The 56,474-nt window shown below is 41.5% G+C and carries 45 protein-coding genes and 1 pseudogene; 12 read left to right on the top strand and 34 right to left on the bottom strand.

The genetic code is table 11. The annotated features are described in order from the left end of the window. Positions 1-133: 133 nt before the first annotated feature. The gene (locus tag C1E58_RS06290; protein WP_105209758.1) at positions 134-925 is read right to left on the bottom strand and encodes a glycosyltransferase family 2 protein; all 792 of its coding nucleotides are present in this window, start codon (positions 923-925) and stop codon (positions 134-136) included. Between the two features lie 6 nt (positions 926-931). Further along, on the bottom strand, positions 932-1,705 hold the full coding sequence (locus C1E58_RS06285; protein WP_202862934.1) for a glycosyltransferase family 2 protein: 774 nt from the start codon (positions 1,703-1,705) through the stop codon (positions 932-934). A 166-nt stretch (positions 1,706-1,871) separates the two neighbouring features. Here C1E58_RS06285 and C1E58_RS06280 point away from each other — a divergent pair, with 166 nt between their 5' ends. Further along, positions 1,872-2,774 carry a glycosyltransferase family 2 protein gene (locus C1E58_RS06280; protein ID WP_105209757.1) on the top strand — a complete coding sequence of 301 codons (903 nt, stop codon included), beginning with the start codon at positions 1,872-1,874 and terminating at the stop codon, positions 2,772-2,774. Between the two features lie 104 nt (positions 2,775-2,878). Beyond that, entirely contained in the window at positions 2,879-4,354 is a 1,476-nt protein-coding gene (locus C1E58_RS06275; RefSeq protein ID WP_153055826.1) for a lipopolysaccharide biosynthesis protein, read from the top strand. 57 nt (positions 4,355-4,411) lie between these two features. On the opposite strand, the gene C1E58_RS06270 is transcribed toward C1E58_RS06275, so the two are convergent. Further along, positions 4,412-5,605, bottom strand: a complete 1,194-nt coding sequence (locus tag C1E58_RS06270; RefSeq protein ID WP_153055825.1) for a DUF5963 family protein — start codon at positions 5,603-5,605, stop codon at positions 4,412-4,414. A gap of 232 nt (positions 5,606-5,837) precedes the next feature. Here C1E58_RS06270 and C1E58_RS06265 point away from each other — a divergent pair, with 232 nt between their 5' ends. Continuing rightward, the gene (locus tag C1E58_RS06265) at positions 5,838-6,776 is read left to right on the top strand and encodes a glycosyltransferase family 2 protein (RefSeq protein ID WP_161951285.1); all 939 of its coding nucleotides are present in this window, start codon (positions 5,838-5,840) and stop codon (positions 6,774-6,776) included. Between the two features lie 53 nt (positions 6,777-6,829). Here C1E58_RS06265 and C1E58_RS06260 read toward each other — a convergent pair whose 3' ends face one another. From C1E58_RS06260 to parE, 8 genes are all read right to left on the bottom strand, one after another. Next, positions 6,830-7,585 carry a CpsD/CapB family tyrosine-protein kinase gene (locus C1E58_RS06260; protein WP_105209753.1) on the bottom strand — a complete coding sequence of 252 codons (756 nt, stop codon included), beginning with the start codon at positions 7,583-7,585 and terminating at the stop codon, positions 6,830-6,832. Positions 7,586-7,606: 21 nt separating this feature from the next. Next, the gene (locus C1E58_RS06255; RefSeq protein ID WP_105209752.1) at positions 7,607-8,344 is read right to left on the bottom strand and encodes a YveK family protein; all 738 of its coding nucleotides are present in this window, start codon (positions 8,342-8,344) and stop codon (positions 7,607-7,609) included. A gap of 179 nt (positions 8,345-8,523) precedes the next feature. Beyond that, positions 8,524-9,546, bottom strand: a complete 1,023-nt coding sequence (locus C1E58_RS06250) for a branched-chain amino acid aminotransferase (protein WP_105209751.1) — start codon at positions 9,544-9,546, stop codon at positions 8,524-8,526. A gap of 340 nt (positions 9,547-9,886) precedes the next feature. Further along, the gene (locus C1E58_RS06245) at positions 9,887-10,807 is read right to left on the bottom strand and encodes a hypothetical protein (protein ID WP_105209750.1); all 921 of its coding nucleotides are present in this window, start codon (positions 10,805-10,807) and stop codon (positions 9,887-9,889) included. Between the two features lie 72 nt (positions 10,808-10,879). Continuing rightward, positions 10,880-13,333: a DNA topoisomerase IV subunit A gene (gene parC, locus C1E58_RS06240; RefSeq protein WP_105209749.1), complete on the bottom strand. Its 2,454-nt coding sequence runs from the start codon at positions 13,331-13,333 to the stop codon at positions 10,880-10,882. 40 nt (positions 13,334-13,373) lie between these two features. Further along, entirely contained in the window at positions 13,374-13,877 is a 504-nt protein-coding gene (locus tag C1E58_RS06235; protein WP_105209748.1) for a YkvA family protein, read from the bottom strand. A gap of 32 nt (positions 13,878-13,909) precedes the next feature. Continuing rightward, the gene (gene fic, locus C1E58_RS06230; protein WP_105209747.1) at positions 13,910-14,512 is read right to left on the bottom strand and encodes a protein adenylyltransferase Fic; all 603 of its coding nucleotides are present in this window, start codon (positions 14,510-14,512) and stop codon (positions 13,910-13,912) included. A 23-nt stretch (positions 14,513-14,535) separates the two neighbouring features. Then, positions 14,536-16,485, bottom strand: coding sequence for a DNA topoisomerase IV subunit B (parE, locus tag C1E58_RS06225; protein ID WP_024377843.1), 1,950 nt, complete (start codon positions 16,483-16,485; stop codon positions 14,536-14,538). Positions 16,486-16,626: 141 nt separating this feature from the next. Here parE and plsY point away from each other — a divergent pair, with 141 nt between their 5' ends. Next, complete coding sequence (gene plsY / locus C1E58_RS06220; RefSeq protein ID WP_105209746.1) at positions 16,627-17,271, top strand: glycerol-3-phosphate 1-O-acyltransferase PlsY; 645 nt, start codon at positions 16,627-16,629, stop codon at positions 17,269-17,271. A 10-nt stretch (positions 17,272-17,281) separates the two neighbouring features. Here plsY and addA read toward each other — a convergent pair whose 3' ends face one another. The 8 genes from addA to uvrC form a co-directional block, all read right to left on the bottom strand. Further along, on the bottom strand, positions 17,282-20,935 hold the full coding sequence (gene addA, locus C1E58_RS06215) for a helicase-exonuclease AddAB subunit AddA (protein WP_161951284.1): 3,654 nt from the start codon (positions 20,933-20,935) through the stop codon (positions 17,282-17,284). Next, positions 20,935-24,201 (bottom strand): ATP-dependent nuclease subunit B, encoded by a 3,267-nt coding sequence (gene rexB, locus C1E58_RS06210; protein ID WP_105209744.1) that lies wholly within the window; start codon positions 24,199-24,201, stop codon positions 20,935-20,937. Before rexB ends, addA begins: the two co-directional genes overlap by 1 nt. Positions 24,202-24,315: 114 nt before the next feature. Then, positions 24,316-24,480 (bottom strand): hypothetical protein, encoded by a 165-nt coding sequence (locus C1E58_RS12210; protein WP_105117801.1) that lies wholly within the window; start codon positions 24,478-24,480, stop codon positions 24,316-24,318. A 433-nt stretch (positions 24,481-24,913) separates the two neighbouring features. After that, positions 24,914-26,227: a GTPase ObgE gene (obgE, locus tag C1E58_RS06200; protein WP_105209743.1), complete on the bottom strand. Its 1,314-nt coding sequence runs from the start codon at positions 26,225-26,227 to the stop codon at positions 24,914-24,916. Between the two features lie 41 nt (positions 26,228-26,268). After that, entirely contained in the window at positions 26,269-26,397 is a 129-nt protein-coding gene (locus C1E58_RS06195) for a DUF4044 domain-containing protein (RefSeq protein WP_105124885.1), read from the bottom strand. Between the two features lie 134 nt (positions 26,398-26,531). Further along, a complete protein-coding gene (locus tag C1E58_RS06190; protein ID WP_419579957.1) occupies positions 26,532-27,704 on the bottom strand; it encodes an AAA family ATPase in 1,173 nt (390 codons plus the stop codon). Positions 27,705-27,751: 47 nt separating this feature from the next. Next, on the bottom strand, positions 27,752-28,519 hold the full coding sequence (locus C1E58_RS06185; protein ID WP_105209741.1) for a hypothetical protein: 768 nt from the start codon (positions 28,517-28,519) through the stop codon (positions 27,752-27,754). Between the two features lie 29 nt (positions 28,520-28,548). Further along, entirely contained in the window at positions 28,549-30,330 is a 1,782-nt protein-coding gene (gene uvrC, locus C1E58_RS06180; RefSeq protein ID WP_105209740.1) for an excinuclease ABC subunit UvrC, read from the bottom strand. A gap of 184 nt (positions 30,331-30,514) precedes the next feature. Here uvrC and C1E58_RS06175 point away from each other — a divergent pair, with 184 nt between their 5' ends. Beyond that, a complete protein-coding gene (locus C1E58_RS06175; protein WP_105209739.1) occupies positions 30,515-32,713 on the top strand; it encodes an ABC transporter substrate-binding protein/permease in 2,199 nt (732 codons plus the stop codon). Further along, positions 32,713-33,453: an amino acid ABC transporter ATP-binding protein gene (locus C1E58_RS06170; protein WP_105124888.1), complete on the top strand. Its 741-nt coding sequence runs from the start codon at positions 32,713-32,715 to the stop codon at positions 33,451-33,453. Before C1E58_RS06175 ends, C1E58_RS06170 begins: the two co-directional genes overlap by 1 nt. 54 nt (positions 33,454-33,507) lie before the next feature. Here the strand turns inward: C1E58_RS06170 and C1E58_RS06165 are convergent, their stop codons facing one another. Continuing rightward, positions 33,508-33,999: a GNAT family N-acetyltransferase gene (locus C1E58_RS06165; RefSeq protein ID WP_105209738.1), complete on the bottom strand. Its 492-nt coding sequence runs from the start codon at positions 33,997-33,999 to the stop codon at positions 33,508-33,510. A 300-nt stretch (positions 34,000-34,299) separates the two neighbouring features. On the opposite strand from C1E58_RS06165, the gene C1E58_RS06160 reads away from it, so the two are divergent. Next, complete coding sequence (locus C1E58_RS06160; protein ID WP_105209737.1) at positions 34,300-35,823, top strand: ATP-binding cassette domain-containing protein; 1,524 nt, start codon at positions 34,300-34,302, stop codon at positions 35,821-35,823. 74 nt (positions 35,824-35,897) lie between these two features. Here C1E58_RS06160 and C1E58_RS06155 read toward each other — a convergent pair whose 3' ends face one another. From C1E58_RS06155 to C1E58_RS06100, 12 genes are all read right to left on the bottom strand, one after another. Next, complete coding sequence (locus tag C1E58_RS06155; protein WP_105209736.1) at positions 35,898-37,178, bottom strand: O-acetylhomoserine aminocarboxypropyltransferase/cysteine synthase family protein; 1,281 nt, start codon at positions 37,176-37,178, stop codon at positions 35,898-35,900. A gap of 194 nt (positions 37,179-37,372) precedes the next feature. Then, positions 37,373-37,861 (bottom strand): YkgJ family cysteine cluster protein, encoded by a 489-nt coding sequence (locus C1E58_RS06150; protein ID WP_105209735.1) that lies wholly within the window; start codon positions 37,859-37,861, stop codon positions 37,373-37,375. Between the two features lie 51 nt (positions 37,862-37,912). After that, positions 37,913-38,560 carry a Maf family protein gene (locus C1E58_RS06145; protein ID WP_105209734.1) on the bottom strand — a complete coding sequence of 216 codons (648 nt, stop codon included), beginning with the start codon at positions 38,558-38,560 and terminating at the stop codon, positions 37,913-37,915. A gap of 50 nt (positions 38,561-38,610) precedes the next feature. Continuing rightward, positions 38,611-40,959 carry a cell surface ecto-5'-nucleotidase Nt5e gene (gene nt5e, locus C1E58_RS06140; RefSeq protein WP_105209733.1) on the bottom strand — a complete coding sequence of 783 codons (2,349 nt, stop codon included), beginning with the start codon at positions 40,957-40,959 and terminating at the stop codon, positions 38,611-38,613. A gap of 273 nt (positions 40,960-41,232) precedes the next feature. Further along, on the bottom strand, positions 41,233-42,501 hold the full coding sequence (locus tag C1E58_RS06135; protein WP_105113797.1) for a dihydroorotase: 1,269 nt from the start codon (positions 42,499-42,501) through the stop codon (positions 41,233-41,235). Positions 42,502-42,529: 28 nt separating this feature from the next. After that, complete coding sequence (locus C1E58_RS06130) at positions 42,530-43,183, bottom strand: uracil-DNA glycosylase (RefSeq protein ID WP_105113798.1); 654 nt, start codon at positions 43,181-43,183, stop codon at positions 42,530-42,532. Positions 43,184-43,192: 9 nt separating this feature from the next. Next, entirely contained in the window at positions 43,193-44,119 is a 927-nt protein-coding gene (locus C1E58_RS06125) for a glycosyltransferase family 2 protein (protein ID WP_105113799.1), read from the bottom strand. A 106-nt stretch (positions 44,120-44,225) separates the two neighbouring features. After that, entirely contained in the window at positions 44,226-44,858 is a 633-nt protein-coding gene (gene pyrE, locus C1E58_RS06120) for an orotate phosphoribosyltransferase (protein ID WP_105113800.1), read from the bottom strand. 93 nt (positions 44,859-44,951) lie between these two features. Further along, positions 44,952-45,278: an inorganic diphosphatase gene (locus C1E58_RS06115; protein WP_105113801.1), complete on the bottom strand. Its 327-nt coding sequence runs from the start codon at positions 45,276-45,278 to the stop codon at positions 44,952-44,954. Continuing rightward, complete coding sequence (gene pyrF / locus C1E58_RS06110; RefSeq protein WP_105113802.1) at positions 45,271-45,966, bottom strand: orotidine-5'-phosphate decarboxylase; 696 nt, start codon at positions 45,964-45,966, stop codon at positions 45,271-45,273. The genes C1E58_RS06115 and pyrF overlap by 8 nt, the downstream gene beginning before the upstream one ends. Before the next feature lie 167 nt (positions 45,967-46,133). Further along, entirely contained in the window at positions 46,134-47,075 is a 942-nt protein-coding gene (locus C1E58_RS06105; RefSeq protein WP_105113803.1) for a dihydroorotate dehydrogenase, read from the bottom strand. A 9-nt stretch (positions 47,076-47,084) separates the two neighbouring features. Next, on the bottom strand, positions 47,085-47,882 hold the full coding sequence (locus C1E58_RS06100; RefSeq protein ID WP_269088238.1) for a dihydroorotate dehydrogenase electron transfer subunit: 798 nt from the start codon (positions 47,880-47,882) through the stop codon (positions 47,085-47,087). A 183-nt stretch (positions 47,883-48,065) separates the two neighbouring features. On the opposite strand from C1E58_RS06100, the gene C1E58_RS06095 reads away from it, so the two are divergent. The 5 genes from C1E58_RS06095 to glgB all read left to right on the top strand — a co-directional run bounded on the left by C1E58_RS06095 (position 48,066) and on the right by glgB (position 54,756). Then, entirely contained in the window at positions 48,066-48,977 is a 912-nt protein-coding gene (locus C1E58_RS06095; protein WP_105113805.1) for a LysR family transcriptional regulator, read from the top strand. A gap of 162 nt (positions 48,978-49,139) precedes the next feature. Further along, on the top strand, positions 49,140-50,267 hold the full coding sequence (locus C1E58_RS06090) for a glucose-1-phosphate adenylyltransferase (protein WP_105113806.1): 1,128 nt from the start codon (positions 49,140-49,142) through the stop codon (positions 50,265-50,267). Between the two features lie 12 nt (positions 50,268-50,279). Beyond that, on the top strand, positions 50,280-51,395 hold the full coding sequence (gene glgD, locus C1E58_RS06085; protein ID WP_105113807.1) for a glucose-1-phosphate adenylyltransferase subunit GlgD: 1,116 nt from the start codon (positions 50,280-50,282) through the stop codon (positions 51,393-51,395). Between the two features lie 8 nt (positions 51,396-51,403). Continuing rightward, entirely contained in the window at positions 51,404-52,849 is a 1,446-nt protein-coding gene (gene glgA / locus C1E58_RS06080) for a glycogen synthase GlgA (protein ID WP_105209732.1), read from the top strand. A gap of 68 nt (positions 52,850-52,917) precedes the next feature. After that, positions 52,918-54,756, top strand: a complete 1,839-nt coding sequence (glgB, locus tag C1E58_RS06075; RefSeq protein WP_105209731.1) for a 1,4-alpha-glucan branching protein GlgB — start codon at positions 52,918-52,920, stop codon at positions 54,754-54,756. A 390-nt stretch (positions 54,757-55,146) separates the two neighbouring features. Here the strand turns inward: glgB and C1E58_RS06065 are convergent, their stop codons facing one another. Continuing rightward, positions 55,147-55,956: a transporter substrate-binding domain-containing protein gene (locus tag C1E58_RS06065; RefSeq protein WP_105209730.1), complete on the bottom strand. Its 810-nt coding sequence runs from the start codon at positions 55,954-55,956 to the stop codon at positions 55,147-55,149. Between the two features lie 297 nt (positions 55,957-56,253). Next, a pseudogene (locus C1E58_RS06060) lies at positions 56,254-56,474 on the bottom strand (transposase); the annotation flags it as partial.

Genomic DNA, 56,474 nt, shown 5'->3' with positions numbered 1-56,474 from the left:
ATCATTACCCCCCCCCCATTTTTATTTTTGCACATTGCTAAAACGTGCGAAAAAATCAATAAACTTTATTTTACACAGTTTTCTTAAAATTAACAAAAAAATGATTTATGAAAACGATTTTCTTAAAAAATAGTTATTTCAACCTAGAAAATTCTCTAGCTCCTTGAAACATATAGCGGATATTATCAAATAAGGAAATTTCAGGTAACATTTGCTTTCGCTTACGAATAGCAAATTGGATAAACAATATCCAATACCAATAGTTTGTCATCCGCTTATATATAGCGCCGCGTTTGCGACAGTTTTCAGGAGTGTGTGACCTGTCCCAGTGAGATTCTCTTTCTCGTAAGGAAGCTATCTTTATGGGATAGCTATAAAGCTTTAATCCCTTTCTCAGTGCGTCAAACAAGAGAATATTCTCTTCACCCGAACCATATTTTGCTCCTATGCCAAATCGTTCATCAAATTTAAGTCCTACTCTCTCTAAGCTGGACTTTTTAAAACTGATTTGAACGGATGAGGTGCGCATGGCATTAAGATAGTGCATTCTACCTTTTGGAATACTACTTCTTGCGATAGCATGATTTTCAAGATCAACATAAAAAACAATTACGTCTGCTTCTGAAAATTCCTTGTAGGCATTCTCAACAATTTCCTTATAATTGTCAACAAAAATCATATCATCATCAGCAATCTGACAAATATCCTCACTCTGAGCATAAGATATAGCTTCATTACGACTAGCACTCAAACCAAGTCGCTCACTATGGACAATGGTTGCTTGACCGTTCTGCTCGATGATTGTCCCTGCTCTACCTGTACTTGATTGGTTGATCACGATGGCATCTACTGCTTTCAAATTCATTTCTTCAATCAGTTTAGGGACATTTTTTGTATTTAATGTTGCGACGAGTACAACCATCATTTCTCCTTATAATCTTCTTTTTATGGCATTTATGGCATAGCTACAAAATGGAGGGATGGTTTGCCACAAAGACAGACCTTCTACATTTCTAAATAAATTCCAGGTACGTTTTACGGCGGCAAACTTATTAGCTGACAAAGATGCCGATGTTCTTCTATATATCGAGAGCGGCTCATCGATACTATAGGCGTAGTCTGTCACCTTCAGGATTTTCCACCAGGTAGCAGTATCTTGTCCTCTACGAACATCGGGCATTTCAATATCTTTCTTAGTAAGTTGATTGAGATCTAGCATGACCGTAGATGTAAAAATCGTATGATTGCCAAGCGCTTGTTGATAAGAAATTTTGCTTGGTACATGGAGAGGTGCCTTTAGGGCTATCCCGCTCTCATCAGCAAATTGGTAAGAAGTAAAAGTGAAGGCATAGCCATTGTTCAAGGCAAAGGCCACCTGCTTTTCCAGTTTCGTCGGAGTCCAAAGATCATCGGCATCTAAGAAACAAATAAATCGACCTGTCGAAGCCGCAACACCCCTATTTCGTGCAATAGCAACGCCGGTATTGACATCGTTCTCAAGCAAGGAAATGCGCTTATCTGTCACCATCATTTTTCTAATGATAGATACCGATGCGTCCGTTGAAACATCATCTACAAGGATGATTTCAAAATGCTGATAAGTCTGTTTAAGGACAGACTGAATGGTTTCTTCAATAAACTGCGAGGCATTATAAACTGGAATAATGACACTAACCATTGGAGTGTCATGTACTTGGTTCATCATATATTATGTATCCTTTATCAATAATTAACTTTCAAATTCATATTTCAATCTAGTCTTTTAAAACATTCACGCACGTCCTGAAAAATCAATCAAACCAATTGACGAGATTTGAAAAAAAGTCTATCCTGTTGTAATATTATGTATAGAAACTTAGAAGGATATTTTCATGAAACCACTTATCTCAGTCATTATTCCGAACTTTAATCGCCAACATTTAATCCAAAGAGCTATTGAAAGCGTCAATCAACAACATTATTCACATGTAGAAATCATCGTTGTTGACGATCAATCAACTGACCAATCTGTTTCGATCATTCAAGACTTACAAAAGCAACAGGACAATCTTTCACTCTTTGTTGTAAAAGAAAATAGTGGCGCCAATGCTTGTCGAAGTTTAGGGGTAGAACAGGCTAAAGGAGAATACCTCGCCTTCCTTGATTCTGATGATTATTTTCTACCAACAAAACTTGAAAAACAAGTTCGTATTTTACAAGACCGACCGGAAGTTGGTTTTGTTGTGACTGGTTTCGGCGCAAAAGCGGTCCACACCCTTCCAGAAGGAATTATTCCACTAAAAGAAACAATTAAGCAAAATAACCTAGGTGGCTTCTCTACCCTAATGGTAAGGAAGGAGCTATTTCAACAGGTCGGTGGATTAGATAGTAATCTACTTAGTTGTCAAGACTGGGACTTGTTCCTAAAACTCCTCCAAGTCAGTCAGGGCTACAAACTGGCAGAAGATTTGGTTGCCTATGAGGTGCAAGAAGACAGTATTTCCAAAAACTCTACCAAGGTCATTCAGGGTTACCAAATTGTATCCCAAAAAGCACGCGCCATCAACCAAACATTACAGGCGCTTCCAGAAAAGGACTTGCTGGCCTATCAGGAGTATTATCTTGCTATGCGCTACTTCAAACTAGGCCAGATAAAAGAAACTCGTCAACAGTTATGGCAATCGCTTCAAATCAAACCTAGATTTGTCCCATTTCTGTATTGGGCCAGCTCCCTCTTTGGCTATTCTGCACTAAAAAAACTATTACAAGTGAAACAAAGTTTTATTTCCAAATAAGACTAATCAAAGATTAGTCTCAGAATTATTTTATCAAAATCCGTTCCCTTTATCAAAAAAACGTAATTACAATATTTGTCCTTTGTTAGAAAGTTGCAAGCTCTATGAATACAAAATCACTAAAACTCAATGGACTAATTTCCTTACTCAATAAATGTATCTCCATCATTTGCAGTCTTATATTACCAAGATTATTTATCACTGCCTATGGTTCAGAAATTAACGGATTGATGTCAAGTATTTCCCAATACCTCAACTTAATCAGTCTCCTCGATCTTGGAATGGCTACTGTTATTCAAGCGAGTTTATATAAACCAATTTTAGATGGGGACTTTAACCAATTATCAACCATTTACTATAAATCTAAAGTTTTTTTCAACCGGATTGGTCTGGCCTTGTTGGTCTATATTGGTTGCTTGTGCTTAATCCTACCTCAAACCTTAACTGGCGATGTTTCTAGTATTCAAATTATAGGGTTAACTTTGATACTATCCCTCTCCCACCTTCTGCAATTCTTTGTAGGCATTACCAGTCAAATCATTTTAGGTTCCGACCAACGAGCTTATATCAAGGAAATATTGCAAGGAACGGCAAATATCATTAACTTAGCCCTTTCTATTTTCTTAATTAACAGTGGGCAAAGTATTTACCTAGTAAAATTCATTTCTTCTCTTGTGTTCATACTTCCACCCATCTGCATTAGTTTCTATGTCCACAAGCACTACAAAATTTCCAAGAAGAATATTGATAAAGACTACAAAATCCAACAACAGTGGTATGGTATTGGTCAACATATTGCCTATACCATCCAAGAAAGTACAGATGTGGTCATCCTCTCACTCTTCGCCAGTCTTTCTCAGGTCTCTGTCTATGCTGTCTATAATACGGTTTTCCAGGGGATAAAGACTTTCTTAAACGCAGCAACCAGCGGTCTGCGACCATTCTTGGGACGAGCACTCCATCTAGGAGATAAAACAGTTTTACATGAACAGTTTAAGAAAATTGAATGGACCATCCACACCGCTGCCACAATTTTGTTAAGCACTACCTTCCAATTGATTACGCCATTTGTCATCCTATATACCCAACGCATAACGGATGCGAATTATAACCAGCCCTTGTTTGGTTATCTGATGACCTTGGCTATCTTTATCTACGCCCTGCGCTTGCCTTATCGTACACTGGTTTTTTCAGCAGGAAGTTTTAAGGAAACACAAGTTGGAACCTATTCTGAAGCCTTTCTTAATCTAGCCATCTCTATTGGCCTAGTCTTTCATTGGCAGCTCATTGGGGTAGCTATCGGAACAAGTATATCACTATTATTTAGCCTATTTTACTATATTTGGTACTGTTATCGTCATATTCTACAGGCACAGTTACACCATCTGAAATGGCAACTATTGGTTGATATGCTAACTGTATCGACATCCTGTCTGATTTTCCTTCCATTGACAAGATGGATTACTAATTTTATGAGCTGGGGACTGTTTGGTCTATGTAGTGTCATCCTTACTAGCGGAATTTCCTATCTCCTCAATCGCTTCATACTTCAAAAAAATATTCTCTCAATGATCAAGTAATCAAAAACTCTATTGCTCCGTAGCTACCAATAGCTTAGGACAATAGAGTTTTTCTGATTAGTCAATATCAGACATTTTTCTTTCTTGTTTTGCTTGACTATAGATAGCACAAACAAGGGCCATCATAATGATAAAACTATCTCCTTCATACATACTTCCGGTTAAAAAATATTTTAAGAAGAAGGCTGAAATAGCAAAGATAATTACTTTTCTATTGGTATTATTAGAGTACAGAAACGTTTTTCCTATGAAATAAACCAATGAAACCAGTATCATGGTCCCTATAAACCAACCAAATGATAGATAGGTTTCTAATATAAAATTATGAACGTAAATATTATCCGGCATGAGGGTACGGTCGAAAAACAAACCATTGATTTCACCACCCATCTGTTTTAAATAGTTGATGGCTATGTCAATCATCTCATTCCTACCTGTACTCACTCCGATGCTTCCTTGTTCCAAACGATTTAAAATATAAGAATTTTCAATGTTGAGTGCAGGTAATGATTTTCTAGCTATAGAAAAAATCCCAATGAAAAGCCCCAGCCATAGAACGATTTGCGATAATTTCTTCAAGGATAGGTTGCTGATGAACTTGTTTTCAAACGCCAGAAAGATGAAATAGACCACTGCTCCGATAACCAACCAGATCAATGGGCCGCGAGCACCATATATAACTCCCTCTAGCAACATAACTAGGGCAACTCCCGCCTTAAGCAGTGTCGGTCGGCGAATGAAACTAAAGGTAAATAGCATCCAAATTGGTAACAGCTGATAAGAAAAGGTCATATAATTGGTCTGATTTTGAAAGAAATACTTGGCAATAAATGAGCTGACTATGATAACATAATTCGTGTATTCAATCAATTTACTAGAGAATAGCTGACGAAAATCACTTATTCTAGTTAAAATAAGCACTGAATAGGGTAGGTAATAGACGTAAATCATCATCATGACTGTACTAGTATACACCGACTTAACTGATTGAGGACTGGTCAAATACAAAATAAAATATAAAATATATATGCAATACAGTGCCACTAATCTTTTCAGTGAAAAACCAAATTTAACAAGTACGATAATTGCAAAGAGATAAACTAAACCGTAACCCAAATAGATACTTCTACCTGCTAACAAGTCAAAGTTTATGCTTTGAAAAAAAAGGTTCAAAATCATACTGATAGGATAAATAGCCATCGAAAAATAGAAAAAATATATTCCCCATTTATTAAATAGTGTGTTGTCCATACAAACCTACCGTCCCTGACATTCTTGATTGATATCTAAAAAACTTTTTCATTTCATCGCTATCCTTTCTGGAAAAAACTACAATACTACGCACTTGCTTTTCGGCTAAAAATTTCTAACACAGTATTATACCATCTCGTTTAAAAAAATGAAAATATTGGAAACAGTCCATTAAAAAATAAAACTATTTTTCGCGATATGGTATAATGAGAAAAAAGAGAGGAGGAAAGTTTTGCCAAAAGTATCTATTATTATTCCAGTTTATAATACTGAACAATACATTGGTCAATGTATTGAATCCATTCTAAAACAAACCTTAAGCGATATCGAATTGATTTTGATTGATGACTGCTCTACCGATCAATCATTGGCAATACTAAAAAACTATGCTGATAAAGACCAACGTATTACCCTTGTTGAGTCAGCTGTAAATACTGGTGTTGGTGAAGCAAGGAATAAAGGAATCGATCTAGCCACAGGAGAATATATAGCATTTGTGGACTCGGACGACTTTGTCAAGGAGGATATGTTTGAAAAACTCTATACACAAGCAATCAAGGCCCAGGCAGACCTTGTTTTATGCGACACTGGCACCTTCTCCTCTGACGGTAGGGAAAAATCTGTTTGGTATAAGGCAATTTATGGTAAAGCAGAACTCAAGGATATCTTCCACAATACCCAACCAACTGCAAGGATAGTTTCTAGGGAATTGATTGATAGAATTCAATTCCGATTTTTAGAAGGAATGGGCGAAGGTATTTACTTCGAGCTGATGGTCCATGCACGCCATATCACTACTGTTCCAGAAAAACTGTATATCTATCGATCTAGAGAAGGCTCTCTTAGCACCACCCCAAATCCTCAAAACAATTGGAAATCCATGGAAAACAATCGCATTATGGGCGAAAGAAATCCTTCCTATAAAGATTATTTTACATTTAAAATGATTGAAGATTTGCTACAAATGATAGCTAATGCAGTAAAAGCAAACGATAAGCTAGCCTATCAAACTGCCAAGAAAGAACTTCGTAATCTACATTATACAAAAAATTCCTATCTGGAAACCCTTTATAAGAAGGAATTACCTCTTCATCGCTATTTGATTAAGGTCTATGTATTACCAACAAGCTATGCCATTGGGCGCTTTCTAACCTCTATTTTAAGTAAATAATTTGTCAAAAGAGCTGAGTTTCACACTCAACTCTTTTTATGTGTAATAAACTGTTATTCAACATCATTGGACTGATTAGAAAAATCAGTTCCGCTACCATAAATATAGTAGTAGGATTCTTTCTGTTCCTTAGGTACATCATTCATCACATAGCCTAGCAATTTTGCTTCAACATTCTTTAAATTTCTTAAACTCTTTTCTAGCTCAGTCTTTAATACATAGCCTTGACGCACAACTAAAATCATTCCATCTACTTTTCTAGAAATAATCTGGGCATCTGTCACACTAGTGACAGGTGGCAAATCGTAGATGATAAAATCAAAATCATTAGCGAATGATATCATCAAGTTAGTCATATTTTCTGATTGCAACAGCTCTGATGGGTTCGGTGGAATGGGACCAGAGGGTAAAACATATAAATCCAAATCTTCAAGATAGTGTAAAAACTTGGTATAGTTTTCATCATGATCAATGACTAAATCAGTCAAACCACGCATATTGGATACATTAAAAGTTCGATGAACAGTAGGTTTCCGCAAATCTGCATCTACTATCAAGACTCTTTTGCCAGTTGCAGCAAGGCTATGTGCTAAATTGGCAGATACAGTTGATTTCCCTTCGCCAGGTATGGAGGAGGTCACTCCGATAGATTTAATTTTACCGTTCAACTGTGCATACTCTAAGTTGGTCCGAAGAACCCTAATCTGCTCTGCATTCAAACTAGTTGGCTGAGTTGCTGAATAAAGCGGAGACCCTTGCAATTGTTGCTTATTTAATTCTTTTTGTTTCTTTTTTCTTCCAAAAAACATTCGAAGACTCACTTTCTAGTATTACAAATTAGATTGATATTTTGCGTTACTAATCTCTTTTGAAGTCATATCGTATAATTCAGTCAAGAGTGTCAGATTATTATCTTGTAACAAGGCATCATTTTTTACTGTTCGATCGAAAAGATTTCTAGAAAGAATAAATCCAAATGAAAGGAATACACCTGCTAACACACCTGAAATGATATTTTTAACGATATTCGGCGATACCTTATTTCCATTGTAAGAGGCAGGTGAGAGAACCACTACCTTACCGAATCCCTCGCTATAAATATCCTGCAAGGTTTGACTAAATACTGTTGTGATTTCTTCAAGAACAGCTTGCGCTTCCTTTGCATCATCCATCCTGAGTTTAACAACAAATGCCTGAGAATCCTCTGTTTGAACAAAACTTAAACGTGACTTTATTTCATTAACAGAATACTTTCCGTCAAAGGTTTCTGAAACCTTACCAAGAACGGGCACCCCAAAAAGAATGTCACGATAGGTAGGAATCATCTCCAAATTCGTTCGGATAGAGTTTGCAGCCTGAACGTAGGTATTGCCACTCCCCGGATCAATCGGATCCTGCGCAACTAAGAGTTGAGCACTGGAATCATACTGCGGTTTCACTGCAAAATTTGCATACAAGCCCATAAGAAGACCACCAAATAGGGCACAAATGACAATCATAAGTGCATTCTTTTTAAATAGCTTAATCAAATCAAAAACATTCAGAATGTCTTCTGATTTCTTATTCATACATCTTTTACCTTTCTAAGTGTAGAAAAAATATTTTAAGTCATTCCATTATAACAAATTTATTTCTAATTAGTGGTCAAGAGCTCTCTAATATCAAAAAATTTTACTCATTAGTCTAATACCATGCGGTCAACTTTCAAAAAAATTCCTACCCAGTTCTAACTGAATAGGAGAAAATTTTATTCCACTTCAACAATCCATCCTGCTGGTGCTTCAATATCACCAAACTGGATGCCTGTTAATTCTTCATAGAGTTTACGGGTCACTGGACCTACTTCTGTTTCGCTATGGAAAACATGGAGTTTGTCTGCGATTTGGACACCACCAATTGGCGAAATCACTGCTGCCGTTCCGCAGGCTCCTGCTTCGACAAACTGGTCTAATTCTTCGACAAGGACTTCTCGCTCCACTGCCTTCATCCCCAGACGATGCTCTGCTAGATACAAGAGAGAATACTTGGTTATAGAGGGCAAGATTGACGGTGAAATCGGTGTGACAAACTCGTTATTGGTGGTAATCCCAAAAAAGTTTGCTGAGCCGACTTCTTCAATCTTGGTGTGGGTAGCTGGGTCCAGGTAAATCACGTCTGAGAAGCCCTGCTTTTTGGCATATTGGCCCGGTAAGAGCGACGCTGCATAGTTACCGCCAACCTTGGCTGCCCCAGTTCCGTTAGGTGCTGCACGGTCGTACTTGTCTTGGATGAGGAAGTTGGTCGGAGCTAATCCGCCTTTGAAGTAGTTGCCAACTGGCATGGCAAAAACAGTGAAAATGTACTCTTCCGCAGGTTTCACACCGATGATGTCGCCAACGCCGATTAGGAGAGGGCGAAGATAGAGGGTGCCACCAGTTCCATAGGGAGGGACGTAGTCTGCGTTGGCTCTCACTACTTCTTTACAAGCCTTGATGAAGAGCTCCGTCGGAACAGGCTCCATGAGCAAGCGGTCAGCTGTGCGTTGCAGGCGCTCAGCGTTTTGGTCTGGACGAAAGAGCTGAAGCTTTCCATCCTTGGTGCGATAGGCCTTGAGGCCTTCAAAGGCCTGTTGTCCGTAGTGGAGGGCTGGTGAGCTTTCTGAAATGTGAAGTTCTGCATCTTCGGTCAATTGCCCTTCTGACCACTGACCGTTTTTGAAATGAGCGATGAAGCGGTAAGGTAGTTTCATATAGGCAAAACCAAGGTTTTCCCAGTCGATGTTTACTGACATATAGTTTCTCCAAAGGTATTTTTTATTATTTTACTACTTTTGAAAGTGATTTACAAGAAAAATTCAGAATATTTTGCAACATTAGAAAAAACCCGCCGGAGCGGGTTCATTTCAATAAGATTAGTACCAACCAATCAGCCGGTGAAGCCATTCCTCAAAGGTAGGAAAGACTTTCATGGTAAGGACTATCAGTACTAGGATAGTGAACAAAATAAGGAATCTCTTTTTCATTCTAAATACCTAATCAATCCAAGCCCTAAACACTTCCTCATCAGAAATGGTGTCTGAAATAAAACTGCCGTTGCTAGTGCGTTAGTATTAAATCTTGGTTTATAGATTATTATTGCTCAGTATCATCCAATCCATAGGTAATTAGATTAAAATGACTGTCATACAAATAGAGAATCATTCCTTCAGGAAGGACATCTAAATTGACAAATCGACCGACTATATCTGCATTATTTGTACCATTCTCCAATTCTTCCGATGTGAATTCAGTATCAATCACAAGACCTATTTGATTAAAGATACTGTTTTCTTCGTCCTGTTTTCCGACATATCCCTCTGAAAAAAGTTTTCTAAAAATGTTTACCAGCTCTTCTCTGTCTTTTTCATCAATTTTATAAGTCAAATAACCTGATTCTTTATCTAGTTCAAGAGTCACTAACTCATGTATTCTAGATACATATTGGTATGCTGTGTTATCAAAGGAATCCAAGTCAAGTGTTACAAAGGGCCATATATTTAGATCCTCTTTCCTTATTGTCTCATTATCTACCGAGATAATCTTATAGGGTTCTTTCACCAAATTAGTCTGGATCCACTCATTATTGAAAACTTCAGCTCCAATACGCCATAAAGGATGTGAAATCACATCATCAAACACAAATTTGCGGGCATTTTCGAAGGCTACTCCATCGTGAGCATATGGGTCTGGTAAATCAATGGTACTTTCCGGCGTCCAAGAAGCCTCTCCAACATCAAAAATAGGATTTTTAGCTAATTCTTCGCCAATGACAACCTCATAGCTGGTCATCGAAGTTCCTTGTAGTAATCCTGCCGGAATATGTTCATATATTTGTAAAGAAGGTTTAGCATGGAAAAACGATTCAAAAGCGTCAATATAGATTCCTTCCTCGGAAACTGAACGCTCTTTTCCAGCTAAAAACTCCAACATACTCTCTGGAGATGCACAAGCAGACAAACTAGGGAGCATACAACAAAAGATAATTATTATCAGGTATTTACGGATTTTTTTCATTCTATTCTTCTCCTCATATATTCCATATCAGTATAACAAAAAAGACTGTCTAAAGACAATCTTTCACCTTATTTATTTTATCCAAGCAGCCAACACTTCCTCATCAGAAATGGTGTCTGAAATAAAACTGCCGTTGCTAGTGCGTTCGGACAGGTTGAGCTGAGTTACATCAACATCATAGAGTTTACCAGTTTTGGACTGGACATGAAGAACTTGGCTAGTCGTTTCATCTTCATTTGCCGTGCTAAAGAGGTCAAAATCACCCTGATCCGTCAAGACTGGACCCGCCGCAAAGACACGGTGAGGCTTAGCCTTGAGCTCTCGCAGAACCTGCAAACCACGCTTGGCACGACTGGTCACAGGGATTTCCTCCGTCGCCATCCGCTTCAAACTACCACGCTGAGTCAGGAGATAGACGGAGCTGGTGTTGCTGATAAAGGCCGCAGCCACCACATCCCCATCCTTGAGGTTGACCGCCTTGACACCGGCCGCCTTGGCACCGATGATTGGCACTTCTTCGATGTTAAATCGCAGAGCGTAGCCCTTTTCTGTCATGAGCATGATGTCATCCAAGACTACAGGCGATATGGTAATAACCAAATCCTCTGCATCTTTAAGTTTGGCATACTTGGTTGACTTAGACTTATAAGTCCGCCATGGCGTGAACTCCTTCCGCACCACACGCTTGATTTGACCGTATTTGGTCACCGCGAAATAAGTTCCCTCTTCAAAATTCTCTACCAATTCAGCGAAGATAATCTCTTCATTGGTGTCAAAGTTCATGAGAGTCTGGCTCAGGTGTTCACCAATATCCTTCCAACGAATATCTGTCAACTCATGGACAGGTCGGTAGATGACATTTCCAAGATTGGTAAAGAGCAATAGGTGCTGGGTTGTCTTGGCATTCTGCAAGAAAATCAGCTGGTCATCGTCCCGCTTGCCCATTTCTTCCAACGTTGAGGCATTGAAAGAACGCGGACTTGTCCGTTTGATGTAACCTGCCTTGGTCACGCTGACAAAAGTTTCTTCTTCGACAATCAAGCTGGCGGTGTCAATCTCAATCGTTTCTGCCTGATCCTGCAATTCACTCAAACGAGGATTGCCAAATTGCTTCTTGACCTCACGCAGTTCCTTCTTCATGAGATTGAACATGGTCCGCTCATCGCCGATAATAGCTGCCAAGGTTTGAATCTGCTCACGTAGAGCTGCTTCTTCATTCTCCAAGGTCACAATATCGGTGTTTGTCAAGCGGTAAAGTTGCAAGGTTACGATAGCCTCAGCCTGTTCCTCACTGAAATCATAGCTAATTTTCAAGTTTTCCTTGGCGTCAGCCTTGTTCTCAGAAGCACGGATAAGGGCAATAACCTCGTCCAAAATAGAAATAACACGAATCAAACCTTCTACGATATGGAGACGTTTTTCTGCCTTTTCCTTGTCAAACTTAGACCGGGCAATGATAATCTCACGGCGGTGGGCGATGTAGCTGGACAGAATCTTCTGCAAGCCGACCTGACGCGGTGTGAAGTTGTCAATAGCCACCATGTTGAAGTTGTAATTGATTTGCAGGTCGGTATATTTGTAAAGGTAGTTGAGAATGGTCTGCTCATCGCTGTCTTTTTTCAGCTCAATGGCAATCCGCAGACCTGTCCGGTCTGACTCATCACGCACCTCGGCAATACCAGGCACCTTGTTGTTGACACGGACATCGTCAATCTTTTTTACCAGAACAGCCTTGTTGACCTCGTAAGGAATCTCAGTAATGACAATCTGTTTCTTACCAGCCTTGAGCTGCTCGATTTCACAACGGCTACGAACAACGACACGGCCTTTACCAGTTTCATAGGCTTTCTTGATTTCATCAGCCCCTTGGATAATGGCACCTGTTGGGAAGTCTGGTCCAGGCAAGAACTCCATCAACTTTTCTAATTTAGCTGTCGGATGATCAATCATGTAGACAACGGCATCGATGACCTCCGCCAGATTATGTGGCGGGATGTCAGTCGCATACCCAGCTGAAATTCCTGTCGCTCCATTGACCAAGAGATTAGGGAAGGCAGCTGGTAGCACAGTGGGTTCTTTTTCCGTATCGTCAAAGTTCCAGGCAAATGGCACAGTCTTTTTCTCGATGTCAGCTAGCAGATAGCCAGCCACCTCAGACAAACGAGCCTCGGTATAACGCATGGCAGCCGGTGGATCACCGTCCATTGAACCATTATTTCCGTGCATCTCGACCAAAATCTCACGATTTTTCCAGTCCTGAGACATACGAACCATGGCATCATAAATAGAGTAATCACCGTGTGGGTGGAAATTCCCCATGATATTCCCGACTGACTTGGCAGACTTGCGGTAGCCCTTGTCAAAGGTATTGCCGTCCTTATTCATAGAGTAGAGGATACGGCGCTGAACAGGTTTCAGACCATCCCGAATGTCCGGCAAGGCCCGTTCCTGAATAATGTATTTGGAGTAGCGACCAAAACGCTCTCCCATGATGTCCTCAAGGGACATGTTTTGAATGTTGCTCATAGTTTTCTTCTTTTATTTTCTTTTATGTAAAATAGCAGAGCTACTCTTCCATCTTCCTCTGACTTGCCTGCCAGATCCTATACTCATCTACATCAGACTTAACCAATTTGAGGCAGGCATTAAGGACAAAGGCATCATCCAGCAAACCTGGTCCGAATAGGAAATCAGGCAGAGCATCTAGTGGGCTGAAAAAGTAGATTAAGGCACCAATTGTAGCTAAAATAGCTCCTTTTGGTAAGGTCGTATATTCTCGCTTGACATAGCTTCTAACCATGGAAATCATCCCCGGAATGGCTGAAAACTTGTCCCCGCCAAATGGAAGTCGCGCCAATTTCTTCTCGATATCTTGTAGAAAATGTTCCAATTTCCCTTGATCAGACAACAAGGCTTCTGCCCGGTCTCTAGTCTTGGACGATTTCCAAGTTTCAAGCGCCTGGTCAAACTTTTCTTCTAATTCTTGTTTGTTTTTAAATTGCTTGCGCTTTCGAGCCCATTCAGTCAGCTGTTTTTGAAAACGGTCAGTTAATTTTACTCTTAGTGGCATAAAACACCTCACATAGTTTGTCTGTACTAGAGTTACAAATCCGCAGTGCGATAAAGATTGTATCCTTCATAGTAATAAGAATGGTCAATACCCTTGAAATAAGTGGCCTGACCAAGATCGTCAGTCAAAGAATGTAGCAATAAGTATTTGAGTTCTCCTGTTGATACATGACTTCTAATCATGGCATTGAAATACTCGTCTTTATCAATGTTATTCCAATCAATGACCTTGCCCAAACTAGCTCGAAACATACAATCCAACCAGATACGCATACTGCGTCCATTTCCTTCTCGGAATGGATGTACAATGTTCATATCCGCATATTTTTCAACAATTTCGTCAAAGGTTTCATGAGGTAGCTTGTCAATATAGGCCAAAGACTGCTCAAGAAAGATTCGTGGAGCGAATTGAAAATTATCCTTGGCAATGTTGACATCACGAATTTTCCCTGCAAAGTCGTAAATATCCTCAAATAAAGCCTGATGAATGTGTGCCAAACCTGCAAAAGTCCCAACTTCTATCTGGAATAACTGGCCAGTTTCGAACAGTTGAGCTGCTTTTTTCTTGCTAATTTGTTCTTCAAGACGGGCTAATTCAGCCACATTTTCAATCCCCAATTTATTTTCTAAAACCATATGGCCCCTCAACTTCCCTGAGATTATTTGGTAAAAGCTGTCGCTTCTTCCAAGGTAAACTTCACATTGTCCTCAATCCACTTGCGGCGTGGTTCGACCTTGTCGCCCATGAGGACGGATACACGGCGTTCAGCACGGGCCAGGTCTTCAATGGTGACACGGATAAGAGTACGGGTTTCAGGGTTCATAGTTGTTTCCCAGAGCTGATCGGCATTCATCTCACCTAGACCCTTGTAGCGTTGGAGGATAAAGCCCTTGCCAAAATCCTTACGGAGATCTTCTAATTCCCCGTCAGACCAAGCATAAGCAATCTTTTCTGTCTTGCCCTTGCCTTTTGACATCTTGTAGAGGGGTGGAAGGGCGATGTAAACTCGACCTGCTTCTACCAATGGTCGCATATAACGGTAGAAGAAAGTCAGCAAGAGGGTCTGAATGTGGGCACCGTCCGTATCCGCATCGGTCATGATAATAATCTTGTCATAGTTGACATCTTCCAGTGTAAAGTCTGAGCCAACACCTGCACCAATGGTGTAAATCATGGTGTTGATTTCTTCGTTTTTGAGAATGTCCGCCATTTTTGCCTTAGCAGTGTTGATCACCTTGCCTCGCAAGGGTAGAATGGCTTGGAATTTGCGGTCACGGCCCTGTTTGGCAGAGCCTCCGGCTGAATCTCCCTCGACCAGATAAAGTTCGTTTTTGGCTGGATTTTTAGACTGGGCTGGGGTTAATTTTCCTGATAGGAGGCCCTTGTCCTTCTTATTTTTCTTACCGTTTCGGGATTCGTCACGCGCCTTACGCGCAGCCTCGCGGGCGTCACGCGCCTTGATGGCTTTACGAACTAGATTTGAAGCTAATTCCCCATTTTCCAAAAGGAAGAAGGTTAGCTTGTCCGACACAATGCCGTCCACCACAGGACGAGCAAGTGGGCTTCCCAGCTTGTCCTTGGTCTGTCCTTCAAACTGCAAATGCTCTTCTGGTACAAGGATAGAAAGGACAGCAGACAAACCTTCACGGTAGTCAGAGCCTTCCAAGTTCTTGTCCTTTTCCTTGAGCAAGTTGGTCTTACGAGCATAGTCGTTCATGGCCTTGGTAATGGCTAGTTTAAGACCTGTTTCGTGGGTACCGCCGTCCTTGGTCCGAACGTTGTTGACAAAGGACAGGATGTTATCTGAATAACCATCGTTGTACTGCATGGCAACTTGGACCTGGAAACCTGCATCTTCTCCTTCAAAATAGAGGACTGGTGTCAGAGTTTCCTTGTCTTCGTTGAGGTAGGATACAAAGTCCTGAACGCCATTTTCGTAGTGGTACTCCTCCTGCTCACCCGTCCGCTCATCTGTCAGGGTCATGGTGACTTGCTTGAGCAAGAAGGCTGATTCTTTCAGGCGTTCGGCGATGGTGTTGAACTTGAAATCCGTCGTCGAGAAGATGGTATCATCAGGCATAAAGGTAACCTTTGTACCTGTTTTTGATTTTGGTGCAGTACCAATCTTCTCTAAGGTCGTGACTGGCTTTCCGCCCTGCTCAAACCGTTGCTTGTAAACAGCACCATCACGGGTAATTTCCACTTCCAACCAGCTGGACAGGGCATTGACCACCGAAGAACCAACCCCGTGGAGACCACCTGAAGTCTTGTAGCCACCTTGACCGAACTTACCACCTGCGTGGAGAACGGTGAAGATGACTTCGACGGTTGGCTTGCCTGTAGCGTGCATACCGACAGGCATCCCACGTCCACGGTCAGACACAGAGAGACTGCCGTCCTTGTTAATGGTCACGTCAATCCGATCACCGAAACCAGACAGGGCTTCATCGACAGCGTTGTCGACAATCTCCCAGACCATGTGGTGCAAGCCATTTCCGTCTGTTGAGCCGATGTACATACCAGGGCGTTTGCGAACGGCATCCAGCCCTTCCAGTACCTGAATGGCATCGTCATTATAGTTATTTATGTTAATCTCTTTCTTAGTCAAAACTGACCTCCATACTTGTCATCCTTACTATATTACAAGTTTTTCAGCATTTTTGCAAAATTTTTCTGCTAACTTTCGGCTGGAACAGCTAAGAAAACGCATTTGAGGAGAATTCAAAAGAAATTGTGCTATAATGGAAGCATGTTAGTCAATCTTATTTTACTATTTATTGCATATTTGTTGGGATCTATCCCGTCAGGACTTTGGATAGGTCAAACTTTTTTCAATATCAACATTCGTGAGCATGGTTCGGGAAATACTGGAACAACCAACACATTCCGTATTTTAGGTCCAAAGGCTGGTACGATTGTATTTGTCATTGATTTCCTTAAAGGAACCTTGGCAGCCTTGCTTCCCGTCATCTTTCATGCCCAAGGAATTTCTCCGATTGTCTTTGGATTGATGGCTGTCTTAGGACATACTTTCCCCATCTTTGCCCAGTTCAAGGGCGGTAAGGCTGTTGCCACATCTGCTGGTATGTTGTTGGGTGTTGCACCTGCTTTCTGCCTCTATCTCATTCTAATCTTTGCCAGCTCCCTCTACTTGACATCCATGGTATCCTTCTCTAGTGTTTTGGCAGCAGCCTTAGCCATCTTAGGAGCTCTGCTATTTCCAGCACTAAAATTTATCCTACCTAGCTACGACTGGCTCTTTACCATTATCATCATCTTTTTGGGGCTCTTTGTCATCGTTCGACACAAGGAAAATATCCAACGGATTTTGAAAAAAGAAGAAAATTTAGTTCCATTCGGCCTCAATCTAACCAAACAGAAAAAGCGAGTTTAACCACTCGCTTTTAATTTATGTTGACTTCGACCACTTCAATCCTCTCCCCACCAAGCAAAATCAAATGACAGTCTACACGCTCTATCTTGTAGGCTTTTTTCAATGCCTCGGCATAGAGTTGCATTTGAGCTTGGTAACGTTGGCTGAGTCGGCTTGGTTGGTCATATTTGTCTGTCTTGTAATCAAAAAGGACAATATGATCACCATAGAGTAGGTAGCCATCGATAATCCCGCGAAGGACAAAATCTTCCTGTGATTGTGGATCCCTTTGTAGGCTGGCAAAAGGTGCTTCTCGGTGGAGTTTGTCCGTATTGGCAAGAATTTCTCCTCCTAAATCTGTATCAAAAAAATCTAAAATCTTTTGAATATCAATCCTGTCCTTAACAGCCTGATCTGCATGAACAGCTTCTAGAGCTTCTCTTACCGTATCTTCTGTTACCAACCAAGACAAGTCCAAACGTTGCATGAGTTCATGGACTGCTGAACCGACTTGGGCTCCAGTAATTTTTGGTTTCTTGGAGAAATCTGGCAAGTTGAAGGTCCGTTTTGGCTGGTATTTTTCCATAACTTCCATGCCTTCTTGTTCCAAGACAGGCTCATAAAGTTTCTTGATCTGACTTGGAGTCCGTAAACTTGGCAATTCAATGGCAGCCTTATAGCCTTCGTTCAACTCTTGGACAGAGGACAACTGGTCCAAGGCCTGGGCGATGTCTTCTGATTGACGAATATCTTTAAGGCTGGCGTCTTCTAGCTTATTCTTCAATTTCAGTTTACCAATCTTCTCCTCTGTCAAATCCTCGTCCGTTACAAAGACTTTCTTGAAGCGCAAGTCTTCTCCTGAAAAGGCCTCATCAATGGCTAGAATCCAGTCTTGGAAGGTCGCCATGCTTTCACGAGTTGATTGGGCAAGTACGCCATCTTCTTTCTTACCATCATATTTTTCAGCTAACTTGTCAGCATTACCCTTTCCAACCAGATACAGCTTCTTCTCGGCACGCGTTAGTGCAACATAAAGCAACCGCATTTGTTCTGAAAGATTGGCAATTTTTAGCTCTTGGAGATTATTTTGATAAGGAAGGGTGTTCATTAAGACTCGCACCTGAGGTAATGGGCTATTTACCTTATCTTTCATATCCGCTAAATATTGGATACCTAGACCATTTTTCCGGCTGATGATGACTGACTGGTAATGGTCTTCCAAGTTGAATCGCTTATCGATGTTCATGAGGAAGACATACTTGAACTCCAAACCTTTTGACTTGTGGATGGTCATAAGTTGTACAGCATTTTGCGGCAAAAATTCTTGTACGTCTGCCAAGTCCTTGTCATTTGCTAAGGCACGGTCAATCATGGTGATGAAGCGGGACAAGCCCTTGTAGCCTGTTTTTTCAAACTGGTTGGCACGCAGACCTAGTGCATATAGATTGGCCTGACGCTTGCTGCCATTTGGAAGAGCACCGACATAGTCATAGTAGAATTTTTCATTGAAAATCTTCCAAATCAGGTCATAAATAGAATGCATTTTGGCAAAAGCACGCCAGTTTTCCAAAATAGATAAGAAATCCTTGATTTTCTTCTTCAAGTCTCCTGACATAAGTTCAGGATGTTGCCCATTTGTTTGCTGGGCTATTTCCATTTTCTGGTAAAAGAAACCTGTCCCAGCCTGCAAGGAAATCCGTGTCAGTTCATCCTCATCAAATCGGAACATAGGTGATTTAAGCAGGGCAACCAAGGCATAGTCATTGAGTGGATTATTGATAACCCGCAAGGTATCCAGCATAATCATGACTTCTAACGATTGCAGATAGGAGGCTGCTCCACCATCTGCCACAATTGGAATCCCATGTTTTTCAAAAATGGACATAATGAGGTCATTGTGCGTCCGCTTTTGTACCAAGAGAGTGATATCCTTGAAATCTGCACCTTCTTCATTGTGAAGACGAATAATCTCTTTTGCAACGACCTCAATTTCACCAGCAGTCAGGGGTGTTTCTTCCTCAGCATCCGTTGAAGAGTTTGCGCTCTCCTGCTGGTCGTAAATCAAGTATTCCATCTCATGCTTGGGCTGGGCAATTTTTTGACTAGGACTACCAGCAACTAAACTGTGGGTGTCGTCATACTTGATTTCTCCTACTTGACGGTCCATCAGGCGCGTGAAAATAGCATTTGTTGCCTCCAAGACCTCAATCTGACTACGGAAATTTTCCTTGAGCAAAATCAATTTCCCAGCCTGAGGATTTGCCTGATACAGTTCAAATTTCTCTTGGAAAATCATTGGATCCGCCTGACGGAATCGATAGATGGACTGCTTAATGTCGCCTACCATAAAGCGGTTGTGACCGTTAGACAGCAGGTCCAGCATTCGCTCTTGGCTATGGTTGTTATCCTGGTACTCGTCCACCATGACTTCGTGGTATTTTTCTTGGAAAAACTGGCGAATGTCCACATTTTCTTCTAAAATACGAATAGCGAAATGCCCAATATCGCCAAATTCAAAAGCTGCTTCCTTGATTTTGACATCCAGATAAGCCTGTGAAAAATCCAAGACAAAGTCACGTAATAATATCAGCAAGGGCACAGCTTGAACCTGATAATCTTTCAGCAGGGTCAATTCATAAACTTCCTGCCCCAAATCTCGTAGTCCTGAGATAAGCTGGCTCTTGCCAGCATTGTATTCTTCTTTAAAGGCTATCAAATGCTCATCTTTTGGTCGATTGGCATTGGTCAGGCCTTTTCCTCTGGACTGGTCGTTGATAAGAAGGACTTTTTCAACCCGTTCCATCAAGTCCTTCTGGTCCAGACTATTTAAACCTGTCAACAAATCCAAAACTTCTTCCACATTTGCAAAATACTTGGCGGAACCAAAGTCATTTCTGCCCCATTCCACATGGTAGCGGAAGAAATCTGCTGCTTGATAGAGCTTATCTAACACTTTTTCCTTAAAGCCTTGCTCTAAGATCTGCTCTATACGCTCTTGACTGTACAAATCAGCTTGAACAGCCTGCTCTTTCAGCCATTTAGTTGGACTGCTCGTCGATTGGCTAAAATCATGCACCTGATAAACAACCTGACGGAAACCACTATTATCCTTACGGTTGCCCGAAAAATTGCGAACCAGTTTGCGGAATGCACCATTTTCATCCTCTTCAAGACAATCTGCAAAGAGCTGGTCAAAAACCTCTTTTTTTAGACTTGCTTTTTCTGTCTCATCCTGTAAAATCCGAAACTGAGGAGAAATTCCAAGGCTATAACCATAGGTGGTCACCAATTTCTGCGTAAAGGAGTCCATGGTCCCAATATCCGCCTTAGTCAAATCTGCCAACTGGGCAGACAAATGCCGACGCAAGTCCATATCCGTCGTCTCCGCAATGGTTTCATTGAGATTTTTCTCAATCCGCTCCTTCAATTCACCAGCCGCCTTGACTGTAAAGGTCGAGATAAAGAGCTGGTCGATTCCCACACCACGCTTCAACTTATCCAAAATACGTTGAACCATAACGAAAGTCTTTCCTGACCCAGCCGATGCAGAGACCAGAACATTCTGACCGTGCGTGTAGATGGCTTCAATCTGCTCAGGTGTGCGTTTTTGTTGCTTATCAGAATGGGCTTCCGCCAGCTGCACAGCCTTGATTTCTTCCGCGCTTAAAAATTGTTCAAAAGCCATTAGTCCTGACCTCCTTTCATTCGTTTCATCCAATCTTGACGCTTAGCCTCTTTGACCAACCGCCGTGCCATGCCCATGTGCCGATCCGCCTCAAAACCAGTGATTGCCTTCAGCTGCTCACCTGCCACCGAACGCCCATCTTTGGTATAAGGGTTAATAGCAAAGCGACCAGCCAGAATGTCCATGGCAGCTTGTTTGTAGAGTTCTTGGTTGTGGTTCAATAAAACCGCAAACTCATCTTCCGTGTAGAGTTGGTTACGAGTCTGATAAAAATGATTGAGCCCCAGACTTTCCTCCTTCAAGAAAAGCCCCTTGTAAACCAAGCTAGTATTGGCAGCTCCTTCTAGCTGTTCTAAATTCTTCGTGTCTTTTAATTTGATAATCGGATCCTGCAAATGCAAATACATAGCCCCAAAAACAGGTTTATCCTTGGTTTCATCCAGCTCTTGTAAGGCTGCCAAGTAGGTCACCAACTGAGGTTTTAGACCATTGTAAAAATCACCAACTGAAAAAGATTGGTCGCTGGACTTGTAATCCACAACACCAACAGCCTGATTGATTTGTAAGGTATCCAAGCGGTCAATGGTACCATTTACATGCACACTCTTGCCATTTTGAAGGTCAAAAACTAGCGCCTTATCCTGACGGAAACTCTTTTCCTGACCATCAATTTCAACCAAATCATTATCCCGCAAAATAGTCGCACTGGAGCGAGCAATCTTATCCAGCACCTCCTCCGTATAGCGAGCATCTGCATCTTGGTTATAAAACATAGCAAATTCTGCCTCGTCACGTGTACGCAGGATGGCCTTGTCCACTTTTTGATCAAAATCCAACTCAGATTGATCCATGACCACTCGTTCAAAAATCCGATGCAAGAACAAACCATGCTGAAAGGCCGTCGGATGGATGGATTCCTGTTCCCGCAATCGCAGAACATTGCGTACAAAGTAAAGATATTGGTTGTTGTAGAAATTGGTCAAGCTGGATGCAGAAAGATGGAGCGGCTTATCCTCTGGATATAAAGCAGCCAAGGTATCAGCTGCAAGCTGTTTCGAAGTTATTTCGCCAGTAATGGTCGGAATTTCAATGCATTGCGATTCCAATTTCTTCTTCAAATGGCGAACCAAGACTGTCCAGAAGGCCGTCTGCCCTTCCCATTCTTCATGTTCAAGAGAGGGTCTTTCCGACTCAATCAAACGGGATAAGAGACTCTTGTAGTGACCGATGTCTTGCGGACTAAGTGTTTTCATCCTTCCACGTTCTTCGGATTTCAGTCCCATTTCCTTCAAAATCTTAATGTATGGTGACAGACTATCTTCACCCTCGTTATAAATCTGAGGACTTGAAATGACTAACTGTTCCGTCGCAGCATTCAGCAGAGACATCATGGCAGCATGGTTCTTCTTGATATTTTCACGGCTGACCAAATCGAAACGTGAAGAACTAGCTGAGACAAGATTGACTTTTTCCATCTCTTCTTCTGTCAATAGACTGGTATTCTTGGCAACTTTTGGAAAATTGGACTGGCCCATTCCGATAGCATAAACATACTTAGCAGTGTGCGGCTCGATCAAATCATAGGATTTGACATTGACCACATCAACTGTTGCAGGAACGGTACGATAGTGGCTGGCCTGCATTCCAGCCTGTAAAATAGCCAGAAAATCATCCATTTTCAACTTTTCTTTTCCGAAAATCTGATGAAAATTCTCTAGAATATGGGTAAAACTTTTCCAGACCTGCTCTTCTTTTTCTTGCTCTACTTCGCTCAAATTTCGAGACATTTTTTCCATATTTTTAGGAAGCTCAATTGCCTCCAAAAAGACCATAAATTTCTCAAGCAAGGCAGTTCCAGATTGTGGTACAGCCTTAAACAGCTGGTTCAAAGGTTCCATAATCTTAACACGTAGGGGTTCCAAGACAGCCAAATCATAGACAAGCCTTTTCTCCTTAATGACTTCAGCATCATAGTCCGCTCTGCCATTGACCGAAAAAGTCCTCGAAAAAGCAGCCTGCCCCTTCATATCCGCAAAGAGGATGTAAGACTCAAATAGGTCCAGCTCCTTTTGGGAAATGCTGGCGTACAAACCAGATTTGAGGAGATTGAGCAGGTCTTCCGCTCGGAAACGATAGCGACGCAAACGCTCCAAGGACTCCACAAAGTGGACTAGGGGATGATGGCTCATCTCCTCTGCCTTACCAAAATAGTAGGGAATATCATATTTGTCAAAAATCTTGCCAATCTGCAACTTGTAGCTATCCACATCCCCCAAGAGCAACAAGATGTCTTTATAGCGAGCCCCTTGATGCACATGCTGACGAATCGCAGTCGCAACCTGCTCCACTTCTTCTTTTTGGTTGACGACTTCCCATAGCTGGATTTTTTCTTGGTCTGCTGGAGTCAAGTCAAGCATGGTCTCGCTGTAGTCATAATAGGCTTCCATATTCTTTGAAAATTTACCGATACTGTCCAATACCGGTTCTTGACCAATATATGAAATCTTTGTCTGGAATTGGGCTGATAACTGTCGCAAAAAGTCAACATTAGCTTGATAAACATTTCCTTCAATATAGGTCGCATTTACAGCTTTCTTGCTGGCATATACACCAATCAGGATTTCCGACACCCGTTCATTTAAAGCACTTACTAAAGCTTCTTCTTCTGCCGAAAAACGAGAAAATCCGTCTACCACCAGCACAATGTTCTTCAACTGCTCATCCAACTGACCAGTTTCCACCAAGCTAGTCAGCTGGGCTAACTTAGACTGATGCTCAAAGCCTTCTCTGGACAAAATTTCAGTCACAGATAGGAAAATCTTTACCAAATCAGCCTGCTTATCTGGTGACTCCATGGCTTCCAAGTCCAAAATAGACATATTTGCCCGTTGCAATTCTTTGTATAAAGCAACTAGCTGGTTAATGAAACCAAAATCTGTCTGTAAACGACCATAGACTTTCAAGTCGCCATCTTCAAATTGCGATAGAACACGAAAGAAAATCATGGCCAGACCAACATCATCCAACGGTTGACCAGCTTCTTTCCTATCAATCATCAAATAGCGGGCCAATTGCCCAAAACGGGTCACTATAATATCAAAAGTTGCCTGTTCAGGCAGGTATTCCAAGACCTTGCGTTCCATCTCAAAGGACAGGGAGTTTGGAGCAATATAAAAAACACGTTTTCCCTGCTTGGCAAATGTTGCTGCCTGTTCTGTCAAATACTGTGTCAGTGGATTACGTATTTCTGTAAAGAATAATTTCATATCAACATTTCACACTTTCCATGGGTATACTATGTATAGTATATCAAAATTTGGTAAATATCTGACCAAAAAATAGAATCTGCCAGTCATGAAATACACCAGCAGATTCTAACTTTACTCATTTTCTTTCTCTTTGGCTATACGCTCTCTTTCCAAGCGCAATTTACGATTGGGATTGAGCGTGTTAAAAAGTTCTTCCAATTTCTCAGCATTCCAAACATCTGCTGCAGAAACAAAATTTCCATCCTTATCCTTGAAGGATATCGGTTTATCACCCATAGACACCTCCAAATTTCTATCATTACTTATTTTCTACTCGTCCAAGTTTAAAGCAAGCAACTGAAACAGCCTATTCCAAGACTACCTCGCCTTCGAGTTCCCCAGTTAAATCCATGCCAACTTATCGGATGTGTTACGACATGGAGTACAGGCAGTCGATGTTACTGCCTGTACGGAATTAGAAGGTTGGTAGGTAGTCCGCCATAGCGGCTACCGTACTACATCAAGTCCTTTAGGACTTAGAGGCAGTTCCAACGTTACGACACGGAACCCAAATGGTCGATACTACCATTTGGGTGAAGTTAGTAAGGTAGCTAGCCAAGGTCCCCTAGGACTTGGCGTAGTTTGACTAGCAAGTTAACTTGCAGTCAAACTGCTTACCTCGCTTTCGAGTTTTCAGGCTCGGGCTGAAAAAGTCCACTGGACTTTTTCACTAATCAACAAACTCAAATTCGAACTTGCCGATGCGGACGGTGTCGCCGTCTTTGGCTCCTCGGGCACGGAGGGCTTCGTCAACACCCATGCCACGCAACTGGCGGGCGAATTTCATGACAGATTCGTCACGGTCAAAGTTGGTCATAGTGAAGAGTTTTTCGAGCTTGTCACCAGACAGAACCCAGCTAGCATCATCTGCACGGCTGATGTCAAATTCTGGCTCATCTGGGTTAAAGCCATAGTAAGCTTCTTCCTCTTGGAAATCTGATTCATCATAAAGCAAGAATTCTGGCGTTTTCTCTAGCAATTCTGCTGTTGCCTCCAAGAGATTTTCCAAACCTTGGTGGGCAATCCCTGAAATTGGGAAAATCTGTGGCAGTTCGTCAAATTCATCATAGTTCGCTGCCAATTTTTCCTTAAATTCTTTCAGATTTTCTGCTGCATCAGGCATATCCATCTTGTTGGCAACGATAATCTGCGGGCGTTCCATGAGACGAAGATTGTAGGTTTCCAACTCATTGTTGATGGCTACATAATCTTCGTAAGGATCTCGACCTTCACTTGCTGACATATCCAAGACATGCAAGATAACACGTGTCCGCTCAATGTGGCGAAGGAACTGAGTTCCAAGACCGACACCTTGACTTGCCCCTTCAATCAGACCTGGAAGGTCAGCAACTGCAAATGACTCACCAGATTTAGTCCGAACCATACCCAAGTTTGGCACAATGGTTGTGAAATGGTAGGCACCAATTTTTGGCTTAGCTGCCGTAATGACACTGAGCAGGGTTGATTTACCAACAGAGGGAAAACCTACAAGACCAACATCAGCAAGAACCTTCAATTCCAATTCCAAATGACGTTCCTCACCTGGTTCTCCATTTTCAGAAATCTCTGGAGCAGGATTTTTTGGTGTCGCAAAGCGGATATTTCCACGACCACCTCGACCACCATGGGCAATGATGAATTCTTGGCCATGCTCTACCAAGTCCGTAATCACCTTACCAGTTTCTGCATCGCGGACAGTTGTCCCCTGTGGAACTCGAACAATTAAGTCCTCCGCACCACGACCATGCATGCCCTTGGTCATCCCTTTTTCACCATCGTCAGCCTTAAAACGACGATTGTAGCGGAAATCCATGAGGGTACGCAAGCCTTCGTCAACAACAAAGACGACATTACCACCACGACCACCGTCACCGCCCCAAGGACCGCCGTTTGGGACATATTTTTCACGACGGAAGGCCACCATGCCATCGCCACCCTTACCAGCCTTGACCTTTATCTTGGCCGTATCTAAAAACATACTCATAATTTACCTATTCTTTCCTAGAAAAAAACGCTTAGAAGCGTTTAGTTCATCAATACGTTGATAGCTGGCAAAATCAAACCAGCTAAGGTTACTAGCACCATCACGATAACGATGATAATCGTCACTTTCTCAAAAAATGTTTTCTTATGTTTTACTTCACCAAAAGCCATAGCTTTCTCCTTATTTTGCAATATCGTTTTATTTTACCACAATTTATGATTGTAAGCAATTCTCATACCGAGAGGAAACCAACCCAACTACTAAAAATCACTCACCTTTGTCAATGAACATAATTTTTTTAACATTATTCCACAGGTAAGGCAATTCTATTCTTTAAAAAATTTTTAATTTCCGTAGAATTTCGAATCTGCGAGAGTGCTCTGTCAACATACTCGGATTCAAATTTATTCATAATTTCTTTTGTAATTTTTCGCTTCAAACTACAATATTTCAATTTATCTTCCCATTGATTTGAAGCAAAGATATTAGTAAGAAATTCTTTTCGTCTGGAGTACATATTCGAAATTTTTTCCACTTCATCAATAATAGATGCTTTATTTCGTAACAAATCAAACTCATTTTTTGCCTTGTTTAGATTAATAACCTGACTTAACTTATAGTTACAATACTCTGTACTCATTAATTCAATATTTTTATCAAGCCTCATCATTTCACTAGCAGCTGTTAAAATTGATTCTAGTAAATTCTGCCAATCATCTCGCCAAGAAATCACACTCTTAATAATTTCCGGATACATAAATAGCATTTCAATTTCATTGACCGGCAAACAGAATATCTGATCTTTTTTATACTCTTCTAATTGTTCTTCGTCCTTAAAATCTCTATCAATAATCCCTATTGCTTGGCTATTACCAATTTTTAAATCAGAGTTATTAATTATCTTAGTATATTCAATTACTTTCAAATGATTTTCAACAGGTTTTATAGTATATTTATCAGAATATAAAATATTAAATAGTTTATAATCAAGGCTTTCTAAGTTACCCTCGCAAAATAAAATTGGTTTTGAACTCCCTAGCAATGACACAAAAATATCTCTTGTAATAGAATCTTCATTAATATTTGTAACAATATCATATTTAAATGAGTTGCTATACTGCCTACACCAAGAAATAGTTGCATCGGATCTACTAGCAATGAAATTTATATCATGAGATATGAAAATAAAATAACAATCTCTTCTTTCCATTACTAATTCATCCCAGAGTTTACTACAAATAGAGGGATGCAAATGGGTCTCAGGTTCATCTACAACAATTACTGTCTTTTCCTTGGCCAATACAATATTCGCAATATAAAAAAATATACTTTTTTCACCATCACTTAAATTATTTATTTCGTAAAAATCACTTTGGTTTTTTGACACTAATATTTTTCTTTTATAGGGTTCTGACACAAATAAAAATTCTGGAAATATCTTTTTGAAAACAGCATTAATTTGTTCTAGTTTCGATATTTTTCCATTAATTTTGGAATAATGTTCCTCTGCAACTAGAGTTCGTATTAAATTTGAAAAAAATGTCTATACGAAAGATCTTTGAATAACTGAGTTTCGGAGGATTTAAGGGAAAAACTTTGATTTTTTTCTAATAAAAGCTCTGGTTGATTTATTTCTTCAACATCTGAATAAAACATAAGATTTTTTCTTGCAGGTAAAACCAAAGTCCTCTTTAATCGATCTTGTTTTAAATTCTCTACCAATGTCGATTTGCCAGAGCCATTTTTTCCAACAATTAAACATTTAGTATTAGAGTCGAAAAGTTCAGAAAGTAAAATTGAATTTCTGTGTCGATTAACTAACTCATTTAAGTTCTCACGAACATTTTTAATAAGTTCTTCAATATTTTCTTTAGAAAATAAAACAAAATAGACTTCTTCTTGTATTCTTTTATTTGGATTCGGTTCAATAGTGGTTATTAAATAGTCTTTTTTTAATTTATCCAACTGACTTTCAAGTACATACTCTATGTCAGGAATTGCTCCATCTTCAAAAATTGAGTTATCTTTCAAAATATTGATGAGTAGTTTTATTTTCCTTACTAGCTCTGTAATTTCTGGTAAATTTTTTTCTACAACCTGTAACACATACTTTTTAAAATTAGTTATCTCTGAAGAATTGGCGTTCTTTCCATCAACTAAAGTTTTCAAGACATCATTATCCTTAGATTTATTCTCTTGACATTTTCTTGCAATAAAATTTGGATAGTCATTAAGAAATTCTAATAACTTTTCTGATCTAGTCATCAGTAATTGCGAATTAATACTCAACATCTTATTCTCCTATAAGAAATAATGCTATTTTATCCCAAAAAATCACTCAACTTTTCCTTCACCTTCTCCGCCACCTTGTAAGGCACACCAGCTTCTGCGATTTCTTGCAGGCTGGCTGACTGGATATTGCTAATAGACTTGAAATGCTTCATTAACGCCTGTTTGCGTTTTGGTCCCAAGCCTTCTATGCCGTCTAATTTTGAAGAGAAGGAATTTTTTGACCGAACCTGACGGTGAAACTCAATGGCAAAGCGGTGCACTTCATCTTGAATTCGATGCAGGAGGAAAAATTCCTGAGAATTACGGGGCAACTCAACTACTTCCAACGGATTGCCAAAAAGCAACTCGTGGGTCTGGTGCTTGTCATTCTTCTGCAAACCTGCAATGGGAATGGACATCCCCAGCTCCTGCTCGATAACCTGCTTAGCGACATTGACTTGCCCCTGACCACCGTCAATGATAATCAAATCAGGCGGTGTCAAACCGTCCCGCAGCACCCGACTGTACCGCCGCTGCAACACTTCCCGCATGGAAGCATAATCATCTGGTCCCTCCACCGTCTTAATCTTATACTTGCGGTATTCCTTTTTATTAGGCACCCCATTTTCAAAGACCACCATAGCCGACACAGGACTGGTCCCCATGATGTTGGAGTTATCGAAAGCCTCAATCCGCACAGGCGTCGGAATCCCCAAAAGCTGACCGATATTCTCCACAGCACCGTAGGTCTTCTCCAGATTTTTCTCTAACAGATTAAACTTCTGCTCCAGACTAACACGCGCATTCTTGGTCGCCAGATTGATGAGCTGCTTCTTCTCACCACGCTGGGGCTTGATGACCTTGGTATCCACCAGAGCTTCTACGGCTTCTTGGTCAATATCCTGCGGTATCAAGACCTCTGAAGGAATCAAATGTTGCTGGTCCCTGTAAAACTGACCGATGTAGGTCAAAAAATCTTCGTCCGCATCATTATAGTATGGAAAAAGATTGACATTCCGCTCAATCAGTTTCCCCTGCCGAACAAAGAAAACCTGCACACACATCCAGCCCTTGTCCACATAATAGCCAAAGACATCTCGATTTTGCAAGTCATGAGCCATCACACGTTGCTTGGTCCGCAGGGTGGAAATGGATTGCAGGACATCCCGGTATTCCGCAGCCTTTTCAAATTCCAGATTAGCAGCTGCCGTCTTCATCTTGTCCTGCACTTCCTTGACAATCTTATCATCATGCCCTGTCAAGAACTGGGCCACTTCCTTACTCATCTTGTCATAGTCAGACAGGCTGGGCAGTTTTTCTCCATGAGCCAAACATTGCCCCAAATGATAATAAAGACAATACTTGTTCTCAGGCAATTTACACTTGCGGAAAGGATACAGACGCTCCAATAGTTTGAGGGTCTGGTTGGCCGCACCCACATCTGGATAGGGACCAAAATACTGACCACCATCCTTTTTTATCTGTCGTGTAATGATCAGTCGTGGATGACGTTCCTTGGTAATTTTAATAAAAGGATAAGACTTGTCATCCTTGAGCATGATGTTATAGCGAGGCTTGTTTTCTTGAATTAGATTGATTTCCAGCAAGAGGGCCTCGATATTGGAATCCGTCACGATAAATTCAAAGTCGGCAATCTCTGACACTAAAGCCTCTGTTTTGGTATCATGGGCACCACGAAAATAAGACCGCACCCGATTACGCAGATTTTTGGCCTTGCCCACATAGATAATCTTTCCGTACTTGTTTTTATGGAGGTAGCAACCTGGACTGTCCGGAAGCAGCTCCAACTTGTGCTTGATTAAATCGTTCATAAGACTATTGTATCACAAGTTTATTCAATCAGATACTAGACATTTTTCTTAAAAATATTAAATTTTTTCACAATTTAATGACCTTGGATGTCATGTTTTCTTACATGACTAATTGGTAGTTTTTGCAATATTTTTCAGATTGTGATATACTAGGACAGTTATTTTATATAGAAGGAGTATGAAAATGAAGAAAAAACTATTCATGTTATTGGCAACTATACTGCCGATATTCTTTATTTTTACAGGTGTTAAGGCTGACGATACCATTGATATTGTCTTCGATAATGCCTACGCACCATTCGAGTTTAAAGACTCAGACCAAGTTTACAAAGGATTAGACGTTGATATTATCAATGAAGTAGCGAAGCGTTCTGGCTGGACTATGAACCATTCATTCCCTGGCTTTGATGCAGCTGTCAACGCAGTTCAAGCTGGTTCTGCCGATGCCCTTATGGCTGGTACAACCATTACAGAACCACGTAAGAAGGTCTTTACCTTCTCTGATCCTTACTTCGATACCAAAATCGTTATTGCTACAACCAAGTCAAACACGATTTCTAAGTACGAAGACCTCAAAGGTAAAACAGTTGGGGTAAAAAATGGTACAGCTGCTCAAGCCTTCCTTGAGGAAAACAAAGACAAGTACGGTTACACCATTAAAACCTTTGATACAGGTGATTTGATGTATAACAGTCTCTCTGCTGGTGCAGTAGATGCTGTTATGGATGATGAAGCCGTTATCCAGTACGCTATCCAAAAAGGGCAAGACCTTAGCATTGACATCGCTGGAGAAGCGATTGGTTCATTTGGTTTCTCTGTTAAAAAGGGCAGCCAATATGAGTACCTTGTAGAAGACTTCAACAAGGCCCTTGCTGCTATGAAGGAAGACGGTACTTACCAACAAATCATGAACAAGTGGTTGGGAGCAACAACAGCTTCTGCTGAAACGACTGACTACTCTTCTCGTCTTAGCTTGACTGGTAGCGCCACTGCAAAGGCAACACCGGTAAAATCAAGCTACACAATCGTTGCTGATTCATCATTTGCCCCATTTGAATACCAGGATGAAACTGGTCAGTATGTCGGCATTGATATGGAATTGATTAAGGCTATCGCTGAACAACAAGGTTTTACTATTACCATTCAAAACCCTGGCTTTGATGCAGCCTTGAACGCTGTTCAGGCTGGACAAGCTGATGCGGTTATCGCTGGTATGTCTATCACGGACGCTCGTAAGGAAATCTTTGATTTCTCAGATGCTTACTATTCATCAAACATCCTTCTTGCTGTCAAGAACGGTAGCGACATTGCTTCATACGAAGATTTGAAAGGTAAAACAGTTGGTGCAAAAAACGGCACTGCTTCCTATACTTTCTTGGAAAGCAACAAAGACAAGTACGGTTACACTCTTAAGCCTTTCGACGAAGCTTCAGGTATGTATGATAGCTTGAATTCAGGCTCTATTGATGCCCTCATGGATGACGAAGCTGTATTGCTTTACGCTATCCAACAAGGTCGTGACTTTGCAACTCCAATCCCTGGTGAAAAATCTGGTGAGTACGGTTTCGCTGTTAAAAAAGGCACAAACCCTGAGTTGATTGAAATGTTCAACAACGGTATGGCTGCCCTTGTAGAATCTGGCAAATACGACGAAATTCTTAATAAATATTTCAACGCAACAGAAGAAACAAGTGCAACTACTTCAACCGTAGACGAAACAACCATTGCTGGACTTTTGAAAAACAACTACGGTCAGTTGCTTTCAGGTCTCGGTATCACAATCGGCCTTGCCCTTCTTTCATTTGCCATTGCTATTGTTATCGGTATTATCTTCGGTATGTTCGCGGTTAGTCCAATCAAAGCCCTCCGTGTAACTGCATCTGTTTTCGTTGATGTGGTTCGTGGTATTCCTTTGATGATTGTAGCTGCCTTCATCTTCTGGGGTATTCCTAACTTGATTGAATCTATCACAGGTCAACAGTCACCAATTAACGACTTCGTTGCTGGTACTATTGCCCTATCCCTCAACTCTGGTGCCTATATCGCTGAGATTGTTCGTGGTGGTATTCAGGCTGTTCCTGCTGGTCAAATGGAAGCGTCTCGCAGTTTGGGTATTTCTTACGGAACAACCATGCGTAAGATTATCTTGCCACAGGCTGGTAAAATCATGTTGCCAAACTTCATCAACCAATTCGTTATCACTTTGAAAGATACGACTATCATCTCTGCTATCGGTTTGGTGGAACTCTTCCAAGCAGGTAAAATCATCATCGCTCGTAACTACCAATCCTTCCGTATGTATGCAATCCTTGCCATTATCTACTTGGTGGTTATCACGCTCTTAACTCGCTTGGCTCGTAATCTTGAAAAAGGAGGCAAATAATGGCTCAATTAAAAATTAACGTCCATGACTTGCACAAGTATTATGGAAAAAACGAAGTATTGAAAGGTATCACTGCTAAGTTCTATGAAGGCGATGTGGTTTGTATCATCGGTCCTTCTGGTTCTGGTAAATCTACCTTCCTTCGTACCATGAACTTGCTTGAAACCATTACAAGTGGTCAAGTAACTGTTGACGGATATGATTTGACAGATCCTAAGACAGATGTCGATGCCTTTCGAGCAAATGTTGGTATGGTATTCCAGCACTTCAACCTTTTCCCACATATGACTGTACTGGATAACATCACGTTTGCTCCTATCGAACACAAATTGATGGACAAGGCTGAAGCTGAAAAAGTCGGCATGGAATTGTTGGAAAAAGTTGGTTTGGCTGACAAACGCGACGCTATGCCAGATAGCCTTTCAGGTGGTCAGAAGCAACGTGTTGCCATCGCTCGTGCCCTCGCTATGAACCCAGACATTATGCTCTTTGACGAACCTACTTCTGCCCTTGACCCAGAAATGGTTGGGGACGTACTCAACGTTATGAAAGACTTGGCAGAGCAAGGAATGACCATGTTGATCGTTACCCACGAGATGGGCTTCGCACGCAAGGTTGCTAACCGCGTTATCTTTACAGATGGTGGGCAATTCCTTGAAGATGGTACTCCAGAGCAAATCTTCGATAACCCACAACACCCACGTTTGAAAGACTTCCTAGATAAGGTCTTGAATGTGTAAATATATGAAAAGCCTTTGACTAGCAGTCAAAGCTTTTTTGCATCTCACAATGATTTATAAATTCTTTTTATAGGACCAACCTTTCTTTGTCTTTTCAACAGCTTCAAAGCCACATTTCTCAAATAGTTTACGGGAGCCCGTATTCCAGTCATATATTTCTTCTACAAGTATTTCGTCAAGCCCGACTTCCCTTGCACGCTCAATCATTCGCTGTAACACCTTGGTCCCGATTCCTTTTTTCCAATACCGCTTATCTCCAATGGCAATGGCAAAATCATCAGCAAACAGCGTCACATCACCAATTGGGATAAACTGATCGTCTTCAAAAATTTCAATAAAGTAACATTCGCCATTTTTAGACAAATAATCATACATACGATCGAGCAAGTCAAGACTATAACGTTCTTGATCACCATCAATGAGCCAGACCAATTCTAAATCTTGATGCCATTCAAAAGCAAAATCATGAATCCCATCATATCTACGAAGCCGAATCTGTTTATCTATTTCTAAAATATCTGCTTGCTCAATTCCCGTGATTGCCATTTCGGATCCTCTCTCATTAACATTAAGTTCATTTTAACATACATCTCTATCAATATCAATAAATGTTATAGCACACTGATTGACAAGCTTTTATCGATATGCTATACTAAAACAAATAAAGCATTGTGAGGTAAGGAGAAATGGACAATAACAAGTAAACTCCATCTAAGTTCTATACTTATTTAGTAGTTTTCTTGCGTCCATTTTTCTGTTTTCTCTATTCACAGAATAGAGTCTTTTTGAGCAGATTTCGACACACTACTAAATAGGTAGTGTGTTTTTTCTTGTAAAGGAGGCCTTATGCTACTAACCACTCAGCACCTATCTCTAGACCACCAAAAAGACCTAAGAAATCTGGTTCAGGACCTGAATCTCAATGTCAACCCTGGCGATAAAATAGCCATTATCGGCGAAGAAGGAAATGGCAAATCCAGTCTTCTACTAACTCTATTAGATACCTCTCTCGTCACTGACTACCTACTCCTATCAGGCAGCATTCACCGATATTTTCACTCGCCGGTCTATATTCCCCAAAGTCTTCCACTGGAAATGGCAGAGCTAACCTTGAACGACTACTTCTTTGGAGATATGGACAGTGACATTGATTACGGCCTACTCTACCTCTACGCTGACCAGCTCCAGTTTGACAGTGAACGCTTTGCCAGTCAACAAGTCATTGGAAGCCTATCTGGCGGAGAAAAACTCAAAATCCAGCTAATCAAATCCCTGGCTACTCCTTCTGATATTATCTTCCTAGATGAACCGTCCAATGACTTAGATTTGGATACCTTACTTTGGCTGGAAAATTATATCATCACTAGCCCTAAGACCATCCTATTTGTTTCTCACGATGAAGATTTCCTCAGTAAAACAGCTACAAAAATCATTCACCTAGAATCTGTTAAGAAGAAGACTCTCGCTCAAACCAAGGTTGAAGAATTGGACTATCAAGATTACACACAGAAGCGCCTGCAAGCCTATCAGAAGCAAGTCCAACAAGCTCGGAACGACCAAAAAGAATTTGACAAGGCTATGAACAAGCACCTACGTCAAAAATCACAGGTTCGCCACACCCTGCTCAACACCCATGATGCTACATTGGGACGGCTCATTGCCAAGAAAATGAAGAATGTCCTTTCGCGTGAAAAACGCTATGAAAGGATGAAGGAAAATCTCACACAAGTTCCTTTTCATCCAGATGCCATCTCCCTCTTCTTCTCAGATATTTCACCACTACCAGCTAGAAAACAAGTGCTTCATTTAGAAAACTTCCAATTAAACGTTGAAGAGCGACAATTAGCTCAAAATATCCATTTCAACTTAAATGGGCGTGAAAAAATTGGCATCATTGGACAAAATGGAATTGGTAAATCCAGCTTTTTGAAAGCTATCCATCATGAACTCAGGCAACGAGCGGATATAATCTTGGGTTACATGCCCCAGCACTATTCAGAAGTCCTTGATGAATCTAAAACTCCACTTGATTTTTTATTAGCAAATGGCAATCGTGAGCAGGAACAACTGATCTTAACGCACCTAGCCAGCTTACAATTTACACGACAAGAAGTTCATCACAAGATTAGCCAACTGTCAGGTGGACAAAAAGGCAAGTTACTCTTGTTAAAAATGGTCCTTGATCAAGCCAATTTTCTCTTATTAGATGAACCCAGTCGAAACTTCTCCCCTACTTCTCAGCCATATATTCGTCAACTATTTGCCGATTATCCAGGTGGCTTGGTATGCGTATCACACGACAGACGTTTTTTGAAAGAAGTTTGTCAAAGAATCTACCGACTAACTGAGAATGGACTGGAAGAACTGTAGCCCATATAAAAAGGAAAATGGCATATGCCAAATTTCCTTTTTTAATAATGTTTCAAATGTATTCGCTTTACAGCTTATAGTTTATCAAGAGCAAGCTGTAAGTCCTCAATCAAATCATTGACATTTTCAAGACCGACAGATAGGCGGATTTGATTTGGCGTCACGCCTGCTGCAATTTGGTCTGCCGGCGCTAACTGAGCATGCGTGGTTGTAGCTGGATGAACTACTAGTGATTTCGCATCGGCAACGTTTGCTAAATTAGAAAAGATTTCCAAGCTATCAATAACCTTACGAGCTTCTTCTGCTCCGCCTTTTACTTGGAAAGAGAAGATAGAACCAACACCTTTTGGCAGGTATTTATCCGCCAAAGCCTTATAGGGACTATCTGGAAGCGATGGATAATTAACCGACTCAACATTAGGGTGATTGAGCAAAAAATCAACAATCTTCTCAGCATTTGATACATGACGCTCTACACGGAGAGACAAGGTCTCCAATCCTTGTAAAAGTAAGAAGGCATTAAATGGAGCAAGGGCTGCACCAGTATCACGAAGTAATTGTACACGAACTGCTACAATAAATGCTGCAGCACCAATATCACGAGTGTAACTAATATTGTGATAACTTGGATCTTCTTCAACAAATTGCGGAAACTTACCAGATGCCGCCCAGTCAAACTTGCCACTATCGACAATCACACCGCCAATGGTCGTACCATGTCCACCGATAAACTTGGTTGCTGAATGGACGGCAATATCAACACCATGAGAAAATACATTAATCAAATATGGAGTTGCAAAGGTATTATCTGAAACAAGCGGAATGTGGTGGTTGTGTGCAATTTCTGCCAATTTTTCAAGGTCAGGAATGTTGATAACAGGATTTCCCAGGGTTTCAATAAATACAAGTTTTGTATTATCTTGAATGGCGGCTTCTACTGCTTCAAAGTCATCAATATCGACAAAGCTTGTTGTAATACCATAGCGAGGAAGGGTTTCTTTGAATAGGTTAAAAGTCCCGCCATAGAGTGTCGTTGCCGCCACAATGTGATCTCCAGCATGTGCCAGCGCTAGAATAGTGTAGGTGATAGCTGCCATCCCTGAAGAAGTCGCTAAAGCACCGATTCCTCCTTCTAAAGCTGCTACACGATTCTCAAAAGTAGCAACTGTAGGGTTGGTGATACGAGTATAGATATTCCCTAGTTTACGTAGAGCAAATAAGTCCTCTGCTTCTTGTGCATCATCAAAAACATAAGAAGTAGTTTGGTAAATCGGTACAGCACGTGATTTTGACGCGGGATCAACATCCTGTCCAGCATGGAGTTGAAGGGTTTCAAATGAAAATTCTCTAGTCATAAAGGTACTCCTTTGGTCTTTTTCTGTATTCTACCCTATTTTTTCCATCTTGACTAATACTTTTTCTATGCAAAAAGGTATAGTTATCAGCTATATCTGCTACCACTTATGAATAACTTTCGTCTGATAAACAGAAATAACACTCTACATTACCACCGACTGCTTAAGATGATAGATACCGATCGTTCAGAAACTTACATACGTTCACGCAACTTTTCAACGAAGAGATAGGCTGCTGGGCAGATTAAAGTATTCTTTATGGTTAAATTGTTGATTTGGTAAATCTTCTTTCTATCTGTATGTGGAAATTCTCGACAGGCTTTAGGACGAGCATCATAGATACTACAGAGATTGTCGCCTCCCAGGAAGGGACAAGGCATGGATTGGAAAACCTTATCGCCATCTTCGTCCACACGCAAGTACATGTCCTCAAAGACTGGTAATTTCATGCGCAAATGCTTGGCAATCCGAGTTATATCAGCTTCTGTAAAAAGCGGCCCGAGCGTTTTACAGCAGTTGGCACATTCTGTACAGTCGATTTCAGAAAAGACTTCTGCATGAATTTCTTGAACTATTCTATCCAGATTCTTTGGTGCTTTTTTCTTGAGATTGGCTAGAAATTTTCGGTGTTCTCCTTGCTTCTGCTGGGCTAGTTGCTTGTATTTTTCGATGTCTACACTCATAAACTCTCCTTTTCGACCTCTATTATACCACAAACAAACTTTTCAGCTCTGCTATTTTTCAAAAGACTGATGGGCAAAAATCCTGCGGGAAACTTCGGCTACGGGCAGGCCGATGATGGTATGAATATCCCCTGAAATACCTGCCACAAAACGTGGGTCTAGCTCTTGAATACCATAGGCTCCTGCCTTGTCGAGTGGCTGTTTTTCGTGAATGTAGGACTGAATGACCTCCTCTAATGCTGGATAGTAGTCCACAAAATCAATCTGTGCCAGTGTGTAAAATACATCCAGTGAATGAGCTGTTCGCAGGCAGACAGAGGTCACAACCTGATGGCTCTTACCAAAATAGGAACGTAGCATGGTTTCAGCTTCTCCCAAATCTTGAGGCTTGTTAAAAATCTGTCCATCTGATACGACAATGGTATCTGCAGAAATATAGAGATGACCTGGCAACAAGTCAATATCCGACTTAGCCTTGGAAATCTCACAACAGGTTTTTGCAGCTCGAGTTAAAAAATCATCGCTAGCAAATTCTTTCATAAAGCGCTCTTCAATCCCTCGTTCATCTACTTCAACGGATGCGATTTGTGGTTGCAAGAATTCTAACAACTGTTTACGACGTGGTGAATGACTGAGTAGAACATAGGAAGTAAGAGCAGGTTGGTTTCCTACTTTTTGATAGTCAAATACGTTTTTCATATTTCCTCCAGTCAAAAACAGAGTCCGAAGACCCTGTTTCTGTCATGTGATTAGTTTGTTTTGCGACGACGAACGGTCACTGCAAGACCAGCAAGACCAAGACCAAGCAAGCTAAGAGCCAGACTTGATTGGTCGCCAGTATTTGGCAGGCTCGCTGCTGAGCTAGTAGCTGTTTTTTCCATAGCAGCTGGGGCCGGAGTTGCCAAGACAGGTTTGACAACTGGTGTGGAATCCGATGCAGAATTTACAACCGCTATCTCTACAGTCTGTCCCAATCCTGGCTGGGGTTGCTCCAAGATAGCAGTTGTATCCTGGCTTTGATTAGTAGAAGGAATAACCAGCTGAGGCACCTCCACCTGGTTAACCGAGGTAGCTACATCCGCTCCTTGTTGACCTGTTTGGGCTGCATTTGGTAAATCTTTAATTGTAACAGAAATCGGATTTTCTGAAATAAATGGCCAATCTGATACGAGCACTTTCCCAGGATAGGATAAGGAATCATTAGGGTTTGTTGAATGATACACTTCAACAAAATCCAAATATTTATCTTTATCTGTATCCAAGGTTGAGTCCACAGAAACCAAACGTGAATTTGGATTTACCTCTTCATAAACCGATAAATTAGTAACCTTCAAATAATCTGCAAATACGCTATCCATTGAAGGCCCCTCTTCACGGGCACCACCAAGCATAGTATAGCCATCACCGCCTGCTGCCAAGAAGTCATTGGTAGCTAAATAATAAGTTTTCGTTGAATCCAAGTCTTCGTATAGACCTGTTTCAGGATTGAAAATTCCAATTAAGAGAACACGCTTTTCAGCTGGCAAACTAGTATCGTAAAATACTTTAGCACCAGAAATGTGTAGGAAGCCACCACTTGCCTCCAAAAGCGGTCGTCCATTTTCATCTAAAACTGGAGCGCCTGTTTCCTTATCTGCTTGCAAGGTAGCAGACAAAGACTTTGCAAACATATCAGCAATCTGCTGACCAGTCACAGTGATTTGGGAAACGATATTACCAAACGGCAAGACAGCGATAATATCGCCTTTTGTAACAGGCTGGTCTTTAGCGATAGTGGCACGAAGACCTCCTCCATTGGTCACAGCAAGGCTTGTTTTGTTTGAGAAACCTGATTGACCATAGGCATAAATCGCATCTGTCACCGCATTCCCCAAGTTGGTTTCGCGAACACGTACATTTGAACGTTCACCATTCAATTCAACTGGATTGTTGGCAATAACAACTTGAGCATTTTCAGCTTCGTACTTGGCTTTGATTTCAGCAACAAGTGCTTCGATTTTGGCATTTGGAGTAACAGTTTTGGCATCCGCAGCAGAAATAAGGCCTGCTTCAGCTAGCAACTGGTTAGATTTCAAGGTGACCTTACCAATGTTGTTCAAGTATGAACCGGTTTGGTTGTAGGTAACGTTGTTGCCATAGGTTGTTGACTCAACTGTATGAGAATGCCCGTCAATCACAATGACACGTTTACCAGCCAATTTGCTGTTTTCAGAAAGAGCCTGTGCCAAGGTAGACCCTCTCCATTCGACAGGAGTTGTTGTATCAACACCCAAGTGAGCAAGGATGATGTAGTTGTTGTACACACGGTTGTCAGCCAAGGCACGCGCTTCTACCTCGTCAACAACTTTATTGACTTCAGTGATTGGGTCCGCAAAAGTAACGCCTTCAACGTTTTTAGGGTGGGTTTTGGTTGCTGTTTCAGGCGTTGTAACACCGATAACAACGAACTCATCACCAACCACAGTTGGAGTTTTATCTACGATTGTTGAAGCCTCAAAGACACGGGCACCGTCAACATAAGTATTGGCACTCAAAAGAGGAAAATTCAAGGTTTCTTTGTACTTGATCGCCTGCTCCATGCCAAAGTCAAATTCATGGTTACCAACTGCCATAGCATCATAACCAACTTGGTTCATGATATTGGCACGATCTTCACCCTTAGTAGAGTTTGAAATTGGCAACCCTTGGAAGGCATCACCAGCATCTACAACGATGGTATTTTCAACCTTTGCACGCTCTTCTTCAATAATAGCGGCAGCCTTGGCATCTCCAATAACGCCAGAACGTGTATCTTCAAGAATACGACCATGCACATCATTGGTGTGGATGATGACTGCTTCAACTGTTTCAACTGGCTCAGTTACCGCAGTTGTTTCAGCAGTTGCAGTGTCTGTTGCTGTTTCTACAGCCCCTGTAGCAGGTGTGCTAGCCTGTTCTGCAGTCGCTTGAGTACTTGGAGCTACTTCTTGACTGGTAGCTGCGGTACCTGCCGTCGTGCTTGATGGTGTCGTTTCAGCAGCCTGTACCTGTTGTGCCAATACGAATGGAGACAACAAGAGAGTAGACAATACTGGTAATAAGAAATCTTTCTTTTTCATAAACAAACCTTTCTTGTGCGTAATTCACAAGACTATTATACACGTTTTTCAAATAAATAAAAACATTGAAACTGCTTTCACTGAAAAAAGTTCGATAAGGGAGTGGGAAAGAACTCGACCAGTCTGAAAAGAGTTCGTCTTCCCACCCCCGCATAGTTGATTAGGTCAGATTTGGAGTGTGAAACACGAACAAATCTGCCAATCAACCACTGCGCTGAGATGTTGACACGAACTCTGAGAAGAGAGGCTGGACTTTTTGCTCAGCCTCTATGTTTATTGATTAAAAACAATCTGTCCATCTGAGATTGTGTAATAAACCTTCCCTTTCAAGCTATCTCCGATAAATGGTGAATTAGCTGATTTAGAAGCAAAATCGGCAGTGACCGTACGGTCTGCAGTCGGATCAAAAATGACCAAATCTGCAGGTCCATTTTCGGCAAGATAACCAGCATCAAGTCCGTAGAGCTTGGCAGGGTTAATGGTCATCTTCTCCAGCAGTTGCAAGAGGCTTAGGTGCCTATCTTCTACCAAGTGAGTCAGACCCAGTGAAAGCGATGTTTCTAAACCTGTCATTCCTGACGGTGCTTGAGTGACGTCCTCTACATTTTTCTCATCGGCATGGTGAGGGGCATGATCCGTCGCTATAACAGAGATTATGCCAGATTTCAATCCGTCAATCACTGCTAAGCGATCACTTTCCAAGCGTAACGGCGGATTCATCTTGGCATCGGCACCTTTTGTTAGCAGTAAATCTTCTGTCCGTGAAAAATGTTGCGGTGCTACTTCTGCTGAGACATTTGCTCCTAGATCTTGAGCAAATTCAACGACCTTTACAGATTCAGCCTTGGATAAATGCTGGATATGAACACGCGCACCCGTTTCATAGGCAATCATGACATCACGGGCCACCATGCTGTATTCTGCTACGCCAGTCGCACCACAGACATGGAAATGTTTTGCTGCCACTTGCTCGTTGAGCCCCAAAATACCATTCAAATCAGGGTCTTCTTCATGCAGACTGATGAGACAGTCATGTTCCTTGGCTAATTTCATAGCCTGTCTAACCACGCCAGCATTTGTCAAAGGAATACCGTCGTCCGAAAAGGCCACCGCTCCAGCTTCTAGCAAGGCTGGGAAATCGGTCAGGTTTTGCCCGTCGAATTGATTGGTAATAGTTGCCACGCTGTAAATGTGAATGGCTTCTTTTTGGGCAGATTCCAAGACTTCCTTCAGGGTTTCGACAGTCGAAATGGTCGGAGCGGTATTGGCCATCATGACCACAGAAGTAAAGCCACCAGCTGCTGCCGAAAGAGCTCCAGTATGGATATCTTCCTTGTGGGTCTGACCAGGTTCGCGGAAATGCACATGAACATCGACCAAGCCTGGGGCAACCACCAAGCCTGTCGCATCAATGACCTGCTCCACATCTTCCGTAATTGAGTCAGCAATTTTGACGATTTTTTTCTCATCAATCAAGACATCGCAGACTCTATCTAGTCCAGATTGCGGATCAAGGACACGACCATTTTTAACTAATAACATTCAAATTCTCCTTTATCAGACACCTCAACTAACGGAGCCAATCAATTTCCGTGCATCCTTTTGAAGTCAAATAAGCATTTGCTTGTGAGAAAGGTTTACTTCCAAAAAATCCTCGGTAGGCTGAAAGCGGGCTTGGATGAGCTGATTCGATAACCAGATGGTTTGGATTGGTAATCAAGGCTTTTTTCTTGCGGGCATAAGCACCCCAAAGAATAAAGACCACAGGCTGCTCCAAGTCATTGACCACCTTGATGATAGCATCGGTAAACGGCTCCCAGATTTGCCCCGCATGACCATTGGCCTGTCCGGCTGGCACCGTCAAGCAGGCGTTGAGTAGAAGTACCCCTTGCTCTGCCCAGGCTGTCAAATCGTGGTCCTGTTTGACCCCGATATCATCCGACAATTCCTTTAGGATATTTTGGAGAGATGGCGGAGCGGGCACCGAATTGGGTACAGAGAAGGACAAGCCCTGGGCCTGACCAGGTCCGTGATAGGGATCTTGCCCCAAAATAACCACCTTGACATTTTCTAATGCCGTTGTCTGAATGGCAGCAAATACCTTCTCCCGAGGTGGATAAACTGTTCCACCAGCATAAACATGGTCCAAAAATTGATTGATCTTACCAAAATAATGTTCTGGCAACTGAGCCTTAATCAATTCATGCCAGGCTGAATGTTCCATACACAACTCCTAGTTTGAACTTTTTTCTTTGACAATATAAACAGGGCGTTTCTTGGTTTCCAAGAAGACTTTTGCCAAATATTTACCTAGAATACCAATGGTCATCAACTGCAAGCCACCCAAAAACAGGATGATACAGATAGTTGATGGCCAGCCGATTGTTGGATCACCAAATACCAAAGTTTTAAATACAACGAACACCATCAAGACCAAAGACAGTAAGAAAGTGAAAAATCCTGTATAGGAGGCAATATTGAGCGGTGTATCAGAAAAATTGATAATCCCTTCAATAGAATAAGATAGCAACTTCCAGAATGACCAACTGGTTTCACCAGCCACTCGCTCCACATTTTTGTAGGGCAGGTATTCCGTTTCAAAACCTACCCAGGCAAAAATACCTTTTGAAAAACGATTGTATTCTGAAACAGACAAAATAGCATCCACCATGTGACGTCGCATGAGACGAAAATCACGGGCACCGTCTACCACCTCGACTTGACTGATTTTATTCATCAATTTATAGAATAATTTTGCAAAAAAGCTTCGGATTGGAGGTTCACCATCACGGCTGACACGACGGGTTCCAACACAGTCTAAATCTGCATTGGCATCCAACATTGCCTTCATTTCTATCAGCATTTCAGGTGGGTCTTGTAAGTCAACGTCCATAACAGTAACCAAGTCGCCTGTAGCGGCCTGCAAACCAGCATAAAGGGCTGCTTCCTTTCCAAAATTTCTTGAAAATGATAGGTAGCGAACGGCTTGGTCTTGACCAGCCAACTGACGCAGGACCTTTAAGGTTCCATCCTTGGAGCCATCATTAACAAAAATATATTCAAATGGTTCCCCCATTTTCTTACGGACTTTTTCCATCGCCTCGTAAAAATAGGGAATTGCCTCTTCTTCATTATAACAAGGCACGATAACTGAAATCATATTCATTCTCCTCATACAGTCAATTATTGTAAGCTACAAACTTATGAACACCATTATACCATTTTACAGGATAAGTTCCCAGAAATCGTGCACTGAACATTATTTCCTAGTCTTCCTGCCAGGTTTCTTGGTTTTGACGGAATTTTTTCAGCAAGGTCAAGCCATCAGCATTTATATAGCCTTGAACTTTGGCTACTTTGATGAGTTCGGAATAATTGCTGAGCGTTACCAATTTGACACCAGCATTATCAAAATTACGTTCTGCTTTTGGTAATTCGTAAGTGAAAATAGCCACCACACCGATCACATCTGCGCCTTCACGCTCAGCAGCTGCAACCGCATCCAAGACCGAACCACCTGTAGAAATCAAGTCTTCAATGACCACCATTTTTTGTCCTTTGACAATGCGGCCTTCCAACTGATTGCCAACACCATGTTCTTTTGGTTTGCTACGGATATAGGCAAATGGCAAGTTCATTCGGTCTGCAATGATGGCACCGTGAGGAATACCCGCAGTCGCAGTCCCTGCAATGACTTCTACTTCTGGAAATTCTTCTTCAATACGCTGAACAAAGCCGTCTTCAATCAGGTTCCGAGTTTCTGGATATGACAAGGTAATTCGGTTGTCTGTATAAATAGGTGATTTGATGCCTGATGCCCATGTAAATGGCTTTTCTGGACGCAGATGAACTGCCTTAATATCCAATAAGTGTGATGCGATTTCTGTTGCTAATGTCATAATAGACCTCCTTTTAAATGCGTGCCTTCTCTACATGACCATCCCGCCGGATAGCCAAGCTATTCCTAAAGTGTTGTTTTAATGTTCAAATTTCTAGTCCACCATTTCAATCCATGAATCAAAATACTGTTCAATAAAATTGGTTTTCTCTTTTATTTCTGTCACGTTCAGTTTTTCATCCAGACCTGTCAGTACCCATTTATCCTCGACATCGTCTCTTCGATGGACAATTGCGACCAATTTTCCCTCGAAAGATGTCAAAGGTTGCTGAACATCTTTGGAAATGATGTAAACATCCTGTTCTTCATCATCTCCAGCCAATAGATTTGGAACATAGCCGTAATTGATGGGGTACTGGTTGCCAAATTTATCAATAAACCCTATAGGTCTATCAATTAGAACCTGATAAACCTTATTCACAATTCCATTCCTCCTTAATAGCCAGATAGGCCTGGTAAGGATTTTCTGCTCTAGTAATTGGACGACCGACCACGATATAGTCACTACCGATAAGGGCTGCCTCAGCTGGTGTCATCACCCGTTTTTGATCGCCGACCTCGCCACCTGCTGGACGAATTCCTGGTGTCAGACAAACAAAGTCAGAACTGGTCGTACCTTTAATGAGTGAGACTTCATGGGCAGAGCAGACGACACCATCCAGACCTGCTTGGGCAGCCTTTTGGGCATAGTGGACAACCGCATCCTGCAAGCTAGTCTGGATATTTTGGTCACTGCGCATTTCCTCTTCGGAAGTTGACGTCAACTGTGTAACAGCAATCAAGATAGCATCCGACCCCAATCCTCTGCGAGCAGCCTGCATCATTTCCACTCCGCCTGCTGCGTGGACGTTGGTCATATCCACACCCAGCTTGGCCAAGACCCTCATAGCAGACTCAACGGTATTTGGAATGTCGTGCAATTTTAAATCTAGGAAAATGCTGTGTCCGCAATCTTTCAGATAAGAAATAATGCTTGGACCTTCCGCATAGTAGAGTTCCATTCCTACCTTCAAATAGAGCTTTTCCTGAGCTGGAAACTCGTATAGGAAAGCTTCAACTTCTTCTCTTCCTGCAAAATCTAAGGCAATAATTGGACGATTCTCTTTCATAGCTTCCTTTCCAAATCGACACAAAAACCCTGCCAGATTGGACAGGGAGGTAGACGAAATCAGCCTGACCAGTAAATTGTCAAGCTAGTTTATGCTACCTTTCCAGCCTCTCTGGACTTGGTTAAAGGACGATGTTACTTCAATAATACTCTTTTATTTTATTTTTGTCAACGCTTACCCAAGTTCTCTCGAACTTCTTGGCGTAGGTTTTCTAAGGTGTCAATACCATAGACATCCATGCGTTTTGGTAAGTCTTCAATAATCTTTGGACAGGCAAAGGGGTCTGTAAAATTGGCAGTACCAACACCAATTGCTGAGGCCCCTGCAATCATCATTTCAAGAGCCTTGTCAGCCGAATCCACACCTCCCATTCCGATAATCGGTAGATTAGTCGACTGCGCAACCTGACGGATGAGCTTGAGTGCAACTGGAAAGACCGCTGGACCTGACATACCGCCTGTGCCATTTGCTAAGATTGGCTGGCGTGTTTTGAGATTGAATCGCATTCCAACCAAGGTGTTTATCATAGTCAAACCAGAGGCTCCTGCATCCTCTGCAGCCTTGGCCAAGAGGGTGATGTCTGCCACACTTGGTGTCAGCTTAACATAAACAGGTACAGATGAAGCTGCGACTGCTGCTTTTACAGCCTGGTAAGCCAATTCCGGTACCTGCCCAATTAAAAGACCATTATTGCCATGGTCCACATTGGGACAGGAAATGTTCAGCTCAATAGCTTTTACGTTTGGCGCCTTTGAAATTTTCCCTGACACATAGGCATATTCTTCATTGGAAAAGCCTGCTACATTGGCAATGATTGGCAGGTCTGGAAAATGCTGCGCTAGCCAGGGTAATTTTTCGGATAAGACGGCATCAACACCTGGATTTTGAAGTCCAATGGCATTGAGCATACCTGCTGGCGTTTCGGCCACACGGGGAGTCGCATTGCCATAACGGGGATGCCGAGTAGTCGCCTTAATCATAATGGAACCAAGTTGGTTAAGGTCATAGTAGTCCGCATACTCCTGACCAAAACCGAAGCAGCCAGAGGCTGGAATGATGGGATTTTTCAAGTCCAAACCAGGCAGGGAAATCGCTAATCGTTTTGTCATATCAACCTCCTACAAAATCAAGCTACCTGTCGCAAAGACTGGTCCTTCTTTACAGACACGCTTGTTTTCATGCTCCTGGCCCTCTTTAGGTTTGACCACACAGGCGTAGCATGCTCCCGTGCCACAAGCCATGCGAGCTTCAAGGGAGATGTAGGCGTGAGGATGGTCCTGAAAGCGTTGGTCAACATAGTCCATCATAGCAGGTGCCCCACATGAGTAGATAGCCGCAAACTCATCTGTCAGCTCTTCCACCACACGTGCGACCGTGCCTTTCTGCCCATAGGAGCCATCATCCGTTGTGACATGGACTTGGCCGTAGAGTGCCAATTCTTCTTCCAAAATGACAGCCTCCTTGGTGGCAAAGCCAATGACTGACGTGACCTTGACACCACGTTCCGCAGCCTGTTTTGCAACCTCAACTAAAGGAGGAACTCCGATACCTCCACCAATGATGAGAATGTGGTCTCCTTCCTTGAGAAAGCCTACTTCAAACCCTTTCCCAAGCGGTCCCATGACATCCAAATAGTGACCATTTGGCATTTTTGAAAAGACTTCTGTCCCCTGACCTTCCACTCGGTAAATAATCCGACAGTGCGATTTAGCTTTATCAATCTCCGAAATGGAAATCGGTCTTCGCAGGAGCATGGAATCATCAGGAACACGAATATGGATAAACTGACCCATTTTCATATCCTGAACCATCTCACCCTGCAAAGTCATGGCAAAAATACCTGGAGCAAGCTGGACTTGGTCAACAAGCAACATCTGTTCTTTTAAAATCATCTTTTCTCCTATTCTATGAAACACAGAAAACAAGAAAGTCGATATAGAGAAAAAACCTTGCTGGCTAGCAAGGTTACACGAAAAGAAGGCAGTATCTGCCCTATTTATCACGTTCCCTTCTTCGCCTCTCTGGACTCAGTTAAAGGATATATTTTCAGCATTATACATTTTTTAGAATAATTTGTCAAATCATGATACAATAGAAATATGAGAATTCAACAATTATACTATATTATCAAAATCGCAGAAACTGGTAGCATGAACGAAGCTGCCAAGCAACTCTTCATCACCCAACCCAGCCTTTCCAACGCTGTACGTGACTTGGAAAAAGAGATGGATATCAAGATTTTTCTACGCAATTCCAAAGGAATTACTTTGACAAAAGATGGTATGGAATTTCTTTCTTATGCTCGTCAGATTGTAGAACAAACTGAACTGTTGGAAGATCGCTATAAAAACCCGAATGCCAAGCGACAGCTGTTTAGTGTATCATCACAACACTATGCCTTTGTGGTCAACGCCTTCGTATCCCTTTTGAAAGAAACAGACCTAGAAGATTACGAACTATTTTTACGGGAAACACGGACATGGGAAATCATCGATGACGTAAAAAATTTCCGTTCAGAAATCGGTGTCCTCTTCCTCAACCATTTCAACCGTGATGTTTTGCTAAAACTCTTGGACGATAATCGTCTATCTTATACCCATCTATTTACTGCCAAACCACACGTATTCGTCAGCAAGACCAATCCACTTGCCAAAAAAGACTCCATTACTCTTGATGATTTAGTAGAATTTCCTTATCTTAGCTATGAGCAAGGTATCCACAACTCCTTCTACTTTGCTGAGGAAATTTTAGCTCAGGAGCACCATAAGAAATCCATTGTCGTATCCGACCGTGCCACCCTCTTCAATCTCTTGATTGGTCTGGATGGCTATACTATTGCTACAGGTATTCTGAATTCCAATCTCAATGGTGATAACATCGTATCTATTCCCCTAGAATTTGATGACGAGATTGAATTGGTCTATATCCAACACGAAAAATCCATGCTCTCAGATATGGGAGAAAAATTTATCAATTACTTATTAGAAGAAGTTAAATTTGGTAAAAAATAAATCTATTCTTATATAGACATACACAAAACGATATGTTATACTATATTTATGAAAGCACTTGAAAGAAAAAATGAAATAATTCTATTTTCTTTAAGGAAACGCTTTCATTTTTTTTATTTATGTGATATAATCCATGTATAATATATTTTAAGGAGTGGTTAGATGGCTCAAAATAAAATGTTAGCTATGATTCTTGCTGGTGGACGTGGAACACGTCTAGAAGGTTTGACAAAGAAAGTCGCCAAACCAGCAGTCGCATTTGGAGGAAAATATCGTATTATCGATTTCCCTCTCAGTAACTGTGCCAACTCAGGTATCGACATTGTCGGCGTTTTGACCCAGTATGAACCTGTACTGTTGAACTCTTACGTTGCCCAATCACAACGTTGGGGCTTGGATGTTCAAGGTTCTGGTGTCTTTGTCCTTCCTCCAAGTGAGAAGATTGAAGGCTTTGGTCTGTACAAAGGTACTGCTGATGCTATTACACAAAACATCGATTTCATTGATTTGAACGATCCTGAATATGTCTTGATCTTGTCAGGTGACCACATCTACAAGATGAACTATGACAAACTCCTTGATACCCATATCCAGAAGAAAGCAGACGCTACTATTGCCGTTATTGAAGTGCCAATCAAAGAGGCATCACGCTTTGGTATCATGAATACCGATGAAGATTACCGTATCGAAGAATTTGAAGAAAAACCAGCAAATCCTAAGAGCAACTTGGCATCCATGGGTATTTATATCTTCACTTGGAAGACCTTGAAAAAATATCTCCAAGAAGATGATAAATCTGAAACTTCTTCACATGATTTCGGTCATGATATCATTCCGAAATACTTGGAAGATGGTCGTACTCTTATCGCTCATCCATTCCGTGGCTACTGGAAGGACGTTGGTACTGTTAACAGCCTTTGGGAATCAAACATGGACTTGATTGACCATGCTGGTGACTTGGACCTTTCTGACCGTTCGTGGAGAATTTACTCAGAGGACAAGGGCTCTCCAGCTCAAGTGATTGGCTCAACTGCAACTGTTAAATCAGCTTATATCGACAAAGGAGCTGTCATTGATGGCTACGTAGAACACTCTGTCATTTCAACTGATGTACAAGTGAACAAGGATGCTGTGGTTAAAAATTCTGTCCTTCTTCCTGGTGCCATCATCGGTGAGGGAGTTGAGCTAGACTATGTCATCGTTGCTGAAAATGTTAAGATTGCGGATGGAACCAAACTCTCTGGTGACGCTGATAATATCCTCTTGATTGATAAGAATGTAACCAAGTAAGAAAGGACTGCTATGCTAAGAAATACTCTAGGAATTGTAAATATTGAAGGAAACAATGTACATTTTGGTGATGTCATGGAACATCGTGGCGTACAAGCCTTTGGTTTTTTGGGACGCTACAGACTGATTGACTTCGTTCTATCAAATATGTCAAACTCAGGGATTACAGAGTTCCAAGTCTACATGCCTGTTCATATGCGTTCAACCATCCAACACGTTGGTACTGGTAAACACTACAATATCAACAGTAAACGCGGTTCTCTTCGCCTGCTCAATAGTGTAACAGACCCGAACTCAGTTTACCAACATGATATCAATGCTTTTTCTGACAACCTTCATTTTATTGAAAATTCAACCAAAGAATATGTCTTGATTGCACCTTCTTACTTCATCTACAGCCAAGACTTTACAAATGTCATGGAAGAACATGAGAAAACGGGTGCTGATATTACCGTTCTTTATAAGAATATCACCGATGCCAAAGAAAACTTCATCGGTTGCCAAACCTTGAAATTTGATGATAACAAGCGTGTTGTAGCCTTCGAAGAAAACCATGGTAAGTATAAGAACCGTCCTGTTTCACTAGAAGCCTACATCATGAAACGCACGACCTTTATCGAGTTGATCAAGCGTGCTAACAAGGTTTCATCACTCTACTGGTTGAAAGATATTCTTCGCGATACAGTGGATCAATACAAGATCATGGGCTATGCACATCGTGACTTCGTTGCTTGTATCAATAACGTAGAATCTTATTTCAAAACTCAGATTGATTTGATTGACCGTGACACACGTAAACTTCTTTTCAAAAACGACTGGCCAATCCATACACAAACTAGCGACTCTTCTCCTTCTCTTTATGGTCCACTGGCTGAAGTAAAACGCAGTTTGATTGCCAACGGTGCAAATATCAATGGTCAAGTAGAAAACTCCGTTATTGACCGTGATGTGATTATTGAAGAAGGTGTCGTTGTTAAAAACTCAATCATTCTCAATGGTGTAACAATTAAAAATGGTACGACTGTTGAAAATGCCATCATTGATAAATCGACTAAGATTATTCATTCTACTGATATCAAAGGTAGTGAATCAAATCCAGCCTATATCAAAGCACATCAAATCATCTAGGAGAAATCATGACAAAAAAATCTGTTCTCTTTGTCGCATCTGAAGGACTTCCATTCATCAAGACTGGTGGTTTGGCCGATGTGATCGGTTCATTACCCAAAGAATTGGTAAAACAGGGTTTGGATGTCCGTGTGGTTTTACCGCTCTATAAGAAAATTGCTATCAATAACCATGCTGATTTTGACTATGTGTCTAGTTTTGATGTTCGTGCAGGCGATATTCAGTCCATGGCCAATGTCTACAGCCAAGTGATTGACGGAGTAACCTTCTACTTCATCGAGCACCGTGACTTCTTTGAACGCGATGAGCTTTATGGCTATGACGATGATGCTATGCGTTTTGGTTATTTCCAACACGCTACTTGTCGTCTCCTAGAGGCACTCAACTACTTCCCAGATGTCATTCACACGCACGACTGGCACACTGCTGCTCTTCCATTCCTCTGCCGTACATTCTACAGCTACCGTGAGGAATTCCGTGCCATCAAACATGTCTTCACCATTCATAACCTAGCTTTCCAAGGGATTTTCCATAAACAAGCTCTCTGGTCAGCCTTAGGAATGGACTACAGCTACTACTTAGATGGAATTGCTCGTTTCCATGACGAATGCATTTCCTTTATGAAATTGGGTATTTTGTACGCTGACAAGGTAACAACCGTTTCAGATACCTATGCCCGTGAAATTTTGACCGAAGAATTCGGCGAAAATATGCAACATGTGCTGGAACTTCGTAAACATGACTTGGTTGGGATTGTCAACGGTATCGACTACGATAGTTGGAATAGCCAGACAGACCATTATCTTGTGAAGAACTACAGTCTTGAAACAATTACAGACAAAAAAGCCAATAAATTAGCCTTGCAAGCTCAGTTTGGACTTCCTCAAGATGAGCATGTGTTGATGATTGGTATCGTTTCCCGCTTGACTTGGCAGAAAGGTTTCTATCTCTTGACAGAGGTTCTCAGCCACCTTCTCCAAGCCCATGTACAATTTGTCATCTTGGGCAATGGTGAAGCAGATGTTGAAAACGCCTTTAACCACTTCAAACAGGCTTATCCTGAAAAATTCGCCTTCTACCGTGGCTACAATGAACCACTTGCTCATCAGATTTATGCAGCAAGCGACCTCTTCCTCATGCCATCTATGTTTGAACCATGTGGTATCAGCCAGTTGATCTCTATGCACTATGGAACACTTCCATTGGTTCGCGAAACAGGTGGATTGGTGGATACAGTGACACCATATCATATTGATAGCAAAGAAGGTACTGGCTTTACATTCGGTGGTCGCGATGCCTACAATATGCGTCAGGTCTATGATTTGGCCCTCCAAACCTACTACGACCGTCCAGAAGACTGGTACGCTATGGTGAAACAAGCAATGGAACGCGATTTCAGCTGGACTGCTTCTGCTGAAAAGTACATCTGGCTCTACCGTGAAATTAGTGGCTAGGTAAGATTTGACAACAAACTGAAGGGGAGTGCGACCAGGGTCCACTCCTTTTCAACAAGGAGATTGCTATGACAGAATTTACTGATTTGGATTTATACTATATGAATTCCGGTGAACACACCACTCTCTATGAGAAAATGGGAGCTCATTTGATAAAGGAGCGCAATAAGATCCTTGGCACTCAATTCCGTGTCTACGCTCCAAATGCCCGTGAGGTTTTTCTAGTTGGAAACTTTAATGACTGGCAACGTAGCCATCCAATGCAATGGGAAATTGATGGTGTTTTCCAACTTTATGTAGAAGGCTTAAAATCACTTGAAGATTACAAGTACCTCATTATCACCCACGATGGACGTGAAATTTATAAGGCTGATCCCTATGCCTTTTTCAGTCAAGTGCGACCAAACACTGCCTCAACAACCTACAATCCTCGTTATAAGTTTAAAGACGATGTCTGGATGTATCATCGTGTCAACTATGACTTTAAGGAGCAACCTGTTTCTATCTACGAAGTCCACCTTGGCTCTTGGAAACAAAAATTTGCTAATAAAAACGAAGGCGGTGCGCCACTTGAGGCCTTCAATAGTTACAAGGAAATTACACCGCTTCTCATTGAGCATGTCAAAGAAAATAATTACACCCATATTGAGCTCTTGCCCATCACCGAACATCCCCTGGATGCTTCTTGGGGCTATCAGGTAACTGGTTATTACAGCCCTACCAGCCGATACGGCAAGCCTGATGATCTCAAATACCTAGTTGACCAATGTCACCAGGCTGGGATTGGGGTTATTCTGGACTGGGTTCCACTTCATTTCTGTAAGGATGCTCATGGTCTCTATCAATTTGATGGTAGTTGGTTGTATGAATACCCTCATGAACAGGACCGTGAAAATCACCAGTGGGGAACAGCCAACTTTGACCTTGGTAAAGGCTTGACACGTTCCTTCCTTCTATCCAATCTTAAGTATTGGTTGGAATACTTCCATTTCGACGGCATTCGAGTGGACGCCTTATCTTATCTTCTCTATTGGCGTGGTGAAACAGAAGATGACAAAATCAACCATGGAGCCATTGATTTTATCAAACGTGTCAATGCCATGGTTCATACAGACTATAAGGGTGTCTTGATGATTGCGGAAGATTCGTCAAGTTTCCCTAAAGTAACCCATCCCCTAGAGGAAGGTGGTATCGGTTTCGATATGAAATGGGATTTGGGTTGGATGAACGATACACTCAAGTTTGTCGAACGTCCGTCTGTCTATCGTAAATACCATTCAAATGAAATTACCTTTGGCATGTATTACAACCAAAATGAGCAATTCCTCTTGCCCTTGTCTCACGATGAGGTGGTCCATGGAAAACTGTCTATCATTGATAAGATGAATGGAGATTACGAAGATAAGTTCCATTTGGCGCGTGTCTACTACAGCTTCTATTTTGCTCATCCAGGTAAGAAATTACTCTTTATGGGCAATGAATGGGGCCACATCCGTGAATGGCATGAATACACTGAAATGGATTGGAATTTGCTTGCCTATCCAACCCACTCTAGCTTTTACCAGATGATGAAGACCTTGTCTACTTTCTATCGTGAGCATGATGCATTCTGGAAGTATGATTACCAGGCCTACGACAAGGGATTTAAGTGGGTGAAAATTGATAGCGAAGCTAGCCTCTATGCCTTTTCACGAATGAGTGATGACCAGGAAATCTTGACCATCCATAATTTTAATGATCAGGAATTGTTTGATGTCCACCTGGATTTGCCAGCAGATAGCGAGTACAAACTCGTCTTCTCATCAAATGTCCTTCCAATGGAAACATTTAGCCTCTACCCAGATGAAAACGGCGCTAGAATTACAGTGCCACGTTTGACTAGTTTTTATCTAGAGCGTGTGAAATAACATCATGTAGAGGCTGGGCTCAAGCCCAGCTCCACTACTCAGAGTTCGTGTCAACAACTCAGCGCAGTGGTTGATTGGCTTTAACAGTCCAGTGGACTGTTAAAGGTTGGAGATAGGATTTGTGAAACAAATTTCTGCAATTCGTGTTTTACACTCCAAATCTGACCTTTACTATTGTTGCGAACAGAGTTCGCCTTATTTCCAACCTCCAACTGTCTCCCAGACAGTTGGAGCTGTACGGGGGTGGGACTAAAATAGTCCAGTGGACTATTTTAGCCCGAACCTATTGTTTGGAAGTGAGGGGAACTCTTTTTTAGACCAGTCGAGTTCTTTCCCACTCCCTTTTTACATGCAAAAACAATCACCGTTTCCGATGATTGTTCGTCTCATTTATTCAACTGCTGTATAGGTTGCTGCTTTTTCAAGGAAGGTATCAAATTCGCCACTTGCTTTCACTTGAGCGATGACCTTGTCAATTTCAGTTTTTAGGTCTGTGCTTCCTTTTGGAAGGGCGATAACTTTTGAGTTCTCGTCAATAGTTGGAAATTCCACTGCTGCAATGGCAAGGTCGCTGTTTTGTGAAACATAGCCTGCTGCAACTGGTGAATCCATCAAGACTGCTTCTACTTTACCCGTCTTCAATTCATTAACTGCTTCACCCATTTGTGTCAAGGAAACAATTTTTGCATCTGCCATTTTTTCTTTGACATAGGTTTCTTGAGTTGAACCTTTTTGAACTGCTAGAGATTTTCCTGAAAGTGCGTCTACACTTGAAATAGTTTCAGCATTCTCTTTCTTAACGAGTAGGACATCGGCAATTTGGTAGTAACTTTCAGAGAAATCAAAGACTTTGGCACGTTCTTCAGAGTAAGATAGGCCTGCGATGGCAATGTCAGCCTTGCCAGATTGGACACTGTTCAAAACGTTATCAAAACTCATTGATGACACTTCAAGTTTCACACCTAGTTCATCAGCAATTTTCTGTGCTAGCATAATGTCAGCACCAACCACTTCATTTTTTCCATCTACAAGTGTTTGGAATTCAAATGGTGCATAGTCAGGACTGGTCGCAACAACCAAGGTTCCTTTTTCCTTGATTTTTTCAAGTGTTGATTGGCTTGATGAAGAGCTGGTTGATGAACAAGCTGCCAGTGTAAATCCTGCCAACAAGGTAGCTGCTAATGTAAGTAATTTTTTCATATTTGTATCCTCTTATTTCTTTTATTTTTTATTAAAACGATGTCATTTTTTCTAAAGAATCATCGGGCTTTGAAAGCAATTTTCCCCATATTTTCTTCCTCTTTTCAAAAGATATGTCTAGTATAAAGTAATTTTATACAGTTGTCAATACTAATTTTGTATTTTTATGCGAAATTTATATTTTTTTATTCAAAAAAAGAGGCTGGGCAAAAACTAGCCAATAACTAAAAAACACAGATAGATTCGAGCTGCTTCTGATGAAATCCAGCCGTACTGTCTGTGTTTTTCTTTTTATCTCTATTATCTTGGACTAATTTCTTAGCCAATTTCGTTAGATTCATGCTCATTAGGAGGAAGCCTATCTCGGTTTCAACCACTTTTTGACCTCTGACATGGACTCTGCGTACGCCAAAAACACCCTTCATCCTACCAAATACAGGTTCGACATCCACCTTGCGTTTGGCATAAATGCGGGCTCCCTCTTTACTTGTCAATTCCTCTTTGACTAAGTTCTTGAA

This window comes from Streptococcus suis (assembly GCF_002964575.1).
In the GTDB taxonomy this organism is placed as follows: domain Bacteria; phylum Bacillota; class Bacilli; order Lactobacillales; family Streptococcaceae; genus Streptococcus; species Streptococcus suis_R.
This window is presented reverse-complemented; position numbering and strand designations above follow the sequence as displayed.

Bases quoted from the DNA above. Each gene is read 5' to 3' on its own strand.
- addA (WP_161951284.1), bottom strand. From the start codon at position 20,935: ATGGCTTTTGAACAATTTTTAAGCGCGGAAGAAATCAAGGCTGTGCAG.
- C1E58_RS06195 (WP_105124885.1), bottom strand. From the start codon at position 26,397: ATGGCTTTTGGTGAAGTAAAACATAAGAAAACATTTTTTGAGAAAGTG.
- C1E58_RS06160 (WP_105209737.1), top strand. From the start codon at position 34,300: ATGCTACTAACCACTCAGCACCTATCTCTAGACCACCAAAAAGACCTA.
- glgB (WP_105209731.1), top strand. From the start codon at position 52,918: ATGACAGAATTTACTGATTTGGATTTATACTATATGAATTCCGGTGAA.
- C1E58_RS06285 (WP_202862934.1), bottom strand. From the start codon at position 1,705: ATGATGAACCAAGTACATGACACTCCAATGGTTAGTGTCATTATTCCA.
- C1E58_RS06260 (WP_105209753.1), bottom strand. From the start codon at position 7,585: ATGTTTTTTGGAAGAAAAAAGAAACAAAAAGAATTAAATAAGCAACAA.
- fic (WP_105209747.1), bottom strand. From the start codon at position 14,512: ATGGTTTTAGAAAATAAATTGGGGATTGAAAATGTGGCTGAATTAGCC.
- C1E58_RS06255 (WP_105209752.1), bottom strand. From the start codon at position 8,344: ATGAATAAGAAATCAGAAGACATTCTGAATGTTTTTGATTTGATTAAG.
- C1E58_RS06150 (WP_105209735.1), bottom strand. From the start codon at position 37,861: ATGAGTGTAGACATCGAAAAATACAAGCAACTAGCCCAGCAGAAGCAA.
- C1E58_RS06130 (WP_105113798.1), bottom strand. From the start codon at position 43,183: ATGGAACATTCAGCCTGGCATGAATTGATTAAGGCTCAGTTGCCAGAA.
- C1E58_RS06175 (WP_105209739.1), top strand. From the start codon at position 30,515: ATGAAGAAAAAACTATTCATGTTATTGGCAACTATACTGCCGATATTC.
- nt5e (WP_105209733.1), bottom strand. From the start codon at position 40,959: ATGAAAAAGAAAGATTTCTTATTACCAGTATTGTCTACTCTCTTGTTG.
- uvrC (WP_105209740.1), bottom strand. From the start codon at position 30,330: ATGAACGATTTAATCAAGCACAAGTTGGAGCTGCTTCCGGACAGTCCA.
- C1E58_RS06105 (WP_105113803.1), bottom strand. From the start codon at position 47,075: ATGACAAAACGATTAGCGATTTCCCTGCCTGGTTTGGACTTGAAAAAT.
- C1E58_RS06280 (WP_105209757.1), top strand. From the start codon at position 1,872: ATGAAACCACTTATCTCAGTCATTATTCCGAACTTTAATCGCCAACAT.
- C1E58_RS06270 (WP_153055825.1), bottom strand. From the start codon at position 5,605: ATGGACAACACACTATTTAATAAATGGGGAATATATTTTTTCTATTTT.
- C1E58_RS06235 (WP_105209748.1), bottom strand. From the start codon at position 13,877: ATGCCACTAAGAGTAAAATTAACTGACCGTTTTCAAAAACAGCTGACT.
- C1E58_RS06145 (WP_105209734.1), bottom strand. From the start codon at position 38,560: ATGAAAAACGTATTTGACTATCAAAAAGTAGGAAACCAACCTGCTCTT.
- C1E58_RS12210 (WP_105117801.1), bottom strand. From the start codon at position 24,480: ATGGGTGATAAACCGATATCCTTCAAGGATAAGGATGGAAATTTTGTT.
- C1E58_RS06090 (WP_105113806.1), top strand. From the start codon at position 49,140: ATGGCTCAAAATAAAATGTTAGCTATGATTCTTGCTGGTGGACGTGGA.
- rexB (WP_105209744.1), bottom strand. From the start codon at position 24,201: ATGAAATTATTCTTTACAGAAATACGTAATCCACTGACACAGTATTTG.
- C1E58_RS06065 (WP_105209730.1), bottom strand. From the start codon at position 55,956: ATGAAAAAATTACTTACATTAGCAGCTACCTTGTTGGCAGGATTTACA.
- C1E58_RS06290 (WP_105209758.1), bottom strand. From the start codon at position 925: ATGATGGTTGTACTCGTCGCAACATTAAATACAAAAAATGTCCCTAAA.
- C1E58_RS06245 (WP_105209750.1), bottom strand. From the start codon at position 10,807: ATGAAAAAAATCCGTAAATACCTGATAATAATTATCTTTTGTTGTATG.
- glgD (WP_105113807.1), top strand. From the start codon at position 50,280: ATGCTAAGAAATACTCTAGGAATTGTAAATATTGAAGGAAACAATGTA.
- C1E58_RS06185 (WP_105209741.1), bottom strand. From the start codon at position 28,519: ATGTTGAGTATTAATTCGCAATTACTGATGACTAGATCAGAAAAGTTA.
- plsY (WP_105209746.1), top strand. From the start codon at position 16,627: ATGTTAGTCAATCTTATTTTACTATTTATTGCATATTTGTTGGGATCT.
- C1E58_RS06155 (WP_105209736.1), bottom strand. From the start codon at position 37,178: ATGACTAGAGAATTTTCATTTGAAACCCTTCAACTCCATGCTGGACAG.
- C1E58_RS06165 (WP_105209738.1), bottom strand. From the start codon at position 33,999: ATGGCAATCACGGGAATTGAGCAAGCAGATATTTTAGAAATAGATAAA.
- glgA (WP_105209732.1), top strand. From the start codon at position 51,404: ATGACAAAAAAATCTGTTCTCTTTGTCGCATCTGAAGGACTTCCATTC.
- C1E58_RS06125 (WP_105113799.1), bottom strand. From the start codon at position 44,119: ATGATTTCAGTTATCGTGCCTTGTTATAATGAAGAAGAGGCAATTCCC.
- C1E58_RS06095 (WP_105113805.1), top strand. From the start codon at position 48,066: ATGAGAATTCAACAATTATACTATATTATCAAAATCGCAGAAACTGGT.
- C1E58_RS06250 (WP_105209751.1), bottom strand. From the start codon at position 9,546: ATGTCAGTAAACATCGACTGGGAAAACCTTGGTTTTGCCTATATGAAA.
- pyrF (WP_105113802.1), bottom strand. From the start codon at position 45,966: ATGAAAGAGAATCGTCCAATTATTGCCTTAGATTTTGCAGGAAGAGAA.
- pyrE (WP_105113800.1), bottom strand. From the start codon at position 44,858: ATGACATTAGCAACAGAAATCGCATCACACTTATTGGATATTAAGGCA.
- C1E58_RS06135 (WP_105113797.1), bottom strand. From the start codon at position 42,501: ATGTTATTAGTTAAAAATGGTCGTGTCCTTGATCCGCAATCTGGACTA.
- C1E58_RS06275 (WP_153055826.1), top strand. From the start codon at position 2,879: ATGAATACAAAATCACTAAAACTCAATGGACTAATTTCCTTACTCAAT.
- obgE (WP_105209743.1), bottom strand. From the start codon at position 26,227: ATGAGTATGTTTTTAGATACGGCCAAGATAAAGGTCAAGGCTGGTAAG.
- parC (WP_105209749.1), bottom strand. From the start codon at position 13,333: ATGAGCAACATTCAAAACATGTCCCTTGAGGACATCATGGGAGAGCGT.
- C1E58_RS06170 (WP_105124888.1), top strand. From the start codon at position 32,713: ATGGCTCAATTAAAAATTAACGTCCATGACTTGCACAAGTATTATGGA.